Annotated in this window: 44 protein-coding genes; 31 read left to right on the forward strand and 13 right to left on the reverse strand. The window is 47.3% G+C overall.

Annotated elements, in window-relative coordinates; all coding sequences use genetic code 11:
* Window positions 1–181: 181 nt before the first annotated feature.
* Both B5E53_RS14325 and B5E53_RS14330 read right to left on the reverse strand, forming a co-directional pair.
* Complete coding sequence (locus tag B5E53_RS14325; RefSeq protein ID WP_087316222.1) at window positions 182–1,636, reverse strand: L,D-transpeptidase family protein; 1,455 nt, start codon at window positions 1,634–1,636, stop codon at window positions 182–184.
* Window positions 1,637–1,819: 183 nt separating this feature from the next.
* On the reverse strand, window positions 1,820–2,311 hold the full coding sequence (locus B5E53_RS14330; protein WP_343215664.1) for a CYTH domain-containing protein: 492 nt from the start codon (window positions 2,309–2,311) through the stop codon (window positions 1,820–1,822).
* A gap of 247 nt (window positions 2,312–2,558) precedes the next feature.
* Between B5E53_RS14330 and B5E53_RS14335 the strand changes: the two genes are divergently transcribed.
* From B5E53_RS14335 to B5E53_RS14355, 5 genes are read left to right on the forward strand one after another with little or no spacing between them, the layout of a single operon-like run.
* Window positions 2,559–3,104 (forward strand): DJ-1 family glyoxalase III, encoded by a 546-nt coding sequence (locus tag B5E53_RS14335; protein WP_087316224.1) that lies wholly within the window; start codon window positions 2,559–2,561, stop codon window positions 3,102–3,104.
* Window positions 3,105–3,117: 13 nt separating this feature from the next.
* On the forward strand, window positions 3,118–3,906 hold the full coding sequence (locus B5E53_RS14340) for a DUF1189 family protein (protein WP_087316226.1): 789 nt from the start codon (window positions 3,118–3,120) through the stop codon (window positions 3,904–3,906).
* Between the two features lie 13 nt (window positions 3,907–3,919).
* Window positions 3,920–4,474, forward strand: a complete 555-nt coding sequence (gene cobU / locus B5E53_RS14345; protein WP_087316228.1) for a bifunctional adenosylcobinamide kinase/adenosylcobinamide-phosphate guanylyltransferase — start codon at window positions 3,920–3,922, stop codon at window positions 4,472–4,474.
* Window positions 4,475–4,482: 8 nt separating this feature from the next.
* The gene (gene srtB, locus B5E53_RS14350; RefSeq protein WP_087316230.1) at window positions 4,483–5,268 is read left to right on the forward strand and encodes a class B sortase; all 786 of its coding nucleotides are present in this window, start codon (window positions 4,483–4,485) and stop codon (window positions 5,266–5,268) included.
* Window positions 5,269–5,295: 27 nt separating this feature from the next.
* Window positions 5,296–7,386: an alkaline phosphatase family protein gene (locus B5E53_RS14355; protein WP_087316231.1), complete on the forward strand. Its 2,091-nt coding sequence runs from the start codon at window positions 5,296–5,298 to the stop codon at window positions 7,384–7,386.
* Window positions 7,387–7,504: 118 nt separating this feature from the next.
* Here B5E53_RS14355 and B5E53_RS14360 read toward each other — a convergent pair whose 3' ends face one another.
* From B5E53_RS14360 to B5E53_RS19325, 4 genes are all read right to left on the reverse strand, one after another.
* Window positions 7,505–8,218, reverse strand: coding sequence for a LytTR family DNA-binding domain-containing protein (locus B5E53_RS14360; protein ID WP_162611928.1), 714 nt, complete (start codon window positions 8,216–8,218; stop codon window positions 7,505–7,507).
* 152 nt (window positions 8,219–8,370) lie between these two features.
* Window positions 8,371–9,246 carry a Spo0B domain-containing protein gene (locus tag B5E53_RS14365; protein WP_087316235.1) on the reverse strand — a complete coding sequence of 292 codons (876 nt, stop codon included), beginning with the start codon at window positions 9,244–9,246 and terminating at the stop codon, window positions 8,371–8,373.
* 81 nt (window positions 9,247–9,327) lie between these two features.
* Entirely contained in the window at window positions 9,328–10,188 is an 861-nt protein-coding gene (locus B5E53_RS14370; protein ID WP_087316237.1) for a GHKL domain-containing protein, read from the reverse strand.
* Between the two features lie 194 nt (window positions 10,189–10,382).
* Complete coding sequence (locus B5E53_RS19325; RefSeq protein WP_162611929.1) at window positions 10,383–10,670, reverse strand: hypothetical protein; 288 nt, start codon at window positions 10,668–10,670, stop codon at window positions 10,383–10,385.
* 222 nt (window positions 10,671–10,892) lie between these two features.
* Between B5E53_RS19325 and B5E53_RS19330 the strand changes: the two genes are divergently transcribed.
* Window positions 10,893–11,261 (forward strand): hypothetical protein, encoded by a 369-nt coding sequence (locus B5E53_RS19330; RefSeq protein ID WP_162611930.1) that lies wholly within the window; start codon window positions 10,893–10,895, stop codon window positions 11,259–11,261.
* 21 nt (window positions 11,262–11,282) lie between these two features.
* Here B5E53_RS19330 and B5E53_RS14380 read toward each other — a convergent pair whose 3' ends face one another.
* Window positions 11,283–11,942 carry a hypothetical protein gene (locus B5E53_RS14380; RefSeq protein ID WP_140401508.1) on the reverse strand — a complete coding sequence of 220 codons (660 nt, stop codon included), beginning with the start codon at window positions 11,940–11,942 and terminating at the stop codon, window positions 11,283–11,285.
* A 327-nt stretch (window positions 11,943–12,269) separates the two neighbouring features.
* Window positions 12,270–13,049: a GHKL domain-containing protein gene (locus B5E53_RS14385; RefSeq protein WP_162611931.1), complete on the reverse strand. Its 780-nt coding sequence runs from the start codon at window positions 13,047–13,049 to the stop codon at window positions 12,270–12,272.
* Between the two features lie 488 nt (window positions 13,050–13,537).
* Between B5E53_RS14385 and B5E53_RS19335 the strand changes: the two genes are divergently transcribed.
* Window positions 13,538–13,696, forward strand: a complete 159-nt coding sequence (locus B5E53_RS19335) for a hypothetical protein (protein ID WP_158097063.1) — start codon at window positions 13,538–13,540, stop codon at window positions 13,694–13,696.
* Window positions 13,697–14,050: 354 nt separating this feature from the next.
* Here the strand turns inward: B5E53_RS19335 and B5E53_RS14395 are convergent, their stop codons facing one another.
* Complete coding sequence (locus tag B5E53_RS14395; protein WP_087316244.1) at window positions 14,051–14,596, reverse strand: flavodoxin family protein; 546 nt, start codon at window positions 14,594–14,596, stop codon at window positions 14,051–14,053.
* A gap of 195 nt (window positions 14,597–14,791) precedes the next feature.
* On the opposite strand from B5E53_RS14395, the gene B5E53_RS14400 reads away from it, so the two are divergent.
* Together B5E53_RS14400 and B5E53_RS14405 are read left to right on the forward strand one after the other, a co-directional pair.
* Entirely contained in the window at window positions 14,792–15,124 is a 333-nt protein-coding gene (locus B5E53_RS14400; RefSeq protein WP_087316247.1) for a helix-turn-helix domain-containing protein, read from the forward strand.
* A gap of 49 nt (window positions 15,125–15,173) precedes the next feature.
* Entirely contained in the window at window positions 15,174–16,301 is a 1,128-nt protein-coding gene (locus B5E53_RS14405) for a CAP domain-containing protein (protein ID WP_087316249.1), read from the forward strand.
* Between the two features lie 196 nt (window positions 16,302–16,497).
* Here B5E53_RS14405 and B5E53_RS14410 read toward each other — a convergent pair whose 3' ends face one another.
* Complete coding sequence (locus B5E53_RS14410) at window positions 16,498–17,046, reverse strand: Uma2 family endonuclease (protein WP_087316251.1); 549 nt, start codon at window positions 17,044–17,046, stop codon at window positions 16,498–16,500.
* A 331-nt stretch (window positions 17,047–17,377) separates the two neighbouring features.
* On the opposite strand from B5E53_RS14410, the gene B5E53_RS14415 reads away from it, so the two are divergent.
* The 8 genes from B5E53_RS14415 (at window position 17,378) to yihA (ending at window position 26,447) form a co-directional block, all read left to right on the forward strand.
* Window positions 17,378–18,394: an alpha-hydroxy-acid oxidizing protein gene (locus tag B5E53_RS14415; RefSeq protein WP_087316253.1), complete on the forward strand. Its 1,017-nt coding sequence runs from the start codon at window positions 17,378–17,380 to the stop codon at window positions 18,392–18,394.
* A gap of 92 nt (window positions 18,395–18,486) precedes the next feature.
* Window positions 18,487–19,143 carry an HAD family hydrolase gene (locus tag B5E53_RS14420; RefSeq protein ID WP_087316255.1) on the forward strand — a complete coding sequence of 219 codons (657 nt, stop codon included), beginning with the start codon at window positions 18,487–18,489 and terminating at the stop codon, window positions 19,141–19,143.
* A 237-nt stretch (window positions 19,144–19,380) separates the two neighbouring features.
* Window positions 19,381–19,602 (forward strand): alpha/beta-type small acid-soluble spore protein, encoded by a 222-nt coding sequence (locus B5E53_RS14425; protein ID WP_087316257.1) that lies wholly within the window; start codon window positions 19,381–19,383, stop codon window positions 19,600–19,602.
* A 337-nt stretch (window positions 19,603–19,939) separates the two neighbouring features.
* The gene (gene tig / locus B5E53_RS14430; RefSeq protein WP_087316259.1) at window positions 19,940–21,268 is read left to right on the forward strand and encodes a trigger factor; all 1,329 of its coding nucleotides are present in this window, start codon (window positions 19,940–19,942) and stop codon (window positions 21,266–21,268) included.
* A gap of 55 nt (window positions 21,269–21,323) precedes the next feature.
* Complete coding sequence (gene clpP, locus B5E53_RS14435; protein ID WP_087316261.1) at window positions 21,324–21,908, forward strand: ATP-dependent Clp endopeptidase proteolytic subunit ClpP; 585 nt, start codon at window positions 21,324–21,326, stop codon at window positions 21,906–21,908.
* Between the two features lie 190 nt (window positions 21,909–22,098).
* Complete coding sequence (gene clpX, locus B5E53_RS14440; RefSeq protein ID WP_087316263.1) at window positions 22,099–23,397, forward strand: ATP-dependent Clp protease ATP-binding subunit ClpX; 1,299 nt, start codon at window positions 22,099–22,101, stop codon at window positions 23,395–23,397.
* Window positions 23,398–23,481: 84 nt separating this feature from the next.
* Window positions 23,482–25,788 carry an endopeptidase La gene (lon, locus tag B5E53_RS14445; RefSeq protein WP_087316265.1) on the forward strand — a complete coding sequence of 769 codons (2,307 nt, stop codon included), beginning with the start codon at window positions 23,482–23,484 and terminating at the stop codon, window positions 25,786–25,788.
* 44 nt (window positions 25,789–25,832) lie between these two features.
* The gene (gene yihA / locus B5E53_RS14450; RefSeq protein WP_087316267.1) at window positions 25,833–26,447 is read left to right on the forward strand and encodes a ribosome biogenesis GTP-binding protein YihA/YsxC; all 615 of its coding nucleotides are present in this window, start codon (window positions 25,833–25,835) and stop codon (window positions 26,445–26,447) included.
* A 53-nt stretch (window positions 26,448–26,500) separates the two neighbouring features.
* On the opposite strand, the gene B5E53_RS14455 is transcribed toward yihA, so the two are convergent.
* Together B5E53_RS14455 and B5E53_RS14460 are read right to left on the reverse strand one after the other, a co-directional pair.
* Window positions 26,501–27,046 carry a DUF4364 family protein gene (locus B5E53_RS14455; protein ID WP_242963745.1) on the reverse strand — a complete coding sequence of 182 codons (546 nt, stop codon included), beginning with the start codon at window positions 27,044–27,046 and terminating at the stop codon, window positions 26,501–26,503.
* A 46-nt stretch (window positions 27,047–27,092) separates the two neighbouring features.
* On the reverse strand, window positions 27,093–28,037 hold the full coding sequence (locus B5E53_RS14460) for a TIGR01212 family radical SAM protein (protein WP_087316271.1): 945 nt from the start codon (window positions 28,035–28,037) through the stop codon (window positions 27,093–27,095).
* A gap of 331 nt (window positions 28,038–28,368) precedes the next feature.
* Between B5E53_RS14460 and rho the strand changes: the two genes are divergently transcribed.
* Together rho and B5E53_RS14470 are read left to right on the forward strand one after the other, a co-directional pair.
* A complete protein-coding gene (rho, locus tag B5E53_RS14465) occupies window positions 28,369–29,886 on the forward strand; it encodes a transcription termination factor Rho (RefSeq protein ID WP_087316273.1) in 1,518 nt (505 codons plus the stop codon).
* A gap of 192 nt (window positions 29,887–30,078) precedes the next feature.
* Window positions 30,079–30,480 carry a hypothetical protein gene (locus B5E53_RS14470; RefSeq protein ID WP_087316275.1) on the forward strand — a complete coding sequence of 134 codons (402 nt, stop codon included), beginning with the start codon at window positions 30,079–30,081 and terminating at the stop codon, window positions 30,478–30,480.
* Between the two features lie 128 nt (window positions 30,481–30,608).
* Here the strand turns inward: B5E53_RS14470 and B5E53_RS14475 are convergent, their stop codons facing one another.
* Window positions 30,609–31,259, reverse strand: coding sequence for an epoxyqueuosine reductase QueH (locus B5E53_RS14475; RefSeq protein ID WP_087316277.1), 651 nt, complete (start codon window positions 31,257–31,259; stop codon window positions 30,609–30,611).
* A gap of 190 nt (window positions 31,260–31,449) precedes the next feature.
* Here B5E53_RS14475 and B5E53_RS14480 point away from each other — a divergent pair, with 190 nt between their 5' ends.
* From B5E53_RS14480 to glmM, 12 genes are all read left to right on the forward strand, one after another.
* Window positions 31,450–32,682, forward strand: coding sequence for a peptidoglycan-binding protein (locus B5E53_RS14480; protein ID WP_087316279.1), 1,233 nt, complete (start codon window positions 31,450–31,452; stop codon window positions 32,680–32,682).
* A 669-nt stretch (window positions 32,683–33,351) separates the two neighbouring features.
* Window positions 33,352–34,431 carry a carbamoyl phosphate synthase small subunit gene (locus B5E53_RS14485; protein WP_087316281.1) on the forward strand — a complete coding sequence of 360 codons (1,080 nt, stop codon included), beginning with the start codon at window positions 33,352–33,354 and terminating at the stop codon, window positions 34,429–34,431.
* A complete protein-coding gene (gene carB, locus B5E53_RS14490; protein ID WP_087316283.1) occupies window positions 34,424–37,657 on the forward strand; it encodes a carbamoyl-phosphate synthase large subunit in 3,234 nt (1,077 codons plus the stop codon). Before B5E53_RS14485 ends, carB begins: the two co-directional genes overlap by 8 nt.
* Window positions 37,658–37,751: 94 nt before the next feature.
* Complete coding sequence (gene glnA, locus B5E53_RS14495) at window positions 37,752–39,083, forward strand: type I glutamate--ammonia ligase (protein WP_087316285.1); 1,332 nt, start codon at window positions 37,752–37,754, stop codon at window positions 39,081–39,083.
* 35 nt (window positions 39,084–39,118) lie between these two features.
* Complete coding sequence (locus B5E53_RS14500; RefSeq protein WP_242963747.1) at window positions 39,119–39,670, forward strand: ANTAR domain-containing protein; 552 nt, start codon at window positions 39,119–39,121, stop codon at window positions 39,668–39,670.
* Window positions 39,671–39,702: 32 nt separating this feature from the next.
* Window positions 39,703–40,548: a diaminopimelate epimerase gene (dapF, locus tag B5E53_RS14505; protein ID WP_087316289.1), complete on the forward strand. Its 846-nt coding sequence runs from the start codon at window positions 39,703–39,705 to the stop codon at window positions 40,546–40,548.
* Between the two features lie 84 nt (window positions 40,549–40,632).
* Window positions 40,633–41,847, forward strand: a complete 1,215-nt coding sequence (locus B5E53_RS14510) for an LL-diaminopimelate aminotransferase (RefSeq protein ID WP_087316291.1) — start codon at window positions 40,633–40,635, stop codon at window positions 41,845–41,847.
* A gap of 229 nt (window positions 41,848–42,076) precedes the next feature.
* Window positions 42,077–43,972 (forward strand): biotin/lipoyl-binding protein, encoded by a 1,896-nt coding sequence (locus tag B5E53_RS14515; RefSeq protein ID WP_087316293.1) that lies wholly within the window; start codon window positions 42,077–42,079, stop codon window positions 43,970–43,972.
* A gap of 50 nt (window positions 43,973–44,022) precedes the next feature.
* Window positions 44,023–44,715, forward strand: coding sequence for an ABC transporter ATP-binding protein (locus tag B5E53_RS14520; RefSeq protein ID WP_087316295.1), 693 nt, complete (start codon window positions 44,023–44,025; stop codon window positions 44,713–44,715).
* On the forward strand, window positions 44,712–47,942 hold the full coding sequence (locus B5E53_RS14525; RefSeq protein ID WP_087316297.1) for a biotin/lipoyl-binding protein: 3,231 nt from the start codon (window positions 44,712–44,714) through the stop codon (window positions 47,940–47,942). The genes B5E53_RS14520 and B5E53_RS14525 overlap by 4 nt, the downstream gene beginning before the upstream one ends.
* A 29-nt stretch (window positions 47,943–47,971) precedes the next feature.
* Window positions 47,972–49,231: an ABC transporter permease gene (locus tag B5E53_RS14530; RefSeq protein ID WP_087316299.1), complete on the forward strand. Its 1,260-nt coding sequence runs from the start codon at window positions 47,972–47,974 to the stop codon at window positions 49,229–49,231.
* 116 nt (window positions 49,232–49,347) lie between these two features.
* Window positions 49,348–50,697 (forward strand): phosphoglucosamine mutase, encoded by a 1,350-nt coding sequence (gene glmM / locus B5E53_RS14535; protein WP_087316301.1) that lies wholly within the window; start codon window positions 49,348–49,350, stop codon window positions 50,695–50,697.
* Window positions 50,698–50,871 lie beyond the last annotated feature (174 nt).

Here is a 50,871-nt window from a genome sequence, read left to right on the forward strand (position 1 = left end):
TGTAATCTTTTACGGCCCGTAGCTTCACTTCTGGTAATATTCCTCTAGGCATAATAAAACTCCCCTCCAGATAAACAGTTTTATTATTTCAACTGTCTACCTAAAGGGGAGCATATCATCCTGCTTTGCAGGATTCTTTTTTAATTTAACCAGGAAATAAAAGTTCCTGGTCAAATAAACTTTAATAAATCACGATCGGGAATCCGGCCTCTACATTTTTATAAATGGTAGCGGCAGCAGAATATGGCAGGTTGACACAGCCGTGAGAACCATTGCTTCGGTAGATGGAACCGCCGAAACTGCTTCTCCAGGTGGCGTCATGCATGCCCTGATTGCCGTTAAATGGCATCCAGTAAGTAACGTCGGAACTGTAGCCGCTTCCGTTGGCGTTGGTGCCGGTGAGGGTTGACGGGCTTTGTTTATAAGTAAGGGCATATACACCTGTGTAGGTATCATAGGTACCGGCTGTTCCGGTAACGCAGGAGGTGTTGAGAATACACTCTCCGTCAACATAGAGCCAAACTTCCTGGTTGGAGATACTGATCTCCACATAGGAATCACCGATATCATCCTTGGCGGAATTCCGGCATCTTGCGGTATAGGAGTATACCGGTTCTCTGGTGACAGTTTTTCCGTTGGTGATGTTTTTGATCAGCTTAGCCTTTTCACCGTCAAAATAAATCTTCCACCCGTAATCGCCGCCGTAGGCGTTGATGGTCTCCCCGGAAGAAGTGGTAAATTTTCGGGAAGCTCCCATGGTGTTATATTTGCTGCCGAGTTTTTCAACATAATCACCCACTTTGCTGTCATCGAGGGTGACTTCAAAATCATCGGAAATGTTCACCCAGTCCTTGATGGTGTTGTAATCGACGGTTTCCGTGGTGTAGCTGAAATCATAGGTGATATTGCTGGAGCCGTATTTGTTGGCTGCGGCAAGAGCGTTCTGTACGGCTTCGTCATTTTCATAGTAATTCGGAAGCTTGTAAAGATTCTCTTTCTCCAGATTGATAACAGTAACGCCGGTGGCAAGGCCTGTCTTTATGGCGTCCAGAAGCTGTTTTTTCTTTACGGTGTTGCCGAGTACTTCCGGAACAACCTCAAACTGTGTCTCTCCGGCCTGTATGTAGGCATCCTGCGGAGCCACCACATTTGCTGCGTCGAAACATTCCAGATTATCTACAACCTCGGCCAGCTTGTCTTCATCGAAGGTCACGTCCAGGGTAACGGTGTGATCCTCTTCGCCGAAGAAATGAGTAACCCAGCTCCATGGGCTCTGTGCACGGAAGAGATCGGAAATCTGTGAACCCACGGAGATGACAGTGTCAATGTCCTGCGGGTCGATGATCTCTGTACGTTCTTTCTCTTCCAGAGCAATTTTGTGTGATTCCAGATCCTCGGTGAAAGTCCGTTCTGCTTCGTCGAGGGTCATTCCGCCCAGGCTGACGCCGTTTACATACATATCGCGGTAAAAATGGTCTTTATAATGGTAAACACCGATTCCGTAAGCCAGAACGATGATAACAAAAACAGCGCCGATGATCCATTTGACAGGAAGGGAGGACTTTTTCTTTGCCGCGGTCTTAGCCTGGGTCCGCCTTCCGCCCTGTGGTTGTTTTGTTTGCTTTTCCTTTTTCATGAGTACATCCTTTCATGTGTGACATTAGTTAAAACCGGTATTCTCTTTTTGATCATGATAAGAGAACAACTCCCCTCTATAGGGCAGCAAATCTCTGTAAAAAGGCAAAAATACAGATTTTAGCCACCATATATTATAGTGCATACAAAAAGAAAATGATACCGGTCAAACCTTACAATTATGTTAAGACTTTGTGATATGTGACAAAAAATCTTTTACCTCCTCCGGCGTGCGCTGGCTCAGGCTGGAATTATGAAAACGGGAATCCATGGTGACGTCTTCGCCGAACCAGTCAGGAGCTTTGTAGCTGTTGGCGGCTTCGATGTCCGGAAACTCAATTTCTGCCATAATGAAACCTTCGTAAGCACCGTGGAACACATCAAGCTCGATCAGATATCCGTGGGATTCCGGAATCTTATAGCGGGTTTTTTCTATTATAATGCCATCAGTTTTGGTGGCAAGATGAGAGAAGCTCTCCCGGGAAAGAGGCATTTCCACCTCTTCTCTGGCGAGAAGGCCTTCGGATTTTACTGTCAAAATATAATCCTCATTCTTCTGCCGGATACGTATGACCGGACTGGTGCAGACATAGGCCTGTGAAATGTGATCATGAGGATAGGAATCCAGATCTTCTGGAAGATGCCGGATCAGATATTTTCGTTCGATTTCCATCATAACCTCTTTTCCTCCGCCGATGAGCGGAAATAAAAATATAATATACTGAGATCTTTCTGCGGCAGCAAAATGATAAATGTATCCCCCGCAGAGAATATATATCAATTACAATAGTATACCGGATTTTTGTAAAAAAGGAAACCATGAATTTATTATGGCTGACCTTGATTAATATGTCTTTTTAGGCTATTATTTAAGGAAGCGTTATAAGAAAACGTCTTATAATATATTTGCAGGAGGTTTATTCATGAGTTTAGTATATGTATTTTTTGCAGATGGATTTGAAGAAGTGGAGGCGCTCACAACCGTGGATTTATTGAGACGGGCCGGTGAGGATGTGCGCATGGTTTCTATTATGGGAAGAAAGACTGTGACCGGTTCCCATAATATTTCCGTAGACTGCGATATGGTTTTTGAAGAGATTGGAAAGACAGCAGACCTTCTTGTCCTTCCGGGCGGACTGCCGGGAACAGATCATTTGAGAGAACACAGAGAACTGGCGGATCTTCTCACAGAACAGTACCAGGATGGACGGTATGTGGCAGCCATCTGTGCGGCCCCTTCCGTGCTGGCAGGACTCGGATTCCTGAAGAACAGAAAGGCAACCAGTTATCCGGGATGTGTGGATGCGTCTCAGTGCGGCAGCTATGTGGAAGAACCGGTGGCAGTGGATGGAAATGTCATCACCAGCCGGGGTGTCGGCACGGCGATTCCTTTTGCTCTTGCGCTGATCGAACTGCTGGAGAGCAAAGAAGAAGCAGAGAAAATTGCTGCCCCCATCGTGTACCGGTAAGCAGGAGGAATACATGAACCAGGAAAACCAAGTCGGCTTTTTCAGGCGGTATTTTATCGCCTGTTTTCAGCCGGGAAAATATAAGTTACTGCTGGAGAAAAAGACAGGCAGCCATGTGATCTATATGATTCTTCTCGTTGCCTTCCTGCTGATCGTGGATACATTGATTCCATTTGGAGCGTGGATGACCAGTGTGGGTGGATTCAGGAATCTCTTTTTAAATCGTCTGCCTGCATTTACTCTGGAAGACGGAACCTTTGAGATTGAGTCGCCCATTTCTTTTGAGATTGGACAGGCCATTCGGGTGGAGATGAATTCGGATGTGGAAAAATACACGAAGAAGGATTTTGAGGAAGAATACCAGGAAGAGATTCTGGTGAGCCGGACCAACGTGCTGATCCGGGCCGGAGAGAGGGGATCGGATCTGCAGCTGTCTTCTCTTGGGAATATGTATCTGGACAATCAGGTGCTGACAGCGGCGATTCCGGCGCTCATGGTGATGCTCGTGTTTTATTTTCTGATAATGTTCGCGTCCAAAGCTGTGCAGTATGCGGTGGTCGCTCTGGTGTACGGTTTGATCTGCCGGGTGGGTGTGCGCTCGCCGGAGGGAAAGACCATTTCCATCGGAGATTCTTTCTGGATCGCGGTGTATGCCAAGACACTCTTTGCCATCATCGCCAGCGTGAATTCCAGTCTGGGATATCCGGTCAGCAGTTTCTGGGTATCTGTTATTTCTATTGTGATCGTGATGAGCTATATGTTTAAAGCGGAGGTTTCCGTTCTGAAACCGGAGACTTCCTGAAAGGGGAGATATTATGTCTAAAGTGATTATGGTGACCGGCGGCAGCCGGAGCGGAAAAAGTGTGCTTGCGGAGAAAAAAGCGATAGAGTATGGCAAGAGAAGCGTACTGTATATCGCCACGGCAATTCCCGTTGATGAGGATATGAAGGAGCGGATCCGGATTCATCAGGAACGCCGGGATTCCGAGTGGGGCACCTACGAAGGATACCGGGATCTGGGTGAGGTGGTCAGCAGCACAGAGAAAGATACGATTCTTCTGGACTGTGTGACCGTACTGATCACCAATATCCTCATGGAAGACGAAAAAGATTTTGATAAACTGAGCAGCCGGGAGATTGAAGATCTGGAAGCGCAGGTGATGATGGAACTGAGCAACATTATCAAAGGTGCAAGAGACGGCAATAAGACGTTGATTCTTGTGACCAACGAAGTGGGAATGTGTGTTGTTCCGTCCTACCGCCTGGGACGTATCTTCAGTGATATCACCGGGAAGGCTAACCAGCTCATCGCTTCATTGAGTGATGAGGTCTACATGTCTATCAGCGGCATTCCGCTGCGTCTGAAATAGGTGGTTTCATGAAAAAGAGAAAAAGAAGTCCTCTGTCTGCCCTGATTCTGCTCATTTGCCTGGCTGTTGCCGCCTTTTCCGCCTGGAAACTTTACGGATATTTCCGGGGATACAGGGATGGAGAAAAAGAGTACGAGGAGCTGACCCAGTATGTGGATACCTCACAGCAGGGGGAGACAAAGAAGGGCAAAAAGGACAAATGCCCGATTACCGTGGATTTCGAATCCCTGCGCGCCATCAATGAAGATATTGTCGCGTGGGTCTATATCCCGGATACGGGCATCAATTATCCGGTGGTCCAGGGGGAGGATAATGAGTATTATCTCCATCATACATTTGAGAAAAAGGAAAATTTCTCTGGAGCCATCTTTATGGATATCACTTGCCGGCCGGATTTTTCCTCGGACAACAGCATTTTATTCGGGCATAATTTAAGAACCGGGGAGATGTTCGGCGAACTTAAAAAATTATATGATACCGACTACAATGAAGAGGCTGATTACCGGAAGCATCCGGTCATCTGGGTGGTGACGCCTGATGCGGCCATGGAATACCGGATTTTTGCTGCGAGAGAAATCAGTGTGGAAAAAGACACGGATGTGTATATGGTGGATTTTGCGCAGGAAGAAGAGTACCAGGCGTGGATGCAGAAGCAGAAGGAGGCATCCATGTATGAGACGGATACGGATATTTCTTCCTATGAGCCGATGCTTACGCTTTCCACCTGTACTTCTGATACGGAGGACGGCCGTTTTGTGGTGCAGGCTGTCCGGATTCAGAGAAGTGCGCAATAAATATGATCGTAATGGAAAGGAAATGTGATGTGGAGAAAATTATGGAATTCTTCCGGCTGGAAGGTTCTGTGCTGTAATGTTATAACTGCTCTGGCTCTCAACCTTTTCCTGGAATGGATGGAAAGAAAATCCATAAAAGAAGTGCTGGCGTTTATCAACGAAAGAACTTACGTTTTTCTTTTTAACGCGGCCATTCTCTTTATGTTTCTTTCCATCGTACTGCTTGTCAGAAAGAAAATATTTGTGTACACAGTCATCACAGCATGCTGGATTTTAATAGGACTGACCAACGGCATAGTTTTGAACGGACGAAAAACGCCGTTTACCGCAGTGGATCTGACTGTGGCAAAATCTATTCTGCCGGTGCTTAACAGCTATCTCGAGCTGTGGCAGATTGTGATGCTGGTGATTTTGATGGTGGCGGCCGTTATTTTTCTGGTCTGTCTGTGTCTGTATTCTCCGTCCAGCGGAGAATCCTTTAACAGGCGGGTCAATGTGCTGCTTGAGCTGGTACTGCTGGTTGCCTTTGGAATATTTGCCTATGTGGGCGTGGGAAAGGGACAGCTGATCAGCAAGTTTGATAACCCGATTAACGGGTACAAAGATTACGGCGTTGCCTACGGGTTTTGTGTGACGGCTCTGGATACCGGCATTGACCGGCCGATCAATTACAGCCGAGACAGGGTCAATAAACTGAAAAATAAGATGGCTGACCTTCTTTCTGAGGAGGAAGCGGAAGAAAATGCGGAGGACAGCAGAGAGCCTAATATTATTTTTATCCAGCTGGAATCCTTTTTTGATCTGTCCCAGGTGAAAAATCTGGATATTTCAGAGGATCCGATTCCGTTTTTTCATCAGCTTCAGGAAAATACCACTTCCGGGCGGCTGCGGGTGCCGGTTTATGGAGCCGGAACCATCAATACGGAGTTTGAAGTCATCACTGGAATGAGTACAGCTTATTTCGGTACCGGAGAGTATCCTTATCGAAGTGTTCTCCAGAAGAAGACCTGCGAGAGCATTGCCTACTGGCTGAAGGATCTGTCTTATGAGAGCACAGTGATTCATAATAACAATGCATCTTTTTATGACCGCTATAAAGTATTTTCCAATTTGGGATTTGATAATTTTATCACCATTGAAAACATGAAAGTAAAAAGCTGGACGGAGGCCGGCTGGGCGAAAGATGCGGTGCTTACCGATTACATCCTTGATACCATGGAAGAGACGGCTGAGAAAGATATTATTTATACCATTTCTGTCCAGGGACACGGAGATTATCCGACATCCAGCCAGGAGGGCTCGGAGATTCAGGTGACCGGCGAGGGATACAGCGAATCCTATCTGAATCAGGTGACATATTACGCCAATCAGATTCATGAGATGGATGCATTTTTGGAAGATCTCATCGGAAAACTGGAAAACTGCGGAGAGGATACCATGGTCATCGCTTATGGGGACCATCTTCCGGGACTGGATTTTGAGACGGATGATCTGAAAGAAGGCAATAAATATGAGACCCCATATTTTATCTGGGATAACTTTGGTTATAACAGCAGCCACAAAAAAGAAGAGTCAGAGAACCTGAAGGCCTGGGATCTGGCTTCCAAAGTTCTTTCCCAGGTAAACATTCACAGTGGAGTGATCAATCAGTTCCATCAAACTATGAAGGGGACCAGGAACGAGGGTAAGAACCTGAAGCTCCTGCAGTACGACATGCTTTACGGTGCGGATTTCTCCCATGAAGGGGAAGAGGAACTGGAGCCTACAACCTTGTGTTATAGTCTGAAGCCGGTCGAGGTGACAAAAGTCAAGGAAGATGACGGAAAATATTTGCTGCTGGGTGAGAATTTTAACGAATACAGTCGTGTGTACATTAATGGAATTCTGACCAATTCCACGCTGAAGAGCGATAAAGTTCTGGAAATCAAGGCCAGCGCATTGAAGGACGGAGATGAAATCACGATCCATCAGGTGAGCAAGACCAATAATAATATTACGCTGAACAAGTCTGAAGTATTTACCTTTGATCTGTCTCAGGCAGAACCGCTGTACAGGGATGATTCCTGGCAGAAAGCGGAGATCGATGACGAGAACATAGATATCTCATCGGAAAAATGAGTCTTAAAAATAAAAACAGACAGCCGCCGGATTTCATTCCGGGATATGTTTCTGTCGGGACAGTAGAATTTCCACTGTCCTGCAACACATTTCCTGGAAGAGAAATCCGGCGGCTGTTTTATTTCTGGTCTTCCTCCCACATACAGCTCATGAAATTTTGCTGTAATTCTTTATAGTAGGTGCGGCTGACCGGAATCTGGGTGCCGTCCGATAAAGTACAGAACTGACGGTTCATGGTGATGATATGTCTGCAGTTGACCAGAAAACTTCGGTGAGAGAAGCAGAACCAGTTCTCTACGGTATCTTTCAGATCGTGCAGTTTTTCCGTAGTTTTGTAAGAAGCATCTCTGGTATGAATCTCCGTATTTCTGAGCACCCGTTCCATGTAAAGGATATCTTTTTGAGGGATACGGGCGGAACTTTTTCCAAACTGAATGGAAAGATAAAAATGTTCCAGTTCCTTCAGACGGGCGATGGCCTTATGCAGCGCCTTGGGCAGATAGGTGTCTATCTGACTTTTCAGGATAAAATAAATGTGAGAAGATTCATAAACCTGCGATGCGTAATCTACATAATTGGTAATATAAATAATCTGGCAATCCGGAAGCACGGAGGTGATATCCTTGGCGGTCTGGATTCCGGAAGAATCCCGCAGTTCAATGTCCATAAAGACAATCTGCGGTTCCACTTTTTGTTCCCGGACGGCAGTTAAAATATCGGCGGCATCAGAAAAAGAAAGAACCTGCGCTTCCATGGGACTGCACTGCTCGATTTTCTGACTTATTTCTCTTGATGCGATGGGGTTGTCTTCACAGACAGCAATCGTCAACATGAAAAAGCTCCTTTCTGTTTCGTTTTTATTCTTCATAGATAAAGGACACTGCAGATGGATATTTTTCGCATTACAGTGTTAAAAAGCCACTATTATTATACTAGAATTTCAAAAATTAAGAAACAGAAAAAAGGTGCAAATATGTCAGACTTTTATAGAAAATGTTGGATATATTTTCTTGCCTCATCATTGCGCCCTTCTTTCAGAAGAAGCGAAATGACCTGAAGATGACCTGTAACATCGTGATGCTGTTTACGTAATAAAAAAGTCTTTTTACGCAGTTGATCAAAGTCGGACATATTTTGTTCCAGGATTTTCTGCTTCTTTCGGTGAACATGGAAATTTTTCAGGATGCGCTGCAGTTCCCGGGCACCCTGGAAGAAGAGCACGGAAGATAAAAATATTCCTGCAAATACAAAGAACCAGCCTGCGGCGCCCATGTGTTCCGGAAATACATAAAGGACGCCGGTACCGATGAAAAAGGCAACCAAACCTAATTTGAATAGTGTATGTAAATTCATTTTCTGTATATAGTTGTTCCAGAGAAGAACAGCGAAAGGAGTGAAAATCGTCTGCACGATGACCGGAGGGAAAATGAACAAAAAAAGGCGGACAGGGTCATTTTCCGGCGCGATCGTATTGGAAGAAATATTCAGCTCAAGCCCCAGAGAATAATTCACCAGATAATAGGCAATGCCCATGGTCAGTTCGATGCAGCCGGCATAGAGAAGGACAAACATGGTATTCTCAACATGGCGCAGGAAGCTGCCCTGGTACAGGAGCATACCTGCGAGAAAAGGGGAGAGGAACAGAATGATCTTATAGGATGCGGTGGTGACCTCTCCGGTCAGGAAAGTATAAAACAGGGGAATCAGTAAAAAAGGTATACTGAGTCCAAAAGGATGCCGGACCCGGGAGCGGGGCTGCATGGTCCTGACAGTGTAATAATATACGGACAGCTGATAGATAATATGAGATACGGCAAAAGACGCCACAAATAACTGAGAGGAAGATAAGTGCAATGTCATGGGAAAACTCCTTTGATATAAGTGTATTTTATGTGCGGGCGCCGGCAAAGCGTTATAGGAACATTACCGACAGTATGGCAGTTAAGTAAAATCGATCATGATATCGGAGATAAATGTATCCCCGTGATCCTGCCACTGACAGACGCCGTCTCTCTTGCGCACAATTTCTTCGATGATGGACAGACCCAGTCCATGGTAGAATGTATCGGCCTTTGTGGTTGTATGGTCAAAGACCACAGCCGGATTTTTGGTGTTTTCCATATGGATAAAGAGAAAATTATTCTTGTAGTCGATGGAAAGTCTCAAAAAGGGGGACGGCTGACCGGAAGTCTCACAGCTTTCAATACCATTGTTAAGCAGATTGAAAAAGAGGCTGATAAAGGTGGGAGCCGGAATCCCGATTTTCTCAGGGAAAAGAATATCACAGGAAAAAGTGATGCCGAGATTGTGACATTCCGTTTCCTTTCCATGAAGGATGACATCCAGAATATCGTTATCACAATAATGCTTATAACGTACGCTCTGAAAAGAAGAAGAAAAATCACCGCAGACGTGGCGGGCCTCCTCCAACTGTCCGTTTTCCAGCAAATGATCGATCTGCCGCAGATGTTCTTTTACATCTTCCATCTGTCTTTCCATATCTGCCTGGGAGGTGCGCAGACTCCGTTCCTGCCGGAGAGCAGCCCTGCGCTGCATTTCCAGATATTCCACATTTATCTTTGCGTAAAACTCCCGCAGAGAGATAAAGATAAAAGCGACAATGAACAATATAATAATGACGTAAATAAAGAAGAACAGCACAATAGAAATGTGCGTCCGGTACACATAAAGATAGTAGGCGAAAACGAAAAGCGGTATGGTCAGAAGCAGGGCTGCCAGGAGAAGACCCACCCGCCGGAGTTTCTGTTTTGATGTTGTCTTATCATTGGTACTTTTATCCATGGAACCCCTCCCGCTTTTGGTAGAATGAAATGATAAACGTATCACTGTACGTTTTTTTATAAATCAAATACCATTATAATCGATATCAGGAAAAGAGAAAAGGGAAAAATAAAGGAATAAACGAGATAAAAAGAGCGGTCTTGCTGCCGCTCCATTTACTCTGACTGGGCAATCGGGAAGAAGATGCAGATCTTTTATAAAATTTTCAAAAGTTCACGAATATACTTTTGTGCCTCTACGGTTTTCCCCTCTGTTAAAAGATAGGAAATCGTCTGCAGATGCCCGGCGATATCGTGGCTCTGTCGTCGTAAGTGCAGATTCCGTTCTTTCACAGCTTTGTAATTGTCCAGATTTTTATAAAATATTTCTTTTTCTTTCTGGTGCAGATGAAAGGACATGCGTATCTGATGGATTCCGCGGAAGAAGAGAAGAATCGAAAGCAATGTTCCCAGAAAGACAAAAATCCACCCGATTTTTCCCATAAACTGTGGAAAAACATACAAAACACCACTGCCCGACAGCGATGTGGCCAAAACGAGCTGAATCAGTATCTTCAAATTAATATATTGCACCGCCGTTTGCCACAGGCATATGAAAAAAGGCATAAGAAGAATCTGCATTACAATGGGCAGACCGATAAAAATCAGTAAATCCACAGGATCATCCTTCGGGACAACAGGGTCTGCGGCAGAATGAACCTCTTGTTGAAGAAGAAACATCAGAGGATAATACAGAAGCCCCATGACAAACTCAACAATCCCCAGGCAGATCACGATGAAAAAATAATTTCCCAGACGCCTCCAGAAACGTGCTTTGTAAAGAAATATGCTGGCTGCCAGAGATGTACAGTAAAAAATAACCTTGAAAAAAGGGGACTGTGCGTCACCGGTAAATCCTGTATACAAAAGAAGAATGCCCAGGAAGGGGAGACTGCGCAGAAAGGGCCTTTTTACAGAAAAACGTGTTGTAAGCGTCCGGCTGAAAAAGAAAACCATGGATGCCGCATAGCAAAGATGTGCGAACAGGTAGATGAGAGTGTTCAGTTGGGATGCGGAAGCGGTAAGTGTGGGTGACAATGGGGAGCTCCTTTCTTATCATTTGCTCTGAGAATTTTTTTGGTGTTCAGTCGGCGGCGTATTTATCTCCTGCTTCAGCTCCTCAATATAAGTAAGCGCCTCTTCTGTTTTCCCTTCCGATATGAGGTAAGAAACCGCCTGCATGTGCCCGGTCAGGTCATGATGTTGTTTTCTAAGTTGAAGGCTTTCTTCCTGCTGTTTTTTGAAATCAGTCAGATGTTGTTTTAAGAGTTTCTGCTCTTTTTCCTGAAGATAGGATTTGCGGAATAATTTTTGGAGATTGATGATGCCCAGAAAAAATACGACTATGGACAGGAGTAGGCAGAGAAAGGCCAAAAACCATCCGACACGGCCAAATAAGTCGGGGAAAATATACGGGACACCGCTGAAACTGATGAAAGTCAGGAGACCAAACTGGATGATGAGTTTCAGGTTGATTTTACATAAATATTTTTTCCATACGATAATTGCCAACGGTGTCAGCAGGAACTGGATGATAACGAAGGGGATTCCCGTCAGGCACAGTTTCTGGATGTCATGGGTGGAGGACAGAGTATTTGGGATAAAAGGAATACCGAAGCAAAGTTCCAGAATACCAATACAGTAAATATATACCAGTATATTTTCTGCCAACAGAGAATACGCAACGCCAAAGAAAAAATTACCGATGCGCTGCATGACCGTCTCTTTGTACAGAATTATGCATGCCAGAAACATGGAGCCGTACAGGAAGAAAATGTGAGTGGGAGAGTGCACTTCTCCGGTAACTACTTTATAGCAGACTGGAATCAGCAGAAAAGGAAGGTTCTGTAGAACTGGATGAACTTTGGAAAAACGAGGGGTCAACGTGTGGCGGTAGTAATATAAAACAGAGGCTTCATTTAATGCATGGGAAATAGCAAAAAATATGAAGTATGGTTCAAAGGGGGAAGTTTTTGGGAACATAAATACTCCTTTCCGGGAAAATATAGAAATCTACAAAATTACCATGAAAATATTACATTGCTATCGGTATCGCAGCATAATATCAGATACAAAAGTAATCTCTTTGTCCTGCCAATGACAGGACCCGTCCCGCTGCCGGGCGGTTTCTTCTATAATGAGAAGGCCGAGACCGTGAGAAAAAGTATCGGGTTTGGTGGTGGTATGAGTAAACGTTACAGAAGGATTCTTTGAATTTTCCATGCGAATCAGCAGAAAATCTCCCTTGTAATTTACAGAGAGTTTCAAAAACAGATTTTCCTGCCCGGAGGAAGTACATCCTTCTATACCATTATTCAGTAAATTAACAAATAAACTGATAAGGACAGGGGCTGGCAGCTGCATCTGTTCAGGTAAAAGAATTTGGCAGGAAAATGTGATGTCCAGTAAGTCGCACTCTGCTTTTTTTGTGTGGATAATTACATCGAGGATGTCATTTTTGCAGTAATGTTTATAGCGGGTTCCCTGAAAATAAGAAGAAAACTGTGTACAGAGTTTCCTGGCATCTTCTGTTTTGTTTTTCTTCAAAAGGAGTTCCAATTTCGTAAAATGAGCAAGAGCAGTAGACATTTGTTCCTGCATTTGCTTCTGTGACTGAAGAAGGAATTGTTCTTGCCGTTTAGCGGCAATTTCCTGCGCCTGCAGATAATCATTGTCGATTTTTTTATAATATTCCTTTAACGAAATGTACACATATGCGCCGATAAAAAAGATAGGGATGGAATACACCAGGGTAGAAATGTACACCAGAGTATAATCCTGTTCTGTAAAATCCTGGTAGGTATAAAAGTAAAAAATAGTCAAAGCTGCCGCAGTGATCAGCGATAGGATTGCGAAAATAAGACATTTTAATAATTGCTTTTTTTGCTTTTGATGTTTTGATATGGATTTCATATGATTTTTTGTATCCCCTTATATGGAAATAATGCTTCCGACAATGTATATATCTTTTTAGACGGAAACAATACATCCGACAATATCTGTAAAATTTCAGCAAATTTCTTAAAAGGATTATACATGAGTCCGGGGTGGCTTTGCAAGGAAAGGATGTAAACAGTAGATTTACCCTTTATGAAAAGGAAGACAGCAGGTGGAAAATTAGCATAATTGTACAGAATATTTTTATGTTAGGAAAGAAATATTTGTGTTATACTTTACATATATAAACGAGATAGAAATTTGTAAAAATAAAACAATTATGTAAAAAACAGTTGTTTGAGTGGCGGCTGTGAGATATAATTGTATTGTCTTTAAGGAAGACAATACCCGGGAAACCGGAGAAAGGAGGAAAAATGAGCGATATAATGACAGAAAAAGAAATGCAGACGGTCAAAATGTCTACATTATATCAGTTACGGCTGATTATTGCCAATGGAGAAAAAGAGGAATATACGAAGGACGAAATCGTTGAGCTTTTGGATAAGATAGCAATGGCAAAAGAACAGGAATAGCAGAAAAAGAAAGTAACATACATATGATAAGGATAGAACAGGAGCAGAAAAATCTGAAAGTTGTATTTTCCTGCTCCGTTTTTTATATCATATGAAGTTTCATTTATATAGAGTCTTATTTATATGGATTTAAATGGATTTTCCCAGATCATAGGCCTGCTGTAATTCCGGTTTTCCGTTGATATCACCCACATCTCCGTTGCCTCCGGCAAGGACGTGGCCGAGGTTGGTCCACTGCAGATGTTCCATGAGATGATCGTAATAAAGAAGGACGTCATCGAAGCCATGGCCTTCTGCTGCGTCAATCCTGGCAGATCTGGAAGTTTACTTCCAAACTTTATAATTTCTATGTAATCACAGTTTATCTGCCAACGCAGCGGCCCGGGCACATCCGTCTGTCTTTTCAATATCGCCCACATTTAACACACCCGGAACGAGAACTTCACCGAACATATCCCACTTGAGCAGGGCTGCGGAACGCTCGACAGGAATCCGGACGCCGTCTAAGACGGTGACATCGTTTTCTTCGCAGCAGGCGATCAGGCCGCATTTCTTTCCGGCGATATCTTTTCCGGCAACACAGAAAGAATAGATATGGTCAATGACACATTTAATCTGTGCCGGAATGGAATACCAATAAACCGGCATGGTAAGGACAACGGCATCGGCATCAAGGATTTCCGGGGCGATGATATTGAAGTCATCATCAAAAGAACAGGCTTTGCCGGTTTTGAAACAGGTTTCGCAGGCATGACATCCGCCCAGATTCATCATGGCGGCGTCAAAACGGACAACAGAGTGTCCCTTGCTTTCGGCAGCTTTGATGAAGGCGTCTGTCATGGCAAAGCTGTTACCGTCTTTTCGTGGACTTCCGGTGATTACAACGATTTTTTTACTCATTTCATTTTACCTCCTGATTGATTTTGTAGTGCTGTGATATTATAATCATAGCAAGAATAAAACAAAAAACAAGTACGCACATTCAGGTGCGATACTTACATTGGAGATATATACTTATAATTAAGTAAGATACTTACCTGAAGGTAAGTATTCTGCCGCAGGTGCGGGCGATGTGAAAGAGAAAGGAGAAAACATATGGGAGAGAGATGCATTTCCAATGAAAGCCTCAGCAGCACAGGTTTCAGTTACACGCTGTCGCTGATCAATGGGAAATACAAAATGACGATTCTGTATACGCTGATGGAGTTCGGCGTCGTCCGTTTTAACGAGATGAAAAAATATATCGGCGGGATATCCTATAAAACTCTCAGTTCAACGCTGAAAGAACTGGAAGCGGATAAGCTGGTTCACCGGGAGGAATATCCGCAGATTCCGCCTAAAGTAGAATACAGTCTCACAGAGCGGGGCAAATCTCTGATTCCGATTCTGGACGGGATGTGTGAGTGGGGAGATAAAAACCGCCTGTAATATAAAAGGGCAGTCCTTGTGCTGTCGGAGAAAAGAAAGGAGAAATTGTATGAAACAACAAAATGTAGTGAAAAAACTTACAATCCTGGCTGTTTTGGTCCTGGCAGTCTTCGGTACATTTCTTATGGCGAAGCCTGTGCGGGCAGCGGAGAGTGGACAGGTGACGGTGACCGGCTATCGGTCATACAGCTATGCCTGGCAGGTGCTCTCTCTGGTGAATCAGGAAAGGGCAAAGGTGGGGCTCCCGGCTTTGACCATGGATCAGGAATTACTGGATGCTGCCATGCAGCGGGCGTATGAGACGGCCGTATATTATTCTCATACAAGACCGGACGGAAGAGCGTGTTTTACGGCATCGAGTCTGACCGTGGGAGAAAACATTGCCGCCGGTCAGTTCAGCCCGGCCCATGTCATGAACTCCTGGATGAACTCAGAGGGACACAGAGCGAATATCCTTGATACAGGTTATGCCAGCATCGGTATCGGCGCAGTCGAAGTCGATGGCAGATACTATTGGGTGCAGTGCTTTAGCGGAGCGACGTCACAGGAAGCAGACAGGGGAAATTACACGGATGGAAATGCGTCTGCGGCAGTATCGTTTGACCAGAATGTTGCGCCAATCCGCATAAGCCCGGGGAGCAGCACCATAAACCTTGGCAGCGGCAGCACGGCTTCCCTCACCTTTTCGGGAGTCTTCGGAACAATCCCGGTGACAAACCGGACGCTTCTGTTCCAAAGCTCCAATCCGGCGGTCTGCACCGTGGACGCCGGCGGCAATCTTCGCGGCGCGGGCATCGGCACGGCAACGATCCGTCTGCTCTCACCAACCGACGGCAGCGTTCTGTCCTCCGCAAATGTGACCGTAACCCTTGATTTAAAGGAGACCTCCATCAAAAAATTGACGGCCGGCAAAAAGAAAATAACTATCAAGTGGAAGAAACAGAAGAAAAATACAGACGGCTACGAAATCCAGTACTCCACAAACAAAAAATTCAAAAAAGCTGTCAAGACGGTGACTGTCAAAAACAACAAAAAGAACACGAAGACGATCAAAAAGCTGAAACGCGGAAAGAAATATTACGTGCGGATTCGTACCTACAAAGATGTATCTTCCAATGGGCAGACCATTCGCGTGTACTCTGACTGGTCAAAAAAGAAGGGTGTGAAGGTGAGATAGGAGATTATGGCCGGAAAATGAAAAATACCTTGGTGAAAATGTAATGGTAGAACCATATAGATGAAAAAGACCTGTTCCATTCTCTGAGCTGCTCCCAAAAAAATTGGAATAAAATTCCAACAATCGGGAGGACAGTTCAGAAAATGTGCAGGTCTTTTTGCTACTTTTTAAGTTATAGCTTTTTGATTATATTTAATTATAATTGAAAGCTTAATTTAGAAAAATCAATAAAGCAATCGTCGTAAATGCCAGCTTTTATGATGTTATGAAAAGAATGTTCCGTCATATTTTCGTGTTCGAAATTATATACCAGAATTCGACTTTTGTCCGGATCGACAATCCAATATTCCCGAACCCCGGCGGTGCGGTATTTAAAGAGTTTAGTATAATAGTCCATCCGGTGGCTGCTGGACGAAACAATTTCAATGATCCAGTCAGGCGCACCGACACATCCTTTATCAGTGAGTTTATTGTTATCGCAGATGACACTGATATCTGGTTCCACATAATTCTTTGCATCCTGATTGAGAAAAACAGCAAAAGGAGCAATGTCAATCTCACAATTGCCGCCTTTTTGATCAATATAATCGGCGATAGCCCGGCTTAAAGAAAGCAAAAGCCGTTGGTGTTTACGGGATGGAGGAGCCATGTAATATATATGCCCGTCTACTAATTCAGCGCGGGTGTTGTCCGGAAGAGAATAGATATCTTCAAGGGTGTAAAGTTGTTCCTGAGCAAATGCCATAGATGAATCCTCCTCTCTGGATGATCTAATAAAATAGTAAAAGATAGTTTATACAAAACAATAAGAAAAAATCAATATAATAATAAATGCCTGTTCGAAAATGGGCCTGTTTTCAGTATATCATAAACAAAGAAAAGGGAGCAAGTTTCCCGCCGATTATTTCTTATAGAAATCCCCATGAGGATATGATACAATTCAAGTAAATTGGGTAACCGTTCAGCTATGTGTCCGGAAGAGATGGCATAGCTGAATGGATTAGTTACTGGTGCACCGAGCCGCCAAAAATATTTGATTATCGACGCGACAGAATATATAATCGGGAGGGATAGATATGACATACGAAGAAGTAATGAAACAGGCAAGGTTTGAGGTGGGCCCATACTGTAAGGTCTGTCCGGTGTGCAACGGCCGGGCTTGTAAGAACCAGATTCCGGGGCCGGGAGCCAAGGGAATCGGTGATGTGGCCATCCGGAATTATGATCAGTGGCAGCAGATCCGGGTGAATATGGATACCATTGGAGAAAACGTGGAGCCGGATACCAGCATTGAGCTGTTCGGCAATAAGTTTGCTTATCCGTTTTTTGCGGGGCCGGTAGGTGCCATGCGGCTTCACTATGGGGATAAATACGATGATGAGGAGTACAATCAGATTCTGGTTTCCGCCTGTGCCAAGTATGGTATTGCCGCTTTTACCGGAGACGGAACGGACCCGAACGTATTTCAGGCGGCTGCCAGGGCCATTAAGGACAATGACGGAAGAGGAATCCCGACCATCAAACCGTGGAATATGGAGACCATCCACGAGAAACTTGATCTGGTGTTTGAGAGCGGCGCCATGATGGCGGCCATGGACATTGATGCGGCGGGACTGCCGTTTCTGAAAAATATGGAGCCGCCGGCAGGCAGTAAGACCGTGGAAGATTTATCCCTGATCGTTCATGACGCGGAGCGTCCGTTTATCATCAAGGGAATCATGACGGTGAGAGGCGCCAAGAAAGCCTACGAGGCCGGGGCATCCGCCATTGTGGTGAGTAATCACGGCGGCCGGGTACTGGATCAGACACCGGCTACAGCAGAAGTGCTGGAGGAGATCGTGGAATGGAACGAAGGCCGCATGAAGATCTTTGTGGACGGCGGTATCCGGACGGGTATCGACGTGTTTAAGGCGCTGGCCATGGGCGCCGATGCGGTACTCATCGCGAGACCGTTTGTGCAGGCGGTGTACGGCGGACAGGAGGAAGGCGTGCGGCTGTATATCGAGAAGCTGGCTGCGGAGCTAAAGGATACCATGGCTATGTGCGGAGCGACGGATATCCAGAGCATTTCCCGCAAGATGATCCGCAGATAATTTCGCTGGCAAATGTATTCGGAGGGTGTTTCCAGAGAAAATACAAAGGTTCTTCTTAGGATTACGGAAGACGAAAGGGACAGGTGAAGAAAATGCAGAAAAAAGATACAGTGGTTTTTGATTTGGACGGCACTCTGCTGGATACGCTGGATGATCTGAAAAACAGCGTTAATTATGCCCTGGAGAGCAATGGTTATCCGGCCCGGACGAAAGACGAGGTTCGGCGGTTTGTGGGTAACGGTATTTTGCTGCTCATGCAGCGGGCGCTGCCTTCGGGACAGGAAAATCCGGATTTTGACAAAGTATTTTCTTGTTTTAAAGAACATTACGGAATCCATTGCAACGACCTGACGAAGCCTTATGACGGAATCATGGAGTTGCTGGAGCTGCTGAAAGAAAAAGGCGTCAAGATGGCCATTGTCTCCAACAAGGCAGATTTTGCGGTGAAAGAGCTCAGCGAGATTTATTTTAAAGGAATTATTCCGGTGGCCATCGGCGAGAAAGAGAGTGAAGGCATCCGGAAGAAACCTGCGCCGGACACGGTCATGGAGGCGCTGCGTCAGCTGGGAAGTACCACGGAACATGCGGTCTATGTGGGAGATTCCGAGGTGGATCTGGCCACGGCGAAGAACTGCGGTATGGATTACATTTTATGTGAATGGGGCTTCCGGGAGCGGGAGAAGCTGGAAGAGCTGGGCGGAAAAGTCTTCGTGAAGAAGCCGTCGGAGATCGCGGATCTTATTTTGTAAATTTTATCAGATATAGAAAGACTTCTGGGCGAGTTTCCATTTGCCACAAAAATTTCCATTATAATTGTTTTGTTTTTGCAGATAATAGGCTTACGGTAAACAAAAGCTTTTGATGTGCTTCACAAAAGAGATGAAGCACATGCCGATTAAAATAGAGTAACTGTTGACAAAGCAAAAAACAAAACATTTATTAAAATGTCATCCGGATGATTCCAGATAACATGGAGGTAAAATACAATGGCAAAAAGTTATACCAAAACCAATCAGGTGGAAGTACCGGAAGCGAAGGACGCAATGGACCGTTTTAAAATGGAAGTTGCCAATGAGATCGGTGTGGATTTAAAACCGGGTTATAACGGTAATATCACAGCGAAGGAAGCTGGTTCCATCGGTGGAGAGATGGTTCGTAAAATGATCAAAAAACAGGAACAGCAGATGGCAGGAAGCAGCGAGGAATAATTTCAGCTGAATAAAGCATGCTGATTCCGGACAAAATATCATAAAATACGGAAAAAGATAAATGACAGAAGGCTGTCGCTCTGGTCTGTGACCGGGGCGGCGGCTTTTGTCATATAACCGGATATTTCCGGGAGCTCTTTTTGTAAACAGCCCAGGGAGCCTTGTTCCAGGGAGTCTTTTCGAAAAAAATTATGGACAGTCCACTCTGAACATGCTATAATACTAAAATGTGTTTTCAGATTTACAAAAACCGAACTGAACAGGAAGAGGCGGATTGGATTTCTCGTTCCCTGTTTTGGTTAAAAATAAGGAACATATGATTTAAGGAGGAAACGTAATGAGTGTACAGGTTGAAAATTTAGAGCATAATATGGCGAAGCTGACCATCGAGGTGGACGCTGCTGAATTTGATGCTGCCTGCAAGAAAGTATATAATAGAAAGAAAGGTTCCTACAGTCTTCCGGGATTCCGTAAGGGCAAGGTTCCGATGAATATCATCGAGAAGACATACGGCGCAGGTATCTTCTATGAAGATGCTGCCAATGAGATCATGCCGAAGGCATACGCAGACGCTCTGGAGGAGACCAAGCTTGACGTGGTTTCCCGTCCGGAAGTAGATGTGACACAGATCGGAAAAGGAGAGAACTTCATCTTTACTGTTTCCGTAGCTGTGAAACCGGAAGTAACTCTGGGACAGTACAAAGGACTGGAAGTAGAGAAAGACGCTGTGGAAGTGACCGACGAGGAAGTGGACGCAGAACTTAAGAAAGCACAGGAGCAGAACGCAAGAGAGATCACAGTGGAAGACCGTCCGATCAAAGAGGGCGACATCATCACTCTGAATTATGCGGGAACCATCGACGGAGTTCCGTTTGATGGCGGTACTGCAGAGAGCCAGAAGCTGGAAATCGGCTCCCACTCTTTCATTGATACCTTCGAAGATCAGCTGGTGGGACTGAACATTGGCGATGAGAAAGACGTAGAGGTTACCTTCCCTGAGGAGTACCATGCGGCAGAGCTTGCCGGCAAACCGGCAAACTTCCATGTGAAGATTCTTGGCATCACTGAGAAACAGCTGCCGGAGATCGACGATGATTTCGCACAGGATACCACAGAATTTGATTCTCTGGAAGAATACAAAGCAGATATCAAGGCTAAACTTCTCAATGACAAAGAGGAGCAGGCTAAGAATACCATGGAAAACGCACTGGTAGAGAAAGCAGTAGAGAATGCGACAATGGATATCCCGGATGCCATGGTGGAATCTCAGGTAGACCAGATGGTTCAGGAATTCCAGCAAAGAGTAAGCTATCAGGGTATTTCCTTTGATCAGTATCTGCAGTTCACCGGTCAGAATCCGGATACTTTCAGAGAGAGCATGAAACCGGAAGCATTAAGAAGAATCCAGAGCAGCCTTGTTCTTGAGGCCATTGTGGCAGCAGAGAATATTGAAGCTACAGACGAAGACCTGAATAAGGAATTCGAGAGAATGGCATCCATGTACCAGATGGAGGCAGATCAGATCGCTTCTTACATGGGAGATGCTGAAAAAGAAAACATGAAAAATGATATTGCCATCCAGAAGGCAGTGGACTTCATCAGAGAACAGGCTGTTGTGACAGAAGCTTCCGAAGAACTTGAATATGAGGGTGGAGACGCTGAGTAAGAAGAGCGGACCACTCAAAGTCAGCTAGAATAATAAGGGAACAGGAGGTAGTAATATGAGTTTAGTACCTTATGTTATTGAGCAGACCAGTCACGGGGAGAGATCTTATGATATTTACTCCCGTTTGTTAAAAGACAGAATTATTATTCTGGGAGAAGAAGTCAATGATGTGACAGCCAGTCTGGTTGTCTCCCAGATGCTTTTCCTTGAGGCCGAAGACCCGGATAAAGATATCAATCTGTATATCATGAGCCCGGGCGGATCCGTTACCGCGGGTATGGCCATCTATGATACCATGCAGTTTATCAAGTGTGACGTATCCACCATCTGTATGGGTATGGCGGCCAGCATGGGCGCCTTCCTGCTGGCAGGAGGAACCAAGGGCAAGCGTCTCGCGCTTCCGAATGCGGAGATCATGATTCACCAGCCGTCGGGCGGCGCACAGGGTCAGGCAACAGAGATTGAGATTGTGGCTGACCAGATTTTGAAGACCAAAGAAAAATTAAATCGTATTCTCGCAGAGAATACGGGACAGACTTACGAGAAGATCAAGGCCGACACAGAGAGAGATAACTACATGACAGCACAGGAAGCGCTGGAGTACGGTATCATCGATGTGGTTGTGGACAAGAGACAGTAGGGCTGCCGGATGATTTCCGGTTGAGGATTTTCAGACCGGATAAACAAAAAACAGCATCTGGCAAAGCGCAGTAAGTTGACATATGAAGGTTACCGCGGTATATTTGCTGTGGTAACCTTTCCTTAAAAATATGCGGTTTTTCGCTGAAGGCGGAACGCCGTTATATGACAGCGTAAAAGAGGTGAAATAAATGGCGTCACGAACGGACAATAACAAGCAGTTTCGTTGTTCCTTTTGTAATAAGACCCAGGACCAGGTAAGAAAACTGGTGGCAGGGCCAAAGGGCGTATATATCTGTGATGAGTGCATCGAGGTATGTGCGGAGATCATGGAAGATGAATTTGAAGAATATAACGATGACACCCAGGAGATCAACCTGATGAAGCCGAAGGAGATGAAGGCATTTCTGGATGATTATGTCATCGGACAGGAAGAGGCAAAAAAGGTCTTGTCTGTGGCTGTTTATAACCATTATAAACGGATTCTCACAGATAAGAGTTACGATATAGAGTTACAAAAGAGTAATATCATCATGCTGGGGCCGACCGGTTCTGGTAAAACCTTACTGGCACAGACACTGGCAAGGCTCTTGAACGTACCGTTTGCCATCGCTGATGCGACGGCTCTGACGGAAGCCGGCTATGTGGGCGAGGATGTGGAGAATATTCTCCTGAAGCTCATTCAGGCTGCCGACTATGACATAGAGAGAGCACAGACCGGTATTATTTATATTGATGAGATTGACAAGATCACCAGGAAGTCTGAGAATACATCCATCACCAGAGACGTTTCCGGCGAGGGAGTACAGCAGGCATTGCTTAAGATTCTTGAGGGAACCGTAGCTTCCGTTCCGCCGCAGGGCGGAAGAAAGCACCCGCATCAGGAGTTTCTTCAGATAGATACGACCAATATTCTTTTTATCTGCGGTGGTGCCTTTGATGGTCTTGAGAAGATCATCGAGAGCCGGATCGGAAAGAAATCCATCGGTTTCCAGGCAGAAGTGGCCGGCAAAGAGAAAAAAGATGTCGGTGAGCTGCTCAAACAGGTACTGCCGGAAGACTTTGTGAAATTCGGTCTGATTCCGGAGTTCATCGGTCGTGTGCCTGTCAATGTTTCTCTGGAGCCGCTGGATGAGGAGGCGCTGATCCGTATCCTTACAGAACCAAAGAGTGCTCTGGTGAAACAATATCAGAAGCTCTTTGAACTGGATGGTGTGGAACTGATCTTTACCGAGGACTCTCTGAAGGCCATTGCCGAGAAGGCCATTGCCAGAAAGACAGGAGCCAGAGGACTCCGCTCCATTGTGGAATCAGTGGTCATGGATCTGATGTACACGATTCCTTCTGACGAGCTGGTGGCAACCTGTACCATTACCGCGGAGGCGGTGGAGGGAACCGGGGAACCGATCCTGACCTATCATGATGAGCCCGTCAGCAAGAAGAGCATCACAAAAAAACACAGGAAAAAAACCGGCAACGAGATTGCTTAACATCATAAATAACGGGCTGACACAAGGAGATGTGCATAAACATTTATTGTGCCGGCCCTTTATGATTCTAAAGGAGGAAATTTTATGGAGAATCGATCATTCCCGGCGCTTGCGCTTCGGGGGAAGATGATTTATCCGGATACATCAGCCTTTTTTGAGGTTTCCCGGGCCAAATCCCTGAAAGCTCTGGAGGAGGCTGTTAATCATAATCAACTGATTTTTTTATTGAATCAAAAAGATCCGGCGGAGGAGAATCCGTCAAAGGATGATCTGTATCAGGTCGGCACCATCGCAAGGATTCAGCAGATGGTCAAAGCAGGGCAGGGAATCCTACGGGTGTTTGTGGAAGGTCTTGCCCGGGCGAAGGTGCTGGATTTTCAGGATGTGGAGCCGTGCCCGTGGGTGATCGTGGAACAGATAGATTCCGAAGAATTTCCGGAGGGGGAAAACGACGAGAAAGCCCGTTTCCGGCTGATCACCGACCTGCTCAGCGAATTTATCGACAAAAATCCGGGATTTCTTACCAATCAGATCCAGGCTGCCATCGACAAAGGAAAGCTGCTCCCGCTCATGTACGAACTGGCTTTAGAACTTCCGTTTGATCTGGAGCGAAAGCAGCAGTTTCTCGAGGAGACCAGCGTGGTCCGTCAGTCAGAAATGCTCATGAATATCCTGATGGAAGAGTCGGAAATCAGTGATATCCGCAATGAGATCACAGAGAAAGTCAAGAAAAATGTGGATAAGAACCAGAAAGATTATCTTCTGCGGGAGCAGCAGAAGGTGATCCGCAAGGAACTGGGAGAGGAAGACATTTCTTCCGATGCTGATGAATATCTGGAAAAATGTGAAAAGCTCCACGCATCCAAAGAAGTGAAGGATAAGATACGAAAAGAAATCAATCGCTTCAAGAGTGTGCCGCCTATGGCTTCCGAGAGCATTGTCATGCGCAATTATATCGAGACCATGCTGGAAATGCCATGGAAGAAGGCTTCCAAGGACAATAAAGATCTCAAAAAGGCCACGGCCATTCTGGAAGAAGACCATTACGGTCTGGAAAAGGTAAAGGAGAGAATCCTTGATTATCTGGCAGTCCGTTCTCTGACGAAAAAAGGGGAGACGCCGATCCTTTGCCTGGTGGGACCGCCGGGAACCGGAAAGACATCCATTGCCAAATCCATTGCCCGTGCATTGAATAAGAAGTATGTCCGCATTTCTCTGGGCGGCGTCCACGATGAAGCCGAAATCCGCGGCCACAGAAAGACCTATGTGGGAGCCATGCCGGGGCGGATTGCCGAAGGTATCCGGCAGGCCGGCGTGAGAAACCCGCTGATGCTTCTGGATGAGATTGATAAAGTGAGCAGCGATTATAAGGGAGATACGGCTTCCGCTCTGCTGGAGGTGCTGGATGGCGAACAGAATGTCAATTTCCGGGATCACTATCTGGAGGTGCCGCTGGATCTGAGCGAAGTGCTGTTCATTGCCACAGCCAACGAGCCGGAACGAATTTCCAGACCGCTTCTTGACCGTATGGAGATCATTGAATTGTCCAGTTATACGGAAAATGAAAAGTTTCATATAGCCAAACAATATCTGATCCGCAAACAGCGCAAAGCCAACGGTATTTTGAAAAAACAGATTGACATCCCTGATGATGTGATTTACGAGATTATCCGTTCCTACACCAGAGAGGCCGGTGTCCGGGATCTGGAAAGAAAGATCGGCCGGATCATGCGCAAAGCCGCCAGAGCTATACTGGAGGGCCAGGATAAGCTGGAAGTACATGTGGAAGACCTGGAAGACCTGCTGGGAATGGCGCCTTACTCAGAAGATGACAAAGCGACTAAGCCGCAGGTGGGCATCGTCCGCGGCCTGGCCTGGACCAGCGTCGGCGGGGACACGCTTTCCATCGAAGTAAATGTGATGCCGGGCAAGGGAAAACTGGCGCTCACCGGCCGCATGGGAGATGTTATGAAAGAGTCCGCTCAGATCGGTTTGAGTTATATTCGTTCTATTGCGAGACAGTATGAGATTGACGGCGAATTTTTTGAGAAGCATGACATCCATATCCATATTCCTGAGGGAGCTGTGCCGAAGGACGGACCGTCCGCGGGAATCACTATGACCACCGCCATGCTTTCCGCCATCACCGGACGGAAAGTCCGGGGAGATCTGGCCATGACGGGAGAGATTACTCTGCGGGGACGGGTCCTGCCGATCGGAGGTCTGAAAGAAAAGCTTCTGGCGGCCAAGGCAGCCGGCATGAAGGAAGTGCTGGTGCCGGATAAGAACCGGAGGAATATCCGGGAACTGGACAAAGAGATTACAGAAGGTCTTAAAATTACATTTGTGGAAGACATGTCCCAGGTGCTTGAAAAAGCGTTTGTGGATTAAGTGAAACCTTCCCCGTAATCGCGGAGAAAGCGAGGAGAACACATATGATCATAAAAAATGTAGAACTGGAAACGGTCTGCGGTATCACCAGCAAGCTGCCGGAGAATCAGCTGCCGGAGGTGGCTTTTGCGGGCAAATCCAACGTGGGCAAATCTTCCCTGATCAATGCCCTTGTCAACCGGAAATCGCTGGCCAGAACGTCCGGTCAGCCGGGAAAGACCCAGACTATTAACTTTTATAATGTCAATAAAGAAATGTACATCGTGGATCTGCCGGGATACGGTTATGCGAAAGTATCAAAGGAAGTGGCGGCAAAGTGGGGACCGATGATCGAGAATTATCTGCACACTTCCCGCCAGCTGCGCATGGTCTTTTTGCTCATTGATCTGCGTCATAAACCGGGGGCCAATGATATTCAGATGTACCGGTGGATACTCAGTAATGGCTTTTCGCCGGTGATCGTCGCCACCAAGGCGGATAAGATCAAGAGAAGTCAGCTGAAAAAGCAGTTAAAGCAGCTGGAGGAGACGCTGAAGGTCATCGAAGGCGTTCCGATCATCCCGTTTTCTGCGGTCACAAAGCAGGGAAGGGATGAAATCTGGGAGCTCATCGAGACTTACGCCCTGGGCGAGGAGATGGAGATTTCGGAGGAGGAATAGTAAAAAGGAGAAGAGTCCGTTATGAAAAGGCGGACCCTTCTCCTTGATTTTTGTCAATGATCCAAAAGCAGTGTTTCCATTACCTGGCAGTAGACCGTATCGCTTTTTTCAGACCATTTATCACAGATGGCGATGGCCTGTTCTTTGGATACCACGTTGATCTTCAGCTCCATGAGGATGGTGCCCCGTTCTTTGATCTGGGCATGCACCATGTATTCCCCTTTTTTCAGCGGGTAATAATCGGCGGTGATATTGACTTCCTTGCGGAGCTGATATTTGTGTTCTTTAAAATAGCCGAGAATGTCATTTTTAATGGCGTCGGATATTTTGGAATCAAACATCTGCAGAGCTTCCCGTCCGTTTTGCGTCAGATGGTAATGGGTGGTGTTGCGGATCAGTTCGCCCCGGATAAAAGAGGATTCTGCCAGCTCATTGACGGCTTGCTGCATGTGAAAATAGGAGGTATAGCCATGGGTGACAAAGAATTCGCTGAGTTGAGAAGTGGTCAGCGGAAAATCCAGATTGTCCAGCATGTACAGTACCATTAATTTATATAAAGTTAACGATTCTTCAGACATTGTTCTCTCCGTTTCGTGCATAAATGTACCGGCTTTCTGCCGGTCTCCTGTATCATGTATTCCTGTATCATTTCTCTGTGATCATAGAGCCTGCCGCAGGATGTACCTGCCATTGCTTTCCCTGAAAAGAATCCCGCCGTTTCATTTCCTGATGGATGGAATTCAATACGTTCCGTTTGTGGAGACTCCAGGTGGGAGCGATGAGCAGATCTCTCGGCCCGTCGCCGGTCATTCGCTCAATGACGATATCGGGGCGAAGCATCTCTATACAGGAAATCACACAAGAGATATAACTTTCCGGCGTAAACAGGGGAAAAGGCTCCTGTGCATAAATATCCGCCAGCCGGGTATTCTTTAAAATATGAAGCATGGACAGCTTGACTCCGCCGACGGGCAGCGCGTTTACATACCGGATGGTTTCCGCCAGCATCTCAGGAGATTCGCCGGGCAGACCGAGGATCAGATGAGCGGTGGTCCGGATACCGCGGGCGGCACATGCTTCCGCGGCCTGGGTGAATACTTCTGTTCGGTATCCGCGGTTTAAAAAAGCGGCCGTGGAATCGTGGCAGGTCTGCAGGCCCATTTCCAGAAAGACTGGTTTGATCCGGTTGATTTCTTCCAGGAGATCAAGGACCGGTGCAGGAAGACAGTCCGGCCGGGTTCCGATGGCGATGGCGGCAATCTCTTCTGGTGCGATGGCTTCCTCATAGAGAGCCCGGAGTCGATCCACCGGTCCGTAAGTGTTGGTAAACGCCTGAAAATAGGCGATATATCTGCCGCCGGAATACTTTTTGCTGCTCTGGCCTTTTCCACGGGCAATCTGCCCGGAGACAGAAAGCCGGGAACTCTCTGCGTAGTCTCCGCTTCCGCCTTCACTGCAGAAAATGCAGCCGCCCTCAGATAGAGTGCCATCCCGGTTTGGACAGGTAAAACCGCCGTCGATGCTGATTTTATAAACTTTTTCTCCGAACGTTTCTTTTAAAAAACGGCTGTAGGAGTAGTAGCGTTCCATGTTTTTTCATCCTTCCAGAGCTTTATTTTATCATCAGGAATACGTTTATGCAAATAAAAACAGTTGTTTTCTCCGGAAAATGTGTTATCATAGTTGTATTATAAATAATTATGTGAAATATATAGAAGATTCTTTCTTATGCATATCAATAGTCTCATTGTTCTGAGATATTATTTATACCCTGACTAAAATATGGACATGTCTGCACATTTGCTCTGCCGGACCGGCGGGCGCGGTATTATCGTTGTTTCCACGGTTTCTGATATTTTAAATTTCTGAGAAATCGCGGGCAGTGCAGACGGTGGTTTTTTGATATACAATGGAGGTTTATATGAATTATAGAAATATGACATTGCTGCAGCTGCGTGCTGCGGCCAAAGAAAAAGGACTTCGGGGCATCAGCACACTGAAAAAGGAGCAGCTGATCGAGCGGCTGATGGAAACAGAGCATACATCCAATACAGAACGTCCGGAACGTCATCCGTCACATTTTGGTGAAAGAGGAAGAACGGAGCGTCAGAATCATGAGCATATGAACGGCGAGCGCGCGGATCATGGCAGAAGAAATTTTGAGCAGCCAAGAAACAACGAGCATCAGGAATATGAGAGAAGGACAGAAGAACGGACAGAGTACGGCCGGTCTGAGAATGAGCGTCCGGAACACAGCCGGACAGAAAATGGCCGCACAGAAAATGGTATGAAAAGCGAGCTGGAGAGTCTGGACAGCGGCGAGAAAGCCAACGGTATTCTGGAAGTCATGCCTGACGGCTACGGATTTATCCGCTGTGAGAACTATCTGCCGGGGGAGAACGATGTGTATGTCTCCCCGTCTCAGATACGGAGATTTAATTTAAAAACCGGAGATATCCTGGTGGGAAATACCCGGGTAAAGACCCAGAATGAGAAATACAGCGCACTGCTTTATGTGGAGTCGGTCAACGGATATAAACCTTATGAGGCCCAGAGAAGAAAAAGTTTTGAAGATCTGACTCCGATCTTCCCGAATGAGAGGATCCGTCTGGAGATTCCGGGAGCGCCGGTATCCATGCGGATGGTGGATCTGCTTTCTCCGATCGGAAAAGGCCAGAGGGGAATGATCGTATCCCAGCCGAAAACCGGAAAGACCACCCTTTTAAAACAGATTGCCAAGAGTATCACCACGGCCTACTCCGATATGAAGCTGATCGTTCTGCTCATCGATGAGCGTCCGGAGGAAGTGACTGATATCCGGGAGTACATTGAGGGACCGAACGCGGAAGTAATCTATTCCACCTTTGACGAGCTGCCGGAACATCACAAACGGGTGTCCGAGATGGTGCTGGAGCGGGCCAAACGTCTGGTGGAGCACGGAGAGGATGTGGTGATTCTTCTGGACAGTATCACCCGTCTGGCAAGGGCCTACAACCTGGTGGTGCCGCCAAGCGGACGGACCCTGTCCGGAGGTCTTGATCCGGCGGCATTACATATGCCGAAAAAGTTCTTCGGAGCAGCCAGAAACATGCGGGAGGGCGGCAGCCTGACCATTCTTGCCACCGCTCTGGTGGATACCGGAAGCAAGATGGACGATGTGGTCTTCGAGGAATTCAAGGGCACCGGTAATATGGAACTGGTTCTTGACAGGAAACTTTCCGAGAAGAGAATTTTCCCGGCCATCAATATCCAGAAATCCGGAACCCGGCGGGACGACCTGCTTCTCACCAAAGAAGAGCAGGAGATCGTATTTGCCCTGCACCGGGAAATGTCCGGAAACCGTGCCGAAGAAAATGTGGAGCAGATTCTTCAGTTCTTTAAGAGAACCAAAAATAACCAGGAATTTATACAGGTAATGCGCCAGTCCCTGTTGAAATAATTACAAAAATCCGTCGGTGTCAGTATGGGGAAACAGTAATTCTTGACGGAGTACGATTTCTGTGAAATAATGAAATGGACATATTTTGTTCCGATTTGAAAAGCGATTAACACGGTTAATATGCTGACCTTATACAAAATGTCGTTCATGTCAAATGGACGTGTCAGAACGGAAAGAAACAGGAGAAGAAAAATGAATCGTTTTAAGAACTTTTTTCATGGAATATACGGAATTGACGGATTGTCCTGCGGACTGCTGTTTTTAAGTATTCTGATCAACCTGCTGACCGCGGTGATCCCGGTGGAAGGGATCCGGAATCTGAATCCCATTGGGTTGATTCCTCTGCTGCTCTGTCTGCTGCGGTTCTTTTCCCATAATCACCAGACAAGAAGACGGGAGAACGAGCGTTTCTTAAAGATCATGCGGCCATTGTTCGAGTACTTTGACCGAAAGAGCGAGGAACGGGAACAGGCACAGATTTTCCGGTTTTTCAAATGCCCCGCATGCTCCCAGAAGATCCGGGTTCCCAGAGGAAAGGGCAAGATTGAGATTACCTGCCCCAAATGCGGAAATAAATTTATAAAGAAAACGTGACATATATTCAAGATTCGCCTGCGAGTCTTGGCGCAAGAGTTCTGCTTAGCAGAACTCTTTGTTTATGTCACGGAAAATTTTGTGAAAATAAATATCATAAGGACATTGTTGAAAACAGTGGCGCAGGACTAATGATCGCACTGCATTGCTTCCGCAGCTTTTTTGGAAAACACACATCCGCAGTAGTTCTGCCGGTAAAGATGATATTCTTCCGACAGTGCGATGGAACGGAGATACCCGCCCTTTTTCTTGAAATCAGAAGGCAGATGGCGTACGCCATATTCTTCGGCCAGACGCTCCCCGATTTCGTTGATCCACTGGGCGTTTTTATGGGGACTGATGGAGAGGGTGGTGGTGAAATAGTCGGCGTGAAGTTCGGCGGCTTTTTTGGCGGCCTCCCGCATCCGGAGTTCATAGCAGTGGTAGCAGCGTTCTCCCCGCTCCGGCAGGTCTTCCATACCCTTTGCCATTTCAAAAAAACATCCCGGATCATAGCTGCCTTCCATGAGAACAACCTGTCCGCGTTCTTCATAGCCGGCTTCCCGGATGAATCTTTGCAGTTCGTGCATCCGTTTTTGATATTCCGTTTCCGGCGTGATATTAGGATTATAGAAAAATAATGTAATATGACAATATCTGGTCAGGTATTCCAGCACGTAGCTGCTGCAGGGAGCGCAGCAGGCGTGAAGAAATAAATGAGGTTTCTGTTCTTCCGGCAGATTTTCGCCGATCTGCCCGGTGATTTTGTCCAGTTCTTTCTGATAATTTATTTTATTCATAGAAAAGTCCTTTCCGGTCGATTCGCCTGTCTCGTTGATACTTTTGAGTTATCAAATAATGATAATAACAGAAATGAGGCCGTTTTTCCAGCGGGAAAAGCGGACAAAAAAGTACCTTTGTACAGACAACGGAAGGCGTTCACTTTTTGCCGTCGGCTTCATATACTAATAAAAAAATGCAGGTGTATCTATGGCAGATTATGGACAATTGAAGATCAGTCTGGTGGAGTCCGGCAGTGAGCGGCCGGTGCCGGGGGCGTCGGTGGAGATTTCTTCTACGGGGGAGCCGGACCAGATCCTGGAGCGGCTCATGACGGATTCCTCCGGGCAGACGGAGACGGTGGAACTGGAGGCGCCGCCTGTGGAGTATTCCATGGAGCCGACAGATGAGCAGCCTTATTCCGAGTATAATCTGCGGATCAATGCGCCGGGGTATGAGCCGCTGACGGTTTCCGGCGCGCAGATTTTTTCCGGGCAGCTGGCCCTGCAGAATCAGGGAATGCTGCTTTCGGCGCAGGCTCAGGGAGATTACCGGATTCTGGCCATCGGGCCGCATACATTGTTTGGAGAGTATCCGCCGAAGATTGCGGAAAATGAGATCAAAGATATTCAGGCCACCGGAGAGGTGGTGCTGAGCCGGGCGGTCGTTCCGGAATTTATGGTGGTCCATGACGGAGCGCCTTCGGATGCCACGGCGCCGAATTACTATATTCAATATAGAGATTACATTAAAAATGTGGCTTCCTGCGAGATCTACTCCACATGGCCGGAGGCGACCCTGCGGGCCAATATTCTTGCCATCATGTCTTTCTCTCTGAACAGAGTGTACACGGAATGGTACCGGAACCGGGGATATGACTTTACCATCACTTCTTCCACGGCCTATGACCAGAAGTGGATCAACGGCAAGACCATCTATGAGAGTATCAATCTGGTGGTGGATGATATTTTTAACGCGTATCTGTCAAGACCCGATGTCAGTCAGCCGATTCTGGCTCAGTACTGTGACGGACGAAAGGTGACCTGTCCGAATCATCTCAGTCAGTGGGGATCCAAGAGTCTTGGTGACGAAGGATTGTCGGCGGAAGAGATTCTTCAATATTATTACGGAAGCGATATCTATATCAATACGGCGGATATGATATCCGGCGTTCCGGCGTCCTGGCCGGGATATACGCTGACCGTGGGCTCTTCCGGAGAAAAGGTCCGCCAGATGCAGGCGCAGTTAAACCGAATTGCGGAGGACTATCCGGCCATGCCGACTATCCGGGCCGACGGAATCTTTGGTTCCGCCACGAAGAATTCCGTGGAGACCTTCCAGCGGATCTTTAACCTGCCGGTGACCGGGCAGGTGGATTTTGCCACCTGGTATAAGATCAGTCAGATTTATGTGGGAGTGAGCCGGATTGCGGAACTGAACTGACAAATGCTTTATTGAAAAGCTTATCAGGCAATAAGATGAAAGAAAATACCGGTCCGTCGGGGGAAATCCTGTGACACAGCATTTTTGCAGGATTCGAAAAAATAATTGCAGAAAGTGGTGCGTTGATTTCAAAAAGAAAGAAAGCGCGCCACTATTTTTTTCACCATTTACCGGACTTGTCTCTTAATAAAATAAGGAAAACAGGGAATCTTCAGAGACAGCAGAGACAAACAGGCAGAGCCGGAAAGAGGAAACGCAGGAGATGCTCAGAATAAAAACGATAGTTAAAAATTTGAAAAATTCATATTTCCACTCTTGTATTTGAGGATGATATATGTTAGAATTTTAGCAATTTAAGCAATGATACGGTGGCGCAGTCTGAATTGACGCGGTGTGGCGGATCTGTGAATTTGATCTGCCGCCATACAGAGAAAAAGATACGCTCCCGGCGCGGATGGATCATATCTGTTCCGCTGTTTCTAAGCCGGGGGTTCCCGTCTTTTTTTTTGCGCGCACGCAAAAAGTCCTTTGACAGGGCGTAAGCCTGCGTGGGAAGAATGAGATGGCCGGGGAGGCGGAAAGCCGACCGGGAGGGAAACGATCGTTGCGAGAATTATCTATATTTTGTAAACCATAATCAATGTTCTATATAGAAAGGAACGAGACATCATGAAAGCATTTCTAATCTTAGAAGATGGAACGGTGTTAACGGGAGAAAGCTTTGGCGCCCAGAAGGAAGTCATCAGTGAAATCGTTTTTAACACATCCATGACAGGATATCTTGAGATACTCACAGACCCGTCTTATGCAGGGCAGTCTGTGGTGATGACCTATCCCCTGATCGGCAATTACGGTATCTGTACAGAGGATATGGAATCTGTGCATCCGTGGACCAGTGGCCTCATTGTGAGAGAATATTCCAAGCTGGCCAGCAATTTCCGTAATGAAATGACATTGGATACATTTTTAAAGAAATACGATATTCCCGGAATCGCCGGCGTGGACACCAGATATCTCACCAAAATTTCCAGAGAACACGGTGTCATGAATGGTCTGATTACCACCAGAGAAGATTTTGACCTTGAAAAAGAGCTGGAACGCATCAGAGCCTATAAAGTACAGGGCGTTGTCCGGGAAGTCTCATGTAAGGAGAAAAGAGTGCTGCCGGGAGACGGATTCAAGGTTGCGCTGATGGATTACGGCGCAAAATACAACATTGAGAAGTCTTTAAACCGGCTGGGATGTCAGGTTACCGTATATCCTGCCTACACGAAGGCGGAAGAAGTTCTTGCCGATGAGCCGGACGGCATCATGCTCTCCAACGGTCCGGGAGACCCGAAGGAATGCGTGGAGATCATTGAGGAGCTCAAGAAGCTGTTCGCCACGGATGTGCCGATTTTCGGTATCTGTCTCGGCCACCAGCTCATGGCTCTGGCCAACGGCGCGGATACGAAGAAAATGCGCTACGGCCACAGAGGGGCCAACCATCCGGTGAAAGATTTAAAGACCGGCAAGGTGTACATTTCCTCCCAGAATCACGGTTATGTGGTTATGGAAGATTCCCTGAACCGGGATGTGGCGGAGGTGAGCTTCGTCAACGTCAATGACGGAACCCTGGAAGGTATCCACTATCTGGGCAAGAATGTCATGACGGTGCAGTTCCATCCGGAAGCCTGCCCGGGACCAAATGATTCCGAGTTTTTATTTAAAGAGTTTATGAATATGATGGAGGTAGCGAAAGATGCCTAGAAATCCCAGTATAAAAAAAGTTCTTGTCATCGGTTCCGGTCCGATCGTTATCGGACAGGCCGCAGAGTTTGACTATGCAGGAACCCAGGCCTGCCGTTCCTTAAAAGAAGAAGGAATCCATGTGGTTCTGGTCAACTCCAATCCGGCGACGATCATGACAGACAAAGACATTGCCGATGAAGTATATATTGAACCGCTGACACCGGAAGTGATCAAAAAGCTTATTTTAAAGGTGTCCCCGGACAGCCTTCTGCCTACTCTGGGCGGACAGGCGGCCCTGAACATTGCCATGGAGCTTGATGAATGCGGTTTCTTAAAAGAGCATAAAGTAAAGCTGATCGGAACCACCGGAAAGACCATCCGGAAGGCGGAAGACCGTGAGGCTTTCAAGGAGACCATGGAGAAGATTGGTGAGCCTATCGCACCGAGCCAGATCGTCACCAATGTGGAAGACGGTCTTGCCTACGCGAAGGAGATTGGTTATCCGGTCGTGCTGCGTCCTGCCTACACACTGGGCGGCAGCGGCGGCGGTATCGCTGAGAATGAAGAAGAATTTGTGGAAATCATCCAGAACGGTCTTCGTTTGAGCCGTGTGGGCCAGGTTCTTGTGGAACGCTGCATCGCCGGCTGGAAAGAGATCGAGTACGAGGTAATGCGGGACGGAAACGGTACCTGTATCACCATCTGTAACATGGAAAACATTGACCCTGTGGGTGTGCATACCGGCGACAGTATCGTAGTCGCTCCTTCCCAGACTCTGGGAGATAAGGAGTATCAGATGCTCAGAAACTCAGCCCTGAATATCATTTCCGAGCTGGGAGTGGAAGGCGGATGTAACGTGCAGTTCGCTCTGCATCCGGACAGCTTTGAGTACTGCGTTATTGAGGTAAATCCTCGTGTCAGCCGTTCCTCTGCGCTGGCTTCCAAGGCCACCGGTTATCCGATCGCCAAGGTTACCGCAAAGATCGCTCTGGGCTATAATCTGGACGAGATCAAGAACGCGGTCACAGGAAAGACCTTTGCCAGCTTTGAGCCGGCGCTTGACTACTGCGTCGTAAAAGTGCCGCGTCTTCCGTTCGATAAATTTATTTCCGCGTCCCGTCATCTGACCACACAGATGAAGGCCACCGGAGAGGTTATGAGTATCTGCACGAACTTTGAAGGTGCGCTCATGAAAGCGCTTCGTTCCCTGGAACAGCATGTGGACAGCCTGATGCACGGAGACTTTGATAAATTAAGCGATAAAGAACTGGTGGAACATCTGCACATCGTGGATGACCTGCGCATTTACTGTATCGCGGAAGCATTAAGAAGAAAGATGGATCCGGCGATGATTCACGACATCACAAAGATTGACCGCTGGTTCATTGATAAATTCAACAACATTGTGGAGATGGAAGCAGCCCTCAGAAACTGCGGCGGCGAGCCGGATGAGGCGCTTCTGCGGGAAGCAAAACGGATGGAATTCCCGGATACGGTGATCGGTCAGCTGATCGGAAAAGATGAGGCTTATGTGAAGAACCTTCGCCGTCAGATGGATATCCGTCCGGCTTATAAAGTGGTAGACACCTGTGCGGCAGAGTTTGACGCAGAGACACCATATTACTATTCCTGTTTCGGAAGCTTCAATGAAGTGGAAGAGACCAGCGATAAGAAAAAGATCATGGTCCTTGGCTCCGGCCCGATCCGGATCGGACAGGGTATCGAATTTGACTACTGTTCCGTTCACAGCGTGTGGGCGTTCAAGGAAATGGGTTATGAGACCATCATCGTCAACAACAACCCGGAGACTGTCAGCACCGACTTTGATATTGCGGACAAGCTGTATTTCGAGCCTCTGACGGAAGAGGATGTGGAACATATCGTGGAGCTTGAGAAGCCGGATGGAGCTGTGGTACAGTTCGGCGGACAGACAGCCATCAAACTGACAGAGAAGTTAAATAAGATCGGCGTGCCGATCCTTGGAACCAGCGCGGAGAATGTAGATGCCGCCGAGGACAGAGAACTGTTTGACCAGATCCTTGAAGAATGCTGCATCCCTAGACCAAAGGGAGATACTGTATTTACCAAGGAAGAGGCGCTGCGGGTAGCCAATGAGCTGGGCTATCCGGTTCTGATCCGTCCATCCTACGTACTGGGCGGCCAGGGTATGCAGATTGCCGTTTCCGATGAGGATATCGTGGAATTCATGGATATCATTCAGCGGTATGCCCAGGAACACCCTATCCTCATTGATAAGTATCTCATGGGCAAGGAAGTGGAAGTCGACGCGGTCTGCGACGGCGAAGAGATCCTGATTCCGGGTATCATGCAGCACGTGGAGAGAGCCGGTATCCATTCCGGAGACAGTATTTCCGTATACCCGGCCAGAGACCTTTCTCCGAAGATCAAGAAGGTCATTGCCCATTATACAAGACTGCTGGCAAGAGCTCTCCATGTGGTGGGCCTGATCAACATTCAGTTCATCGTATACCAGGATGAAGTGTATGTCATCGAGGTGAACCCTCGTTCTTCCAGAACGGTGCCGTATATCAGCAAGGTAACCGGTATCCCGATCGTGGATCTGGCCACAAAAGTAATGACCGGACAGAAGTTAAAAGACCTGGGTTACGAGCCGGGACTGGCTCCGGAATCCCCATACTGGGCCATCAAGATGCCGGTATTCTCCTTCGAGAAGATCCGTGGAGCGGATGTCAGCCTTGGACCGGAGATGAAGTCCACAGGAGAATGTCTGGGTATCTCCAAAAACTACGAGGAAGCGCTCTATAAAGCATTCCTTGGCGCGGGCATCAACCTGCCGAAACATAAAAAGATGATCATGACCGTAAAAGACGCTGACAAACTGGAAGCCGTGGAAGTGGGACGCCGGTTTGCGGCTCTGGGCTATGAGATTTACGCCACAAGAAGTACCTGCAAGTGCTTAAGAGACAACGGCGTACCGGCCAAGAGGGTCAATAAGATAGAAGAAAACCGGCCGAATCTGCTGGATCTCATTCTGGGCCATCAGATTGACCTGATCTTAGATACCCCGTCTCAGGGAATCGAGAGAAGCAAAGACGGATTTATCATCCGTCGTCACGCGGTGGAGACCGGTGTGACCTGCCTGACTTCCATCGATACAGCCAATGCGCTGCTGACCAGTCTGGAGTCCGACTGCCGGGATGATCTGTCTCTGGTGGATGTGGCACGTATTGATAAAGAGATTGAGGAAGAGCATAAAAAATAAAAGCGGGCGGCCGCAGGGGCGGAAAAGAGCAATGACAGCTTCCGCCCCGATCATGAGAACAAAACAGTAATCCGTAAATATATGGAGGATGGACATGAAAAAGTATACCAAACAGGATATTATACAGCTGGTGGAAGAAAATGACGTCCAGTTCATACGTCTGCAGTTTACCGATGTGTTTGGAGCCCTGAAAAACGTGGCGATTCCCACCAGTCAGCTGGAACGTGCTCTTGACAATAAATGTATGTTTGACGGCTCTTCCATTGAAGGGTTTGTGAGAATCGAAGAATCCGATATGTATCTGTATCCGGATCTGAACACTTTCGAGATTCTTCCGTGGAGACCGCAGCACGGCCGGGTGGCGAGATTCATGTGTGATGTATACCGCCCGGAAGGGATTCCCTTTGAGGGAGACAGCCGCTATGTGCTGAAAAAGGTGCTGGAAAAGGCATCGGAGATGGGATACACCTTTGATGTGGGCCCGGAATGCGAGTTTTTCCTTTTCCATACGGATGACAATGGACAGCCGACGGTGATCACCCACGAGAAAGCGGGATATTTCGATGTGACTCCGCTGGATCTGGGAGAAAATGCGAGAAGGGACATCATTCTCAATCTGGAGCAGATGGGCTTCGAGATCGAGGCGTCCCATCATGAGGTGGCTCCGGCTCAGCATGAGATCGACTTTAAGTATGACAATGCGCTGGCCACCGCCGATAAGATCATGACGTTTAAGATGACGGTGAAAACCATCGCAAAACGCCACGGCCTCCATGCCACCTTTATGCCGAAGCCGATCCAGAATGTGGATGGTTCCGGTATGCATATCAACATGTCTCTGGAAAAAGACGGAAAGAACATTTTCTTTGATAAAAACGATCCGGAGGGCTTAAGTGAAGACTGCTATCATTTTGTGGCAGGTCTCATGAAGCATGTGCGGGGCATGACCTGCATCTGTAATCCTCTGGTGAACTCTTATAAGCGTCTGGTGCCGGGATATGAAGCCCCGGTGAATATCGCCTGGTCTTCCATGAACCGCAGTCCGCTGATCCGGATTCCGGCCGCGAGAGGCGCGGGCACCCGGGTGGAATTTCGCAGCCCGGACGGCGCGTCCAATCCATATCTGGTCATGGCACTCTGCCTGGCAGCCGGTCTTGACGGCATTAAAAATAAGCTGATGCCGCCAAAACAGGTGGGAAGAAATATGTACATGCTGACAGATGAACAGCTTCGTAGTATGAAAATCGGAGAGCTTCCGAGAACCCTCGGAGAAGCATGCAGCGCTTTTGAGGAGGATTTATTCCTGCAGAGCATTTTGGGACCGCATATTGCAGGAAAGTTCCTGGAGGCCAAAAAGAGAGAGTGGAATGAATACTGTGAATACGTTTCACAGTGGGAAATCGACGAGTATCTTTATAAATTTTAGAATTCACAGGAAACCACACAATTGAATGTCTGCAGGTGAAAGAATTGATCAATATAATTGTTGTTTTCCCAAAGAAGGAAGTTGCGTTAAAAATTAAAAACATTCTTGTGAAGAACGGATATGACGTGGCGGCCGTATGTCTGACCGGCGCCCGGGCCATGGAAGCCGTGGAGCGTCTGGAAGCGGGCGTGCTCATCTGCGGCATTCGATTTGTCGATATGGTATATCACGAGCTCAAAGAATATCTGCCGGATTATTTTGAGATGATCGTGGTGGCCAGACGGGAGCAATGGCAGGAATACGGAGAAGATGATGTGGCCTGGCTTCCACTGCCGATGAGAGGCTTTGACCTGGTGGATCTGGTAGCAGAAATGCAGGGCGAGATCGCCCGGAAGCTGAAAAGAGACAGGAGCAGGCCGAAAGTCCGCACAGCGGAAGAACAAAATGTCATCAATCATGCCAAAGAGCTTCTGATGGAGAAAAACGGCTGTACAGAAGAGGAAGCACACCGTTATCTCCAGAAGCAGAGTATGGACAGCGGCACCAATCTGGTGGAGACCGCCTATATGGTTCTTGATATGTTTTAGGTGACGGAAGACAGGTGAGAAAGGAGAAGGCGATGAAGTTTACGAAGATGCATGGTATCGGAAACGATTATGTATATATCAACTGTTTTGAGGAAGAAGTAAAGAATCCGGAAGCTTTGGCAAAATTCGTCAGCAACCGTAATTTTGGAGTGGGTTCCGACGGACTGATTCTCATTCGTCCGTCCGATGTGGCGGATTTCCGGATGGAGATCTATAACTCCGATGGTTCCCAGGCGGAAATGTGCGGAAACGGCATCCGCTGTGTGGGAAAATATGTGTATGATAACGGCCTGACCGATAAGACCGATATCACGGTGGACACTCTGGGAGGTATCAAACACCTGAAACTGACTGTGGAAGACGGAAAAGTATCCCTTGTCCGCGTCAACATGGGCGAGCCGGTTCTGGATCCGGAGAAGATTCCGGTCAGATACAAAGAAAATCCGGTGGTCAATGTGCCTATCGAGGTCAACGGAAGAGAATATCACATATCCTGCGTATCCATGGGAAATCCTCATGCGGTGGTTTTCATGAACCATGTGAAAGATCTGGATATCCGGATGATCGGTCCGTGTTTTGAGAACCATACCCGTTTCCCAAAACGGATCAATACGGAATTTGTGGAAGTCACAGACCGGAAAAATGTCAACATGCGCGTGTGGGAGCGGGGCGCGGAGGAGACTTTGGCCTGCGGTACCGGTGCCTGCGCGGTGACGGTGGCCTGCGTGTTAAATGACAAGACGGATAATCAGATTACCGTTCATCTTCTGGGCGGAGATCTGCAGATCGAGTGGGACAGGGAGTCCAACCAGGTCTATATGACCGGACCGGCCACCACGGTATTTGACGGAGAACTTTACGAGTATCCGGAAGAATAGAAAGATCCGGGAATCTGCCGCGCACGGCGGATATCACGAAAAAATACAAACAGCATCAGGCGATCAGCCGGAGAGGAGACAAACATGTTTAAGATTAATGATAATTATTTAAAACTGCCGGGCAGTTATCTGTTCTCAAATATTGCAAAAAAAGTGGATGCTTACAGCAAGGCACATCCGGATAAAGAGATCATCCGTCTCGGTATCGGCGATGTGACCCAGCCTCTGGCGCCGAAGATCATCGAGACCCTTCATGAAGCGGTGGACGAGATGGCACACGCAGAGACATTCCACGGCTATGCTCCGGATCTGGGCTACGCATTTTTAAGAGATACCATCGCCAAAAATGATTATAAGGACAGAGGCTGCGATATCAGCGCCGATGAAATTTTCGTCAGCGACGGTGCAAAGTGCGACTCCGGAAATATTCAGGAGATTTTCAGTGTGGATAATAAGATCGCTGTCTGCGACCCTGTTTATCCTGTTTATGTGGATACCAATGTTATGGCGGGAAGAACCGGCACCTATGATCCGGCCACAGAGACCTGGAGTGATGTGATCTATATGCCGTGTACCGCAGAGAATAACTTTATTCCGGAATTCCCGAAAGAGAATCCGGATCTGATCTATCTCTGCATCCCGAACAATCCGACAGGAACCACCATCACAAAAGCACAGCTGCAGGAGTGGGTGGACTACGCCAACCGGATTGGCGCCGTTATCATTTACGATGCCGCCTATGAGGCATACATCAGCGAGGATGATGTTCCGCACAGCATTTATGAGTGCGAAGGGGCAAGAACCTGCGCCATCGAGCTGCGGAGCTTTTCCAAGAATGCCGGCTTTACCGGAACCCGTCTGGGCTTCACGGTTGTACCAAAAGATCTGAAGGCAGGGGACGTATCTCTGCACGCACTCTGGGCAAGACGTCACGGAACCAAATACAACGGCGCACCGTACATCATTCAGAAGGCAGGCTGGGCATGCTATACAGAAGAAGGCAAGGCGCAGTTAAAAGAGCAGGTTGCTTACTATATGAACAACGCAAAAACGATTAAGGAAGGTCTGGCAGACGCAGGATTTACTGTGTTTGGCGGAGTAAACGCACCATATATCTGGCTGAAAACACCGGATAAGATGACTTCCTGGGAGTTCTTTGATTACTTGCTTGATAAAGCAAATGTGGTGGGAACTCCTGGTTCAGGATTCGGACCGAGCGGAGAAGGATATTTCCGTCTCACCGCTTTCGGATCCCATGAGAACACCCTCCGTGCTATGGAGAGAATTAAAAATCTGTAAAGAGATATACCGTCGGAAATTGTTTCCGGCGGTATATTTTGTGTCTGTAAGGAAATCTTACAAAATGTGAAGATTCTTTTAATTCTTTTTCATAATAATGATTTTTTTATACAGATGTGCTATCATATCAAAAGGTTTGCATTTTCTCAATGTGCATGAAACAGACATTTTCAGATAGAAATCGGGCCTTGGTATGCCCGGATCAGGATGAAAAGCAGGGAGGACAAGAATGTTTGGAAACAAAAAAAACGACAGTTTCTCCGGAAATGAGAAACAGAATGCTCCGGGAAGTGGAGACAAAGAGAAAAAGTTCACAGGTTCTCTGGAAAAAATAGAGGGAAAAAAAGAAAAGCTTTCAAAACTTTTGAAACGAAAAAAGAAAGACGAGGAACCAGTTTCCCTGTATGAGCCGGAGATGGAGTATGTCACCGCGGAAGAACTGCAAAAAGAAGAAAAAGAGCGCGTGAACGCGGCAGCGCAGAAAGAGGGCGGCGGTACGGACAGCGGCAGGCAGGACGGCGCGCAGACAACCGGCGGGAAAGAGCAAAAGATCGGGAAAGATTCCGGCGTCCGGACGAGGTTTAAGAATCTCTTTTCCAAAAAGGATGAAGCAGCGCAGAAGACCGGGACTGCCGGTCCGCAGAGCACTTTGTTTGACGATGAGCCGATCCTTTATGATATTGATGATGAAAAGGGACTGCGGAAGCTTTCAAAGAAGAAGCTGGCAGTGATCGCCGGGGCGGTGGTCATTGTCCTGGGAGCCGCTTCTTATTTTATTTTCACGAATCTTGGCGGTTCCGTGGACGGAACGGCCTACGTGGAGTCGGTGAAAGATATCATGAGTTACGGCAGCGGCAGCGGTATGAACAACCGCTACACCGGAGAGGTGGAACCGCAGGATTCCTGGGATATCACACTGCAGTCGGATCTTTCCGTGGATGAATGTTATGTGAAGGCCGGAGATCAGGTCAAAGAGGGAGATAAACTGTTTTCTTATAATACAGAGGAGATGACTCTGGCAAAAGAGCGAGCGCAGCTGGAAGTGGAGACTCTGAAGAATGAGAACTCAGAACTCCAGCAGAATATCAAGACATACCAGAACGATCTGAAAAGCGCCAGCACCAGGGAGCGGATCGAACTGCAGACAGAGATCCTGACTGCCCAGACAACCATTAAAAAGAATGAATACAGCATTGATTCCGCCAACGATGAGATCGATGATCTGAATAAAAATATCAAGGATGCCACTGTGACCAGCAAGATGGACGGTGTGGTACAGAGCATCAACGAGGAAGTGGGCATGGGCTCCGGTTCGGATGATTCCGACGATGAGGACTCTTACGATTATTCAGATACCGGAGATGACTCCACTTACATGACCATCGTGGCAGTGGGAGACTACCGTGTCAAGGGAAGTGTTTCCGAGACCAATGTATGGTCTTTGACGGAAGGAGATCCGGTGATCATCCGTTCCCGTGTGGATGACACGGCCAAATGGACCGGAGTGATCAGCTCCATCAATACCGATGAGACGGAAGATTCCGACGAGTCTTCGGATGATATGGATTACTATATGGATGATTCCTCTTCCGGAGAGTCCGCATCCACCTATAATTTTTATGTGGAGCTGGACAGCGATGACGGCCTGATGATGGGACAGCATGTCTTCATTGAACAGGATTTCGGACAGGATGAGGAACGGGAAGGCATCTGGCTGCCGTCCGCCTATATTTATATGGATGAGGATAAGTATTATGTATGGCGGGCGAACCGTCGTGACCGGCTGGAGCTTCATGAAGTAACCGTCGGAGAGTATGACGAGGATCTGGATGAATATCAGATTCTGGACGGACTGGATGAAGATGATTATATCGCCAGCGATACCGGCAGTCTTCAGGAAAACATGAAAACGACCACCGATATTTCCGAAGCCGATACTACAGACGAATATTATGAGGAAGAAACCTCCGATGATGACTTGTACTATGACGAGGGAGACGGGGATGAATACTATGACGATGAATCCTCCGATGATGAAATGTATGAGGATTCCTATGAGGATGACGGTCTCGGAGATGATATCGATCTGATTGACGAGGGATTTGACCCGGCGGAATTTGAGTAGGATAACGACGGAATGTGAAGGACATATTCGTTCTGAAAGGAAGAATGGACATGCTTTTAGAGCTTAAGCATATTTATAAAAATTACAAGCAGGATAAAATTGTAGTACCTGTGTTAAAAGATATCAATATTTCCATTGATGAGGGAGAGTATGTGGCAATTATGGGGCCCTCCGGTTCAGGGAAGACGACATTGATGAATATCATCGGATGTCTGGACCGTCCCACGGAGGGAGAGTATTATCTGGAAGGTCAATCCATTGTCAACTATACCGAAAACCAGCTTTCAGACCTTCGGCTGAAAACCCTGGGATTTGTGTTTCAGAGTTTTAATCTTCTGCCAAAACAGACGGCCCTCGACAATGTGGCGCTGCCTTTAAGCTATGCGGGAATCCCGGTAAAAAAGAGGCGTCAGATCGCATTTCAGACCCTGCAGCGTGTGGGACTGGCGGACCGTGTGAATTTTAAGCCGTCCCAGCTGTCCGGCGGGCAGCAGCAGAGGGTGGCTATCGCCCGGGCCCTGGTCAATAATCCGAAGATTATTCTGGCCGATGAACCTACAGGAGCTCTGGACAGCCGTTCCGGCACCCAGGTCATGAAGCTTTTTCAGAAGCTCAATGACGAAGGAGTAACGGTCATCATGATCACCCATGATGCCAATATTGCCGGCCATGCCAAAAAGGTTCTTCGAATTCTGGATGGAGAGATAGCGGATGATTCACAGGAAGGAGGCCAGAAGCTTTGAAGAACAAAAAGAAGATAATTATTATTTGTATTGTTGTCATTTTGGTTCTTGCGGCCATTGTCGCCGGCGTCGTCTATTTTGTGCGGAGCCGGGGCGGTTCCGTGGTGGACGTCTATTCCATGGAATTGCTGAACAGTTCCGGATTTGCCGGCGGTGAGTCCTCGCTGAGCGGAACGATCAATTCTGATTATGTACAGGAAGTGTACGCCGATGAGGATCAGGATGTGGCCGATGTTTATGTACAGCAGGGAGATTATGTGAAAAAGGGAGATAAGCTTCTGAAGTACGATGTGGAGGAGCAGGAACTTGATCTGAAGCTGCAGGAGCTGGAGATCCAGTCGTCCACTATGGAACTGGAAGATCTGGAGGATGAGCTGAACGAGATGAAGAAGGCCCGCGCGTCGGGCACTATTGACGGCAGCGGCAGTGATGTGATGAACGCTTCCCTGAATCTTTCCTCTCTGCGAGGAGATATCCTGGCACGGCTGATGAGTAACAGCGACCAGGAGGACAAGACCACAGAAGAATCCGCTTCCGACACCTCAGGAGCAGAAGAATCCGGTGCCGGAACTACGGCATCCGGCGATACGGAGCAGACTTCCGGCACCGATACCTCCGGAGAGACCACGGAGAGCAGCGGCACCACGGCCGGCTCTTCCACAGAAACCGGCACGGCGGGGAGCACCACAGAAACCGGCGCTTCCAGCGAGACGGAAAGTTCTTCTGCAGATACGCAGAAGGAGACCACCGGTTCCTCAGCGGTAAAGAAGCAGACCCGCTCCACAGCCCCGGAAGCAAAGACCAGTTCCGAGGAAGAAGAGGAGACAGGGGAAAGCGAGCTGCTGGATAAAGTGACCAGTTTGGATGAAGCATCATCCGGAAACGGTTCGGAGGAGAATCCGTATATTTTCAATCTGAATTCGTCAGCAGAAATAAAAGGTTCTGTTCTCAGCCAGCTGGTGGGAGAAGAGAAGAAAAATATTTATGCCTATTTCTTCCAGTATGCTTCTGATGAAGCGTATGAGAATGACGCTGATAAGAGCCCAGCTGAAAGAGAAAACTATACGGGTAAAATTGAAATCAATCCGAACAAATTTGCATCTGAGTGGAGCGAAGACAGTTATTCATTTTCTTCCGCCCAGGCATTGGTAAAAGACCGCAAATTAAAAGAAAGTATCACAGCGATCAGTGACAGAGAGACTGGAGAGGGTACCGATGGTGCTCCGTATGTGTTCTTATTAAAAGAAAATGGAACAGATAAGATGATATCCGGTTCTGTTATCTATAGTTTGCTCAGAGGAAATTATACAGCAGTATTTAAAGTATATGATTCAGAAACAGCATATGCCAATAGTAGTGATAACCCAAGAGCAAGTTTTGTATTAAATCCTGTATATGACACAGACGGAATAGATCAGAATGCGCTGTATTCGATAGAGAATTTAAAGGAATTAATCAGTGATAAAAAGCTAAAGAGCAAGATTGAGCTGATCAATGATAATAGTTTCGGAGACGGCAGTGCCAATGATTCTTATATCTACCTGCTCAGTTCAGGAGGCACTGTACGTGGTTCTGTGGTTCTTGCACTGGTGGGCGGTGATTATTATGCGGAATTTCAGGAGTATGCGAGCGAGGATGCCTATAAGAATAACCCATACTCTCCGGCCCATAGTGTAAGTATTACTCCTGGTATGCCGGTCGCAGGTATTGAAGCTGCACGGGAGTATACGTTGGATGACTTACAAAAGGCCCTTGACGCCGCTGAAGCGGCTTCCAGAATCCCAAATGTCTTAAAGACAGAAATCACCGACAAGAAGAATGATGCTTACAGCGGTTCAGGTACCATGAATGATCCGTATGTATACCGGATGATCAGTGATGGAAGAATCCGCGGATCGGTGATCAATGATCTGATGAAAAATAATGAATTTGCCGTATTTTATGAATATGATTCTGAGGAGGACGGCAGGAGAGAGAACGTGGCCAATTCCATTGAGATCCGGCCGAATACCATTTTCAAGGAGAGCATCGCTTCCTTTGGATGGTATACGCTGGCGGATTTAAATGACGCCATGGTGACGGCAGATCATATCCAGATCCGTCCTAACAGAACATCGGTGACAGCAGGCAAGTCCTATAATTTCACCGCAAAGCTCAGTGGTAAGAACAGTGATGTGCTGAAAGTGACCTGGGAACTGAAACGAAATAAATCCGATGCCACCACGTTGATCAACGGTACGCTGACGGTGGGAGAAGATGAGACAGCCAGCACGCTGCGGATCATCGCCTCAGCGGGAGGCAAGAGAGCAGTGCTTACCGTGAAGGTGAAGAAGAGCAGCAGTTCTTCTTCGGGAAGCGGCAGCAGCGGATCCGGTGGCAGTTCAGGAAGCGGCAGCGGCGGTTACGACAGCGGTTCTTCTTCAGGAAGTGGAAGCAGCGGTGGAAGCGATACCGATTACAGCAGCTACACAGCGGATGAGCTGGCGGAAGCTATTTCTGATAAAGAGTCGGAGATTGCGGAGGCAAGACAGAACCTCAGTGAGGCGAAGATTGATTATGAGGAAGCCAAAAAGGAAGTGGACGCGGCCACAGTGAAAGCGACGGTAGACGGTGAAGTAACGCTGGCTTACACCAAGGAAGCCATGCCGGACGACGGTTCACCGGCCATCATTGTAAGAGGCGAGGACGGCATGTACGTGGATGTGGATGTCAGCGAGATGTCACTGGATACGGTGAAGGTTGGCGGAACTATCTACTGCACCTCCATGGAGACCTATGAACAGTACGAGGCGGAAATCATTGATATTTCCCCTTATCCGGCATCCGGCAATAGTTCTGATTCCAGTTATGACGGAACGTCCAATCCGAACAGTTCCTATTATCCGGTGGTGGCCTATATTGCCAATGCGGACGGTCTGGTGACCGGTGAGACGGTGGAAGTCTCCTACAGTTCTCAGTCCATGGGAACGATGTCGGATGAAGCCATTTATCTGCAGAAGGCTTATGTCCGCACCGATGATGATGACAGAAGCTACGTTTACAAAGAAGGAAAGAACGGCCGCCTGGAGAAGCAGTATGTGAAGACCGGAGAGACCCTTTACGGACAGTATGTGGAGATCCTTTCCGGGCTGACCATGGATGACAATATTGCGTTCCCTTATGGAAAAGATGTGAAAGAGGGAGCCAAGGTGGAACTTTCTGAAAATACAGATAATATTATATATTAGGGATTTCTTGAAAGGACGGGTGTGAAATTATGCTGGAAAATATACGATTATCTTTTCAGGGAATCTGGGGACACAAGCTGCGTTCCCTGCTGACGATGCTGGGCATTATCATTGGTATCGCCGCTATCATTGCCATCGTCTCCACAATCCGTGGAACCAATGAGCAGATCCGGAAAAACCTCATCGGTTCCGGAACCAATACCGTAAATGTACGTCTGGTGGAAAGCGGAGACTGGGACTACGATATGGCTTATAGCAGCATCCCCAACGGAATTCCGGTGCTGGATTCCGACAGCCGGGATGAGCTCAATGATATTGACCACGTGGAGGATGCTTCCCTGTATACAATCCGGACGGCGGTGGATTACATTTACTATAATGCCACCGCGCTGCAGGGCGGAGAGCTGATCGGGGCGGATTCCCATTATCTGCATACCTGCGGGTATGTCATGACAAAGGGAAGAGCCTTCACAGAAAGCGATTATACCAATTACCGGAAGGTGGCTGTTATCGATACGACAGCGGCCGACAGCCTTTTTGAAGATGAGGACCCTGTGGGTAAAACTCTTGATATCCAGGGAGAACCTTTTATTGTCATTGGCGTGATCGAGGAGTCCTCAGAGTTTGAACCGGTCATTGAATCGGTGGAAGACTATTACCAGTATGTCTACAATGATGCCAGCAGCAGCGGCAGCGTCATTGTGCCGGATACGGTTTGGAATATTGTGGGACAGTACGATGAGCCGCAGAATGTGCGCCTTCTGGCGGATTCCACGGATGCCATGAGCAATGTGGGACGGCAGGCAGCCAATCTTCTGAACCAGTCCGTGGATAATGAAGATGTTAAGTACAGCGCAGAAGATATCATGGAGCAGGCACAGCAGAATGAACAGCTCAGCGAGTCCACCAATCAGCAGCTGATCTGGATTGCCAGCATTTCCCTGTTGGTAGGCGGTATTGGCGTTATGAATATCATGCTGGTGTCCGTGACTGAGCGTACCAGAGAGATTGGTCTGAAAAAGGCCATTGGAGCAAGGAAAAACAAGATACTGGCACAGTTTCTGACGGAGGCGGCGGTGTTGACCAGCCTCGGCGGTATTATCGGAACGATCACCGGTATTATCTTTGCGGAGGCGATCAACCGGATATCCGGCGTGCCGGTGGCTATCAGCGTGCCGGCGGCAATCATTGCCATTGTCTTTTCCATGCTGATCGGTATTGTGTTCGGATTTGTTCCTGCGGTCAAAGCGGCCAACATGGATCCAATCGTGGCACTGAGGCACGAATAGAGAATTATTTCTTAAAAAAACTAAAATGGGGGGTGAAAAAACCCTCATTTTGTTGATAATTACAAATGACAGAGTAACTGAAAATATGCTAACAAATGTAATGATAGGAGAGAATTATGGGAAAATATTTTGGAACCGACGGTTTTCGCGGTGAAGCAAATGTAACACTGACAGTGGAGCATGCCTATAAAGTGGGACGTTTCCTCGGATGGTATTTTGGAAAAGACAAAGAGGATAAATGCCGGGTGGTTATCGGAAAGGACACAAGAAGATCCAGCTATATGTTTGAGTATTCTCTGGTGGCCGGTCTGACTGCATCAGGCGCGGACGCATACCTTCTTCACGTGACGACCACACCGAGCGTTTCCTATGTGGCGAGAACAGAAGATTTTGACTGCGGTATCATGATTTCCGCCAGCCATAATCCGTATTATGACAATGGAATCAAGCTGATCAACTCCAAAGGGGAGAAGATGGATGAGGAAACCATTCTCAAGGTGGAAGATTATATCGACGGAAAAGTAGAGGTTCCATTTGCCGTGAAGGATGAGATTGGATGCACGGTGGATTATGCAGCGGGCAGAAATCGTTATATCGGTTACCTGATTTCCCTGGCGACCCGTTCCTATAAGAACATGAAAGTGGGTCTGGACTGCGCCAACGGCAGCGCCTGGATGATCGCCAAGAGTGTGTTTGACGCACTGGGCGCCAAGACCTATGTGATCAATGCGGAGCCAAATGGCCTGAATATCAACACCAACGCAGGCTCCACCCATATTGAAGTGCTGCAGTCCTTTGTGAAAGAGAATCAGCTGGATGTGGGATTTGCCTTTGACGGAGATGCGGACCGCTGTATCGCCGTAGATGAAAATGGAAAAGTGATTGACGGAGACCTGATCCTGTATGTATGCGGAACTTACATGAAAGAGCGGGGAACGTTACATAATAACACCATTGTAACGACTGTCATGTCCAACTTCGGTCTGTACAAAGCGCTGGACAGAGAGGGCATTTCCTATGAAAAGACCGCTGTGGGCGATAAGTACGTATATGAGAATATGGTGAAAAACGGACACCGCATCGGCGGCGAGCAGTCCGGCCACATTATTTTCAGCAAATACGCCAACACCGGCGACGGTATTCTCACAGCCATCAAGATCATGGAAGTGATCCTTGAAAAGAAAATGCCTCTGTCCAAACTGGCCAGCCCGGTGAAGATTTATCCACAGGTATTAAAGAACGTGAGAGTCAAGAGCAAACCGGAGGCTCAGAACGATGCCGATGTGCAGGCTGCCGTGCAGAGCGTGGCTGACAGTCTTGGTGATACCGGACGTATTCTTGTCCGGGAGAGCGGCACAGAGCCGGTGATCCGTGTCATGGTGGAAGCGGAAACCATGGAGGAATGTGAGAAGTATGTGGATTCCGTCATCGCGGTGATCAAAGAAAAAGGTCACTGCGTGGAGTAAAGGCAGGATTTTCTCAGAAATAAAAAAGGCCGTTGCCAGAATATGCACTGTGCAAGTGATATGCTCCCTTCTGGGTAGACAAGTGAAATAATAAAAACTTGTCACTTAGGAGGGAGTATATTTTATGCCTAAAAAGAAAATATCTGTTGAAGATAAGCTATATGCTGTAAATCT

Origin of the sequence: Eubacterium sp. An11 (assembly GCF_002161065.1) — a bacterium.
Lineage (GTDB): Bacteria > Bacillota > Clostridia > Lachnospirales > Lachnospiraceae > Anaerobutyricum > Anaerobutyricum faecale.

What these genes read in the sequence shown, in the direction of transcription:
- B5E53_RS14355 (WP_087316231.1), top strand. Translation starts at nt 5,296, where the DNA reads ATGTGGAGAAAATTATGGAATTCTTCCGGCTGGAAGGTTCTGTGCTGT.
- glnA (WP_087316285.1), top strand. Translation starts at nt 37,752, where the DNA reads ATGAAAAAGTATACCAAACAGGATATTATACAGCTGGTGGAAGAAAAT.
- clpP (WP_087316261.1), top strand. Translation starts at nt 21,324, where the DNA reads ATGAGTTTAGTACCTTATGTTATTGAGCAGACCAGTCACGGGGAGAGA.
- clpX (WP_087316263.1), top strand. Translation starts at nt 22,099, where the DNA reads ATGGCGTCACGAACGGACAATAACAAGCAGTTTCGTTGTTCCTTTTGT.
- B5E53_RS14510 (WP_087316291.1), top strand. Translation starts at nt 40,633, where the DNA reads ATGTTTAAGATTAATGATAATTATTTAAAACTGCCGGGCAGTTATCTG.
- dapF (WP_087316289.1), top strand. Translation starts at nt 39,703, where the DNA reads ATGAAGTTTACGAAGATGCATGGTATCGGAAACGATTATGTATATATC.
- B5E53_RS14370 (WP_087316237.1), bottom strand. Translation starts at nt 10,188, where the DNA reads ATGGATAAAAGTACCAATGATAAGACAACATCAAAACAGAAACTCCGG.
- B5E53_RS14475 (WP_087316277.1), bottom strand. Translation starts at nt 31,259, where the DNA reads ATGAATAAAATAAATTATCAGAAAGAACTGGACAAAATCACCGGGCAG.
- B5E53_RS14365 (WP_087316235.1), bottom strand. Translation starts at nt 9,246, where the DNA reads ATGACATTGCACTTATCTTCCTCTCAGTTATTTGTGGCGTCTTTTGCC.
- B5E53_RS14515 (WP_087316293.1), top strand. Translation starts at nt 42,077, where the DNA reads ATGTTTGGAAACAAAAAAAACGACAGTTTCTCCGGAAATGAGAAACAG.
- cobU (WP_087316228.1), top strand. Translation starts at nt 3,920, where the DNA reads ATGTCTAAAGTGATTATGGTGACCGGCGGCAGCCGGAGCGGAAAAAGT.
- tig (WP_087316259.1), top strand. Translation starts at nt 19,940, where the DNA reads ATGAGTGTACAGGTTGAAAATTTAGAGCATAATATGGCGAAGCTGACC.
- B5E53_RS14395 (WP_087316244.1), bottom strand. Translation starts at nt 14,596, where the DNA reads ATGAGTAAAAAAATCGTTGTAATCACCGGAAGTCCACGAAAAGACGGT.
- B5E53_RS14330 (WP_343215664.1), bottom strand. Translation starts at nt 2,311, where the DNA reads ATGATGGAAATCGAACGAAAATATCTGATCCGGCATCTTCCAGAAGAT.
- B5E53_RS14520 (WP_087316295.1), top strand. Translation starts at nt 44,023, where the DNA reads ATGCTTTTAGAGCTTAAGCATATTTATAAAAATTACAAGCAGGATAAA.
- B5E53_RS14380 (WP_140401508.1), bottom strand. Translation starts at nt 11,942, where the DNA reads ATGCAGCGCATCGGTAATTTTTTCTTTGGCGTTGCGTATTCTCTGTTG.
- B5E53_RS14485 (WP_087316281.1), top strand. Translation starts at nt 33,352, where the DNA reads ATGAAAGCATTTCTAATCTTAGAAGATGGAACGGTGTTAACGGGAGAA.
- glmM (WP_087316301.1), top strand. Translation starts at nt 49,348, where the DNA reads ATGGGAAAATATTTTGGAACCGACGGTTTTCGCGGTGAAGCAAATGTA.
- rho (WP_087316273.1), top strand. Translation starts at nt 28,369, where the DNA reads ATGAATTATAGAAATATGACATTGCTGCAGCTGCGTGCTGCGGCCAAA.
- B5E53_RS14410 (WP_087316251.1), bottom strand. Translation starts at nt 17,046, where the DNA reads ATGGCATTTGCTCAGGAACAACTTTACACCCTTGAAGATATCTATTCT.
- B5E53_RS14335 (WP_087316224.1), top strand. Translation starts at nt 2,559, where the DNA reads ATGAGTTTAGTATATGTATTTTTTGCAGATGGATTTGAAGAAGTGGAG.
- lon (WP_087316265.1), top strand. Translation starts at nt 23,482, where the DNA reads ATGGAGAATCGATCATTCCCGGCGCTTGCGCTTCGGGGGAAGATGATT.
- B5E53_RS14530 (WP_087316299.1), top strand. Translation starts at nt 47,972, where the DNA reads ATGCTGGAAAATATACGATTATCTTTTCAGGGAATCTGGGGACACAAG.
- srtB (WP_087316230.1), top strand. Translation starts at nt 4,483, where the DNA reads ATGAAAAAGAGAAAAAGAAGTCCTCTGTCTGCCCTGATTCTGCTCATT.
- B5E53_RS19335 (WP_158097063.1), top strand. Translation starts at nt 13,538, where the DNA reads ATGAGCGATATAATGACAGAAAAAGAAATGCAGACGGTCAAAATGTCT.
- B5E53_RS14420 (WP_087316255.1), top strand. Translation starts at nt 18,487, where the DNA reads ATGCAGAAAAAAGATACAGTGGTTTTTGATTTGGACGGCACTCTGCTG.
- B5E53_RS14360 (WP_162611928.1), bottom strand. Translation starts at nt 8,218, where the DNA reads ATGTTGACGATTGCTGTCTGTGAAGACAACCCCATCGCATCAAGAGAA.
- B5E53_RS14325 (WP_087316222.1), bottom strand. Translation starts at nt 1,636, where the DNA reads ATGAAAAAGGAAAAGCAAACAAAACAACCACAGGGCGGAAGGCGGACC.
- B5E53_RS19325 (WP_162611929.1), bottom strand. Translation starts at nt 10,670, where the DNA reads ATGGGAAAAATCGGGTGGATTTTTGTCTTTCTGGGAACATTGCTTTCG.
- B5E53_RS14460 (WP_087316271.1), bottom strand. Translation starts at nt 28,037, where the DNA reads ATGGAACGCTACTACTCCTACAGCCGTTTTTTAAAAGAAACGTTCGGA.
- yihA (WP_087316267.1), top strand. Translation starts at nt 25,833, where the DNA reads ATGATCATAAAAAATGTAGAACTGGAAACGGTCTGCGGTATCACCAGC.
- B5E53_RS14400 (WP_087316247.1), top strand. Translation starts at nt 14,792, where the DNA reads ATGGGAGAGAGATGCATTTCCAATGAAAGCCTCAGCAGCACAGGTTTC.
- B5E53_RS14415 (WP_087316253.1), top strand. Translation starts at nt 17,378, where the DNA reads ATGACATACGAAGAAGTAATGAAACAGGCAAGGTTTGAGGTGGGCCCA.
- B5E53_RS14405 (WP_087316249.1), top strand. Translation starts at nt 15,174, where the DNA reads ATGAAACAACAAAATGTAGTGAAAAAACTTACAATCCTGGCTGTTTTG.
- B5E53_RS14455 (WP_242963745.1), bottom strand. Translation starts at nt 27,046, where the DNA reads ATGCACGAAACGGAGAGAACAATGTCTGAAGAATCGTTAACTTTATAT.
- B5E53_RS14470 (WP_087316275.1), top strand. Translation starts at nt 30,079, where the DNA reads ATGAATCGTTTTAAGAACTTTTTTCATGGAATATACGGAATTGACGGA.
- carB (WP_087316283.1), top strand. Translation starts at nt 34,424, where the DNA reads ATGCCTAGAAATCCCAGTATAAAAAAAGTTCTTGTCATCGGTTCCGGT.
- B5E53_RS14340 (WP_087316226.1), top strand. Translation starts at nt 3,118, where the DNA reads ATGAACCAGGAAAACCAAGTCGGCTTTTTCAGGCGGTATTTTATCGCC.
- B5E53_RS14480 (WP_087316279.1), top strand. Translation starts at nt 31,450, where the DNA reads ATGGCAGATTATGGACAATTGAAGATCAGTCTGGTGGAGTCCGGCAGT.
- B5E53_RS14425 (WP_087316257.1), top strand. Translation starts at nt 19,381, where the DNA reads ATGGCAAAAAGTTATACCAAAACCAATCAGGTGGAAGTACCGGAAGCG.